Genomic DNA, 57,671 nt, shown 5'->3' with positions numbered 1-57,671 from the left:
TCGCCGCGTTCAGCTCTGCTTTTGCGGTCAGCCGCAACAGCGTGGCCGACCGGGTCGGCTGAGGGCAATAGTGGCTCACGCCGAACACGGGTGCACGGGGGACCTGAAGGTCCCTTCGAACGCGTCCGTGGACGATCGTGAGAACTCTGAAGGGGGAAAGCGCATGAGGAAATCCAAGGGCGTGCGGGCCAAGGCGGCCATCGCGTCGGGGGCTGTACTGCTGGCCGGCCTGGGGGTGGCCGCGACGGCCTCACCGGCGCAGGCAGCCAAGTCGGACTGCGATTCCGGGGCGCTGTGCGCCTGGCTCAATACCTCCTACGTGGGGACCCCGGGCCAGGTGTGGGGCAACAACACGGACCTGCGCCAGTACGACAAGTTCAACAACGCCGCCTCGGTCTACAACAACGGCAACTCCTGCGACGTCCGGCTCTACACGCTGAAGGACTACGAAGGCCGGACCTACCTCCTCAAGCGTGGTTCCAGCATCGCCACGCTGAAGACCTACTTCGACGACGGCAGGTTCACGTACGGCATCGCCTCGAACAAGTGGGTGTGCTGATCTGATGCGGCGTCTGCTGTGGCCTGCCGCCGCGGCATGCTTCCTCGTGGCCGGATGCACCGCGTCCGGCCACGAGGGCCCTGCCGGCGACGAGCTTCCCCGGCCGTTGTCGGGGGCCGTCCACTTCTCCGCGGGCCAGGCCGACGCGCTGCGCCGGATGGAGGAGGAGGAGATCCGCTCCTGCATGCGTGAACGAGGCCACGTCTACCGCACAGCCCCCGTTTCCGACCCGCGCAGGCTCGCCGCGGAGAACCCCTACGGACTGCTGGATGCCGACTGGGCCGAGGACGACGGCTACGGCATCACCGCCGAGCAGCTGGCCGGCCGGCCGCAGGACCCGAACGCCTCGTACGTCTCCTCCCTGCCGAAGGCCGGGCATGCGGCGTGGGAGGAGGCGCTGCTGGGGGAGGAGGAGAACCACCGCACGCTCACCCTCCCGGACGGCGCGGAGATCGGATACGACCCCCGGTCCTGTGTCGAGGTCGCGAGCAGCACGCTCTACGGGGAGCGCTGGACGGAGCTGCGCTACCTCATGGAGAGCCTCACCAACCTCATCGCCACCGCCGTACGGGACGCGCCCGGCTTCCGGGACGCGGAGCTGGCGTGGGCGGACTGCATGGCGGAGCAGGGACACGAGTACCGGAAGCTTTCGGAACCGCGGTCCGAGACAGGACGGCGGCTGGAGAAGACCGACCGGGACCCGGTCGCGCAGCGGTCCGTCGGCCGCGACGAGCTGGCGCTCGCCCGCGACGACCTGGCGTGCCAGCGTGACACGGACCTGGCAGGGGCGGTGACCGAGGCCCAGGTGAAGGCGGAGGCGAAGAGCCGCGAGCAATGGCGGCGAGAGATCGAGGAGTACCGCGCCATGAAGGCCTCCGCCCTGGCCAAAGCGGACCGTGCCGCCGAGTGAGCCGGGACAAGTGGTGTCACTGGCCGCCGCCTTGCGCAGGGCGGCGACCAGCGCGCGGGCTGTGGCCGTGTCGCAGTTGCCCAGCGCAACGAGGGCGGCTCGGCGTAAGCCCTGCGGCGGTCGGCAGGTCGTCGGCGGCGCAGACGGACCGCCGTGCGCCGGCCATCCGGATCGCCGCCTGCTCGTCGGAGCCGGAGCCGGAGCCGGAGCCGGAGCCGGAGCCGGAGCCGGAGCCGGAGCACGAGTACGCCGCCGTCGACGACGACGGCCTGGCGGCCGAAGCTGCAGCGGACCCACGCCCCGGTCAGCGGGCGTCGCCCGGCGGGTACCGATGACCCCGGAAACATCGAACACCCCGCACCTCCGGGGTATGCGGGACGTTCGGAAGGCGCGCCTCCACAGGGGTACCCGGCGGCCACCTGTCGGTGACGAGGGCCGGATCGGGCTGGTTAGGGGCGGCGCGCGCCCTACGCCCACTCCAGTCCGAGGGCGGCGAGCGCGGTGAGTTTGGCGGTGGTGAGCTTGGCCCTGCGGGTCTTGCTGTTCGTGATGAATACCCCCAGTTTGACGGGGTGTTCCTCGCCGTCGACCAGAGCTGCGGGTGTCGGCGAAGACGACCGCGCCGACGCCGCGCCTGCCCCGGATGTCGACGCCCTCACCGAGGACCCGGCAGCTGGAGAGGACTCCGAGGTCGGTGACCCATCCGTCCGCGTCGATGCCGTTTGCGAACCGGTCGAGCACGACCCGCCGGTGCGCGGCGGGGTGTTCGCCGCACAGCCACTCCGCCCCGACCCGCCCCGGATAGGCGACGGGGTCGCTCGCGTGGAGCTCGGCCGCCGTCTCCGGCAGTGCGCGGGCAAAGCTCATGGCGTCCAGCGTCCGGGCGTGGAATGTCATGAACGACCGCACCCCCGTGGTGTCGGCGTGCTTGAGCAGCGCTTCCTGGAGCGCGGCGAGCCGCCGGCGGTGCCCGCGGTGCCCGCCGTGCCGGCCCCGCCTCTCCTCCGGCGACGCGGCCGGCCCGGGAGCCTGCGGGTCCCGGATCTCCAGCACATCGATCTCGAACCGTGCGAGCACCCCGCGCTCGACACTTTCCATCAGCCCGAACTCGAACAGCACGGGGCCGTACAGCGTCTCGTCGTCCATCGACGCGACCAGCCGACCGCCGGTCTCGTCCGCGCCGCCACTGCCGGGCGTCGCTTCCCACAGGCGCGGGGTGGCCGTCATGTACAGGCGCCGCTCCGCAGGGATCCGCGCCTGGTCATGCACGCCCCGCCCATGCCTTCCCGAGGTCACCGGACGTGCGGTGTGCCTCGTCGACGACCAGGAGGCCGAAGGGGCGCATCCGCTGTCCGTACGAGCCGCGCAGCGCCCTCTCCAGTACTCCCGGGGCCGCGCCGTCGACCAGTCCCGCGTCGCCGCCCCCCGCCAGCGCGACCTCTCCTCCCGCAGCATCAACGTCCGGGGTGTCCGGGACCGTGCGGTCGATGCCTGGATCGACGACGACGTGGCGGAGCTCGACGCCATCTGGGACGAGATCATCCAAGACCTCGGATCCGACTGCGACTCCTACAGCGACGTCTCCTCCATCGGCTTGGCCGCCTGAGAGACGAAAACGCTCCGTTCCCCGGCACTGGAGCTGCCGGAGGGCGGGGCGTTTCGCATCGGAGTCACTGTCACTCGCGTCGTCGTGTTCAGCGGGTGTTCGGGCCCCACGGTGGTGTGCCGGCCGCGGGGAGGGGGTGGTGTCCTTCGTCCCAGTGGTTCGACCAGCCGCACAATCCGCACGCGTACCGGCCGTCGAGTCCGTGGACTTCGGCTTCGCAGCCGCGGCACCTGGTCGCGGTGATCTCCGGGGTGATGGCGGGCGCGGGTGCGGCGGAGGACCAGCCGCACTGGTTGGAGCAGGTCCAGGCCCCGTCGGATCCCTGGGTGGCTGAAGCGCCGCAGCGTCCGCACGTCATCGGTTGCCTCCCCGTGGCGGCCCTGCCGTCGGGGTGCGGCGGGGCCGGTTCCAGGATGGCAGGGGCGGCCCGGGCGGGGAAGGCTTCGGCGCACGGGTGACTCGTGCGGGGGTACGGGTGCGCCGCTCGCGTCCCATATTGAGCCGGGGCTCGAACAACAGCGCCCGGGAGAAAGGATCCCGGGCACGACGCAGGCCCGGACACCTGGTCCGGGCCTTGCGCTGTCGAAGTCCTCCACCGGGTCGAATGCCAGTAAGGGAGTCGGATACCTTCCGTCTGCTCGTGCTCTCCCAGGAGCGGTTGGCGACTGGGACTGGTCCGGTGACACGCCCTGACCGCCGACGGGTGACATCGCGGCCCAGCCGTTCGTTGACCCCACATGCCTGTACTGCCGTCACCTGAAGTGATCGAAGCCGCCAAGACACCCAAAGGGGCGTGGACGCGTGCCCAGCTCGCCGAATGGAGTGTGCCGTGGCCCCCGCCCAAGGGATGGAAGGACGAGCTGATCAAGCGCTGGAAGGCCGCACAGCCGGACGGCGCACCGCCGCCCCAGCACCGTCCGGCCCCGGCCGGCTTCGCACAGGAGGCGCTCGACGTCGGCTGACCTGACGACAGCGGGGCCGGACAGGATCACCCTGCCAGGCCCCGCCGCCCGCTCCCGGCTACTCGCCAGCTGAGGCGGATGCGCGGCCCTCACCCGAACGGGAGGTCGTCCAGCAGGATGTCCTCCGGCCAAGGCCGTGGCTGGGGAGGCTGACCAGTTCGGCTGTGTCGGTGCCAGCGGGCGGACCGGCTGCACCTGTGCACCCTTGCCCGGCTTCACTGCAGTACCGACCCCTGGAACATGTCCGACCAACCCGCATCTCCCTTGGTCATCCGGAAGAACTCCGTGGTGCTGGGAGCCTCTCAGTCCTACCGAGCGGTGCCAGGTCGAAGTGACCGCTGCCGAGTGGACCGGGGAAGAGTGGTACGGCCTCGCTGCGGACGGACCCATCCGGTATACGAGGTCAATGGCTATATGCGAGGTTGATCACGAGAATCCCGGATTCGGCAGAGATCGGACAGGCCGTCCGCAGATGGGACGTAGTTGTCGTGGGCCGGTACAGACGCATGCCGGCTCTCGATTTCCTGAAAGGAAACAAGAGTGAAGGTTCGTTTCGGCGCAAGCCGTTGGAAGACACTTGCCGTCACGGCGCTGGCCGCGCTAGCCGCCTCCACCGCCCCGGGAGCGGTGTCCGCCACCGCGGCCACCCGGGTGGGGGAGTCGGAACACTGGGGCGTGATCGCCGCCAACACCATCGGCTCTCCCGTCGCCGCGCTGAGGGACGGCCCGTTCGGCTCGTACCAGGTTCAGGGAAACAGTGCCGCCAGCCCGCCCTACGGCAAGGGCAGCCTCGGTATCCAGGTGGCGGACAAGTCCACCTCGCAGAGCAGCCCCGCGGAGAAGGTCGACTTCGGCAACGAGATCGATTTCCGGGGCGATCGCCTGCTGCAGCTGGAAAGGCCGGCTTCCATGTCTTTCAGACCGCCGAGAACGTCGACTACGGCGGTACGAGCAACCTGCCGGGCATCCGGTTCGAGATCGACCCCGACGTGAGGGCGGACCCGACCGACAGTTACTCCACCGCGGTGTGGCAGCCGGCCCAGGTCCCGGCCAGTTCGCTGAACCGCTGGAGTGCTTACCTCGACGCCACCAAGACCGGTTCCTGGTTCCTGACGGGCGGCGAGACGACCTGCACCCAGGCCACCCCGTGCAGCTTCACGGAGCTCAAGGAGTCGTTCGTGGAGGGTGACGAGCCGACCATCTACAGCGTCTCGGTGAGCAAGGGCCGTGACTACCTGTGGGCCGGCGCCGTCGACGGTCTGCGGATCAATCAGTACGTGTACGACTTCGAGGCCAACGGAGTCCGTGCCCGCCGCGCCCGGTAGGGCCCGGCCGAAAGGCTGATCAGTCGTGGCGGTCCGGGCGTGGAGCGAGGCCGACGGTCATCGGGCCGCCGCTCTCCGGCGCCCGGACTCCCGCATGAGCGCCGACGGAGGCCGCGTACCCGTTCCAGGCATCGGGCCGGGGAATCTGGCCGGCCCGGAGGCGGACAGGCTGGCAAGGGGGTCGTGGACGCGTTCGTCCCGCAGACCCACAAGCCCGGCACCGAGGCCGGGGCCGACTTCGGGGACGTCACGGTGAAGCTGGCCGGTGAACTGGTGACCTGCCACCTGTTCGCGTTCCAGCTGTCGTACTCGGGCAAGGCCGTCCACCGCATCTTCGCCTCGGCGGGCCAGGAGGCGTTTTTCGAGGGTCACGTCCACGCTCTCAACGTGCTGGGCGCGGTGCCGACCGCCGAAAGTCCGCTACGACAACCTTAGGGCCGCCGCCGCCCAGGTCCTGGGCCTTTCACGGCGCCGGGTGGAAGCCGAACGCTGGACTGCCTTCCGTTCGCACTACGGCCTGGAATCCTTCTACTGCCGGCCCGGAATCCGCGGCGCCCGTGAGAAGGGCGGAGTCGAGGCCAGATCGGCTGGTTCCGCCGCAACCACCTCGTCCCGGTTCCCGAAGTCGACACGCTCGCCGAGCTCAACGCGATGATCGACCGCTGGGACCAGGAGGACGACGCCCGCCGCATCCGGTCCCGTCCCCGCACCATCGGTGAGTACTTCGCGGCCGAGCAGCCGCTGCTGGTTCCCCTGCCAAAGGAGCCGTTCGAGACAGGCCGGCTCTCCACCCCGCGGGTCGACCGCTACAGCCGGATCTGTGTCCGGACGAAACCGCTACTCGGTGCCGGTCCGCCTGCTTCACGCCTCCGAGCCGGTGGTCTACGACGGACGCGGCAGGGCAAGACCGTCGCGTTGCAATACGCCCTGTCCCAGCTGCCGCACCCGGCCAGGGTCCGCCGGGTCCATGTCGGTGTGCACCCGACGGTCCCCGAACTGCGCCGGGTGCTCGCGGACGGACGCTCTTGAACTGGGCCGGCGTCTACCGCGCGGGGCGGGGGAGGCCGACCGGGCGCTGGTCAATGCGCTACGACAAGCCACGCTTGCTGGTACTGGACGAGGCACAGCGCCTTGCGGGGCCGGCGCTGGAGTTTCTGCGCGGGCTGTCGGATCACCCGGACACGGACTCGGCGCTTGTGTTCGCGGGGGCGGGCAGCGAACGGGCGCTGCGCGTAACGGAGGGTCCGCCGACGATTTCGATGTTCAGCGCGGCCGCATGCACGCGCAGCTGCCGCGCGATACCTCTTTGCGTGAGCTGTCCGGCGGCCGGGTAGGGCCGCCGGACAGGAGGTCACTCTCCCAGAGGCTTCTTGGCTGCGACACGCAGCAGTTCGGCCGGGGACACGCGGGGATTCCTGTGGCCGCCTGCCCGAGACCTCGGTGCCACCGATGCCTCGGGCCGGGGCCTCCTTCACTCTTTGCGGCGGGCGATCTGTTCCATGGCTGCACTCCTCACGATCTCGTCACCGGACGTGAGGAGTCGGACGAGTGCCTGCTGCGCCTCGGGGCCCGGTGTTTTACCCAGGGCCCAGACGGCTTTCGTTGCGAGAGCCCGGCTGTCATCGAATTCCAGGTATCCCGGAACCCACTGAGTTGCCTGATACAGGGCATCGACTGCGTCAGGTGTGTGCAGCTTTCCTATGGCTGACACGACATCCTCGTGCTTGTGGTGCCAGTCCGCCGAACATAGTTCCACGAGCTCCTCGAGGTAGTCCGATGTGATACCGAATGTAAAGCCCACGATAAGAGCCATTTCGACGGCTACGCTGTCCCGCTGATGGAGAGCGTCGCGCAGCAGATCCAGACCCAATGTGTGACCGTCCTTGGCATTGAAGTGACGGAGCACCTGCTCGGGAGTTCCTTCAGGGTCTCTTCCCGGGTACGTCACCAGCGACAGGATCAGATCCTCTTGCTCGGGTGTCATCTCTTGATCTCCTCGAAGTGCAGGATGTTGGTGTTGAAGATACCCAGGGCTTTCCCCTTCCCGAGACAGACGGTGACCAGATTTGCTTCCTCTCCCTTAAAGAAAGCGAAGTTCCGCGCCCAGCGCTTGGAGATTAGTGGCATGTCTGGATACATGCGCGTCGTCGCTGCAGACACATCTCGGACGCCAATTTCCTCCAGTGCGGCCCTTGTGCCGGGCTTGACGATGAACTTCACCAGCCTCCCATCATAATTCTCTGAGAAACTCTGCTTGGGTGAGATGCATGTCTCTGCACTGGCTGAGATGTTACGGGTGGTGCTTAGTTCGAGGAAGTGCCTCTCGTTCATCGTGCGGAAAAATACTTCTCCGCAAGTTGCCGAAGAGGACGTTGTCTTTTCCAGTGTGACAACTGGAGTGAAGTTCGTGGGTGTACGGCTGTGTGCATTACTGATGGGTGACGAGGCTGATCTCGCTGCTGCGGTGGGTGTGCCATTGGTTGTGCAAACCGTCTGCTGCTCTGGCCGTTCTTGGGCAGGTAGGTCGTCCCTAATCTTGCGTGCGGTGTCGATGAGTGTGCGGAGGTCGCGGTACTTCTGCTTGGCTGCGTCTGCCTTCTTCAGGAACGGGGGTAGTTCCTTGGCGGTCTTCTTGATGGCGCCGGCGAGCTTGCCTGTCTTGTTGACGGCGCCGACTCCGAGCAGGGTGCTTCCGGCGTCGGTCACTGCCCAGAGGCACTTGAGCAGGTCGCCCTGGGAGCACTTGACGATGTCGTCGATGCCGAAGGTGTCGAGCAGGATGTCGAGCCCGTTGTCCTTGAGCCAGTCGGTGATGCTGGTCTCGAGGAGCTTCTTCGCTTCGCGGTATTCCTCGACGCATTCCTGGCCGCATTGTTCGGCGAGGAGTTGTTCGTCCCTTTGTTGTTGTGCGATGTCGGCGGCTCCGCCGAGGCGGGTCCAGTCACCACCGGTGCCGGCGTCCGCAGTGGTGTTGGTGGTGTTGTTCCAGCGGTAGGTGGTGGTGAGGTCGGGGGAGAGGCCGTAGAGCTGGGTGTCGCTGACGGCGAAGGTCGCGCCGGGCCCGCCGATCTGGGTCCAGTTGTCGGGTGTCCCGTTGTATTTGTGGATGTTCCCGGTGTCGGGGTTGGTGGCGAAGAGGCCGGCTCCTCCGGCGTAGATGTCCTTCGCGGCCCCGCCGATCCGGGTCCACTCGGTGCCTTCGCCCGACCATTCGTAGACGGCCTTGTGGTCGGGGGTGATGCCGTAGACGTGGTCGTGGCCGACGGCGAACTGGGCGCCCGGCCCCCCGACCCGGGTCCATTTGTCGGGCTTGCCGTTGTACTTGTAGAGGTCGCCGGTGTCGGGGTTGGTGGCGGGCAAGCCCGCACGCCCGGCGTAGATGGTTTTGGCGGGTCCGCCGATCTTGGTCCACGTGTCGCCGTGCCATTCCCCGATGCCGTCCGTGGCCAGCCGGTAGAGGTGCTTGCCGGTGACGGCGAACTGCCCGGCGGAGCCGCCGACCGGATCCCAGCCGGGGTTGTCCGCGTTGTACTTGCGGATCTCTTTGCTGTCGGGCCCGGTCATGAAGACGCCGGCGCGGCCGGCGTAGACCGCGTTCGCGGGGCCGCTGAGTGACGTCCAGCCGTCGCTGCCGCGCTTCCAGAGGCTGCTGTTGTCCGCTGTCAGGGTGTAGAGGTCGTCCTGGGCGGTGACGGCGATACGGGCGGTGTGCTCGTTCAGGGTGTCGGACGCTCCCGCGGGCTGGACCGGAGCCGGAACCGTCTCCCGCTGCCCGGCTTCGTCCCGGGGCGGTGGTTCGCCCTCGGTACCGGGGACGGCCGGGGCCGGGACGTCCGCGTCCGGCGGTGCTTCTGCCGGGGGCGGTGCGGGGACGGATTCCTGGGCCTCGGGTGCGACCGGTGCGCTCTCCTGCGGCTGAGCCGGCGCGGGCGGGGGAGTCTCCTGTACCGGGGGTGCCGGGGGCGGGGCGGTCGCGGGTGCGCCGAGGGGAGTCCAGTCGGTGCCGGTGCCCGTCCATCGGAGGACTGTGGTCCGGTTGGGGGAGAGGCCGTAGAGGCGGGTGTCGCTGACCGTGAACCCGGCACCAGGTTCGCCGGTCTTGGTCCAGGAGCCGGGCTGCCCGTCGTACCTGTTGAGCTGCCCGGTTGTCCGGTCGGTCGCGAAGAGCCCGGCGCCACCGGCGTACAGGTCCTGGGCGGGTCCGCCGACCCGGCTCCAGTCAGTGCCCTGCCCGGACCACTCGAAGACGGCCGTGCGGTCGGCGGCAATGCCGTAGAGGCGGTTCCCGGTGACGGCGAAGTCCGCACCGGGCTCGCCGATCCGGGACCAGGCTTCGGGGGTGCCGTCGTACTTGAAGATCTTGTCGTCGGGGGCGGTCGCGAAGAGCCCGGCGCCGCCCGCGTCGAGATCCTTGGCCGGCCCCCCGACCTTCGCCCACTGCGTGCCCTGGCCGGACCATTCGTAGACGGCGGTGCGGTCGGGGTTCAGCGCGTAGAGGCGGTCGTCGGTGACGGCGAAGTCCGCACCGGGCTCGCCGATCCGGGACCAGGCTTCGGGGGAGCCGTCGTACTTGAAGACCTTGCCGGAGTCCCGGGCGGTGGCGAAGAGTCCGGCGCCTCCCGCGTGGAGGGTCTCGGCGGGTCCGCCGACCTTGGTCCAGTCGGTGCCCTGCCCGTTGTACCGGTAGACGGCGGAGTGGTCCGCGGCGAGAGCGAAGAGCTGGTCGTCGCCGGTCGCGGCTACCGAGCCCAGCGCGACCGGGGCACCGGCTGCCGCAGCGCCTTCTTCGGCCAGGGCGGGGAACGAGGAGAGGATGCCGGCGGTCAGCGCACCGGCCAGCACAACACCCACGCGCCGCAAAACGGTCGGTGTTCTGCCGGTGCGGGACCGGGCGCGGCCCCCCACGAACGTACGGGTCACGGGATGCTCCAGGGTTTGGCCGGGAAGTGCTGGAGCTCTCACGGTGTGACCTGGTCTGATTGTCCTCAACTGCCGTTATGCGTAAGCGCAGATGGGGCGCTGTGGAAGCGGTGGACAACGCGGACAACTAACGGGGGATCCACAGTGGTGAAGGCCGGGCGTCCGCAGGGCGGGCCCAAGGGGCAGTCTGAGCAGGCCAACGCGCTGGCCCTGTTCCTGCGGAATCTGACGAAGAACCTCACGGTCCGCGAGCTCGCCGACCGCTACGCGGGCGGCAAGACCCTCTGGGGCGAGTACCGATCGGGTACGAAGACGGTCCACCTGCACCTGCTCGAGAGCCTGGTGCTCGACACGGTCAGAGACGAGCGCTCCCGCACCGAACTCCTGGAAAGGGCACGACGCCTGCACGCCGAGGCCGTGGCCGCACAGCAGCCCGCCGCCCCCGCGGAGCGGGACCCTGCCGGTCAGGGGGTGACTCCGGAGCAGGCCGTGGGCCAGGCCACGGCGAGTGCGCAGGATGCCGAGCGGCTCATCCACATCCTTCTCGGCGTCATCGCCGGTCTTCAGATGCAGGTCACACCTTCCGGCTCGTCCACCGTGACAGGTCCGGTGCCACTGACCGCTGCGCAGAGCATCCAGGCGGCGGGTGACCTTCGCGAGGCGGAGGACCGGCTGGTCCAGGTCCGCCTGGTCCACGACGCGGTGACCCGCGTACGGGACGAGGCAGCCGCCCTTCTGCCGGCATCCGATCCCACGGATACCCAACAGACCCCTGGCAGTCGAGGCCGTGGTGACGACTCCGCTCTGCCGGCCCGGTACGCCGCGGCGTCACGCGGCACTGCCGCGATTCTGCTCGTCTCGCGCGCAGCGCTGGCCGAACAGCACACCGCCGCCCGGATCCTCAGCGCCCGGACCGCGGGCGTCGGCACGGCCCTGTACGGGGTCGGGGCAAGCTCCAGCCCCGCGATGGCTCTGCCCCCGACCGTTTCGCCCGAGACTCTCCGCGGGCCGCACGCCAGGGACCGGTCACCGCGGTGGCGGACCGCCCTCCTCGCGACGGCAGCCGCTGTCGCGCTCACCGCGGTGGTCTCGGGAGCCGTCGTCACCACCCTCGGCATGCGCAACCACGAGTCCCCCCAGGCCGTCCAGGAGAAGAGCCCCGACCCTGCAGCTGCGGCACCCCGCTCGTCGCCGGCCCCGAACCCTTCGCCCACCGCTACCGCGACGCCCTCACCGACCCCCTCGGCAGGCCCTTCCTCCTTGCCTTCACCTGTCCGGACCCGCAGCACCTCCACCGTTCCCGACCATTACTTCGGCACCTGGGAAGGCGAATTCACCGAGCCCGGCGAACACGCTCCCTCACTTCGCAGGATCGTGGTCCGCAAGGGAACCGTAGGCACGAAGATCGCCGACGTCATCACCCTGTCGCGGACCTCCCTGTGCCAGGCCGAGGGAACCCTCCGTTCCACCGGCGCACTCCTTCTCATCACACCCAGACCGACGTCCGGTACCCCCACCCATCTCTGCACACCGGCCGGCGACATCGCCCTGCGGCGCGACGGTGACGCAGGCCTGACCTGGAAGTCCGACGGAATCACCGTCCCCCTGCACCGTGCAGCCTCCACCCAAAGCGCCGTGCCCGCTTCCTACGTGGGCACCTGGTGGGCCCAGGACGGGAACGACCCCACCTCCTCGGTCCGCATGACCATCCGCCAAGGTGGACCCGGCACGGCACGCGCCGAGTTCACGTGGGACGGAGACGCCCACCACTGCGAGGGCTTCTCCGTCCTCGCTTCAGCCGGCGACACACTGGCCTTCGGCCCGGAGACCGTCACCGCGTCCGAACCCGAAGGCTTCTGCACACAGACCCCGAGCCGCACCATGACCCGCCCCGACAACGGGAGCATGCACGTGGAAATGGCCGCACCCGACGGAACCGCACCCCGCGCCTTCACCTTCACCCGGACGAACTGAACACCCCCGGCAGGCAACGGCGCCTCGGCCCGGACGCGAGAAGAACGTCCGCAGATCGCCGACCTGCTCGGCGTGCCGCGCTCGACGGTGTACGGGTACCTCGACAATGCCAGGACCGTGCCCCGCCAGCCGCAGAAAGCCGCAGTCGCGGAGTCCGGAGCGCTGGTTTGCACCTGGGTCAGCGACAGGAGTCCAGGCCGGGATATGGGGTCGGCGCAACGTCACCGACAAGGTCAGGGACGTCAGGATCTTCCGCAATCTTGAGGCCGGCGTGCTGCGCCTGCACGCGGACCGGATGCAGTTCCAGTCCGGAAGCGGCTGCCGCCTCATGGTCTTCAGTCCCGTCGACGACGAGACGGCCCGAGCAATAGGAGCGTCTGCATGCCCTCGCGGCCTGACAGGCCCCGGACCGCCGCGATCACACAGAGAGGAACGGCTCCGTCAGATGCGGCGTCGCCAGGTGCAGCCTGGTGGCGGTTCCGCGGCCGAGCATGCGCTCCCTCGAGTGCCTGGCCGCCTCAGGGCTGGCCTCGTGCGCGTAGGCGAGCTCGGGGTGGAGCAACTGGAGTGCGTGCACCAGGAGGTCGCCGGTGACGAGCGCCAGCTCGCGCCCGTCGGCGACCAGCACGCTCTGGTGCCCGGGCGTGTGACCGGGCGTGGCGACCGCGCGCCCGGCGCGCAGCGGTGTGTCCCCGTCGAGGAGCCGGAGCCGGCCGGCGGCCGCGAGCGGGTCGGTGAGGGTCTCACGAAGCTGCGGGTTGAGCGTGTCGATGGCGTCGAACTCGGCCTGCTGGAGCAGGTATTCGGCATTCGGAAAATAGGGGCGGCGGCCGGCGGTCGAAGCGTTGCCGTCCACCGCGCCGCCCGCTGACGGGACGACCGGCTCGGTCACGACCGCCCACCCGACGTGGTCGGTGTGCAGATGTGTGAGCACCACGGTGTCGACTTCGGCCGGGTCGATGCCTGCGGCGGCGAGCGACTCGGGGAGCGCACCGGGCACGGGCGCCCACGAGCCGGCCGGGCTGTCCGCCGGACCGATTCCGGCGTCCACGACGGTGAGACCCTTGTCGCCGCGGATCGCGTACGCGCGGAACTGGAGCCGCCAGCGGCCCTCGGCGTCGACTGCGCCCGGGTCGTAGCGGTCGGCTCCGGCCCACTGTGCGGCCGTGGCATCGGGGAAGGCCTCGGCGCGCGGGGAGAAGAACGGGCCCTCGCCGTCGGCGAGGGCGATGATCTCGGTCGAACCGATCCGTAGACGGGGAACGCTGAGGGACATGACCGCGATCCTGCCATGCCATCCACGCGGGGTGGTGACTCACCCCATGCCGTGATGATCTCGATGTGGGGACACCGACCTTGCGAAGAAGATTACGAAGACGGTGCTCTCCCAGCCGACTTGCCCCGCCGGCGTGACGAGCCGCACCACTGGCAGGTGACCGAAAGGGGGGCGACGAGAACGCCGCACCGAAGCTCGACAGGGGACTCACCCTCCGGTGACAGGCACTCGGCCTTGTGTCCAAGAAGCGAGGGCAGAAGGAACCCGGGTACCTCGGCAGTGACCGTCCGGCGCCGGCGTGTGAGAGCGAAAGCCTCTTGCTTTGCCCGGACGAACCAGCCCCGGTCTCAGCCCGTGCCGGTACGGAGCGTGTGGGACAGGCCCCCGTTACGGGACGGGACGCACTACGACCGAGGCTGGCGCATGTCACAACCAGGTTGGCCCGTAGCAGCCGGGCGGGTCAGTCCCCATGCGCGTCGTCCGGAGCACCAGGATCGATTCCCGCACCGTGGTCCGAGAATGTGGTGCCGCGTGTCGGTTCCGGAGTTCATCTCCTGCGAAGGGGCGCCCCTGGGCGCAGCTGCCGCCTGTAGCAGCGGTTGTCATGAGTACGCATACTCGTGTGCGCAGGTTCCCCTCCGCGCGATACTGCCGGTCCCGGTGACCATTGACCAAGGAGCAGATATGACGCGTGTGCAAAGGGCTGTTGCCATCGCGATGATGACGGTGTGTGGACTGGCAGGGATGGGGGCTGCGCCTGCTGCGGCAGCAACCGGGGCCCTGCTGCCTCACCCGGGGCCGGAGGGCCTGGTGTGGGTGGGGGAGATGACCGGAGACGGTGGTGTTGCTTCAGGGGGTGCGTGGGAGAAGTTGCCCACCATTCTCACGGTGGCCTGTGAGGGGGGCGGCAGCGTGCAGGTGACGATGCGGCAGCAGTCGCACGTGGCGGCCTTCACGGTGGACTGCCCCTCCGGCAGTGTGGGAGTGGGCTCGGTGACCATGGACGCCGGCGTCGTGAAGGCAGGATCCTTCACCGTGGGGATCGACGCATCGGACGAAAGCATCCGATGGGGGCTGACCGTCACACAGCCCGAATAGCCGTCGCCATTCCCACCCCCGCCACCCCTCACCCTGACCCGCACGGCGGCCTTCACCGCCGACGTCAGCGAGGCCCCGTACGGGCGGACCTTGCCGCCCCGTGTGTCAGCATGCCCCCACTGACCGCACCGTCCCGGGGGATTCATGTACACCCGCGTCACCGTCACGCTCACGACTGCTGCTCTGCTGCTCGCCACACTTACCGCCTGCGCCTCGCGCGACGGCGACACCGCCGAGGACAAGCCTTCCTCGTCGGCCGGCAGCCCTTCCGCCGAGGGGAGTGCCGAGCCGCCCCGCGATGATGCCGCTGTACTGAGCGAGGCTGTGACGGCTTACACCAAGGCGTACTTCGAAGGCGACGCCGATACCGCCTACGGCATCCTGTCCGAGCGCTGCCGGGCCGAGATCACGCCTGAGGCGTACCGCGCCGTGATCGGCCAGGCCGCGAAGGATTACGGCCCGGACCATGAGGCGGAGGACATCGGCGCGAACGTGTCGGGGGAAACGGCTCGGGTCTCGTACAAGGTGACCGGCTTGCCGAAGTTCGACAAGAAGGCACAGCCCTGGACATGGGAGGGCGACGCCTGGAAATACGACGCCTGCTGATCACCGGCCAGAACGGTGCTCACCCGCGATGCCCAGGACGTCACCATCGACTGCCTGGCGGGCCGGCCGACGGCGGGCCCGCCAGGTTCAGCCCCGGTGAATCCCCCGCTATGAGCAGGCGGCCGTGGTGAGTTGCCCGGCCGCCTGCCCAGCACGCCAGGCCAGCGGCGCGAATGACTCTCCCGTGCCAGCAGGTCCAGACCGGCTGCGATCGAAGGCGACCACCACCGATCGGGATCGCGGCAACGGCCCTGGGGAAAGACATCGCACTGTGGAGGACAGCACTCGCCAGGGGTGCCGTCCTCCATCATGCGATGCGCAGACACAGGTTCCCGGTGCAGGGGTTCAGCCCTGAGGCGCGGCCGGTACGGCTCGTTCGGTGGGAAGGGTTTTCCAGAGCATGCAGTTGCGTGACGGGCAGAGGCTTGCCTGTCCGGAAGTACTCGGCGCTGAGCGTCGGTCCAGCCGGGGAGCCGGCACGGACCTCGCCACGGGCGAGAGCCTCGCCTCGATACCGCTGCATGACCGCATATGCGGACACCGGCGCCCCCAGAAATTCCGACGCAGGCCAAGGCGACCGTTCGTCCAGGGCCGCTCCGGTGATTGCGGCGGCAGCCGCCCGCCCTTGCGTCGGCAGAACCGGCGTTGCTCCGCGATGTGGTGTCAGAGGTGTCGCGGACCAGCGCAGCAGGTCCGTGTCGCCGGACTGCCCCTCGTAAAGGGCCCGCCCGGCCCGACGAGGGCCACTGGTGTCGCAGCGATGGTTCAGACAGCATGCGGCGCATGGACTGGATGCCTCTGCTCTCCACACTGACAGGCTTCCGCTGCCGGTCCTGGCCGGTGCTGCGGATGGAGCCGACGTACGTGGAGGCTTTTCACCTCCTGCAGCCATTCCTCGAAAGCGAAGCCGACGGCTTGGCGGATAACGGCTTCTTCAAGAGTTTCCTGCCTGCGGCCGGTGGATGCGAGCGTCGGTGGGGTCGGTACGGGGTGAGCCCACCAGAGGGGGTCTCCGCCCGGGACGGACATCAGCCCTCCGAACCGCAGGTCGCCCGCGAACCAGAACACTCCGCGGCCGTCCGGTGTGCCGAAGATCCGCGCTGGTGGGCGGCGGCCGCCCGGCAGGCCAGGCCGTGAGGTGCAAAGGGTGTCAGGATGTCCATGTGGACGTGCGCAAGAGAAACCGGGTACGGGTGACAGGCCGGGAGAGCGGCCCGGTGGTGATGCTCGCCCACGGTTTCGGCTGCGATCAGAATCTCTGGCGTCTCGTCGCACCCGCGCTGGAGGAGCGCTTCCAGGTGATCCTGTTCGATCATGTGGGGGCGGGGCGTTCCGATACGTCGGCCTGGAGCCCCGAGCGGTACTCCACCCTGGACGGCTATGCGCAGGACGTTATCGGCATCTGCCAGGAGCTCGGCCTCGGGCCCGTGACCTTCGTCGGACATTCGGTCAGCTCCATGATCGGTGTGCTCGCCGCCGTGCAGGAGCCCGCCCTCTTCGAGAAACTGGTCCTCCTCACCCCCTCGCCGTCGTACATCGACGACGGCAACTACCGGGGCGGATTCAGCGAGCAGGACATCGACGAACTGCTCGAGTCACTGGACAGCAACTATTTGGGCTGGTCGGCGACCATGGCACCGGTGATCATGGGAAACCCGGAGCGCCCCGAACTGGGGGAGGAGCTGACCAACAGCTTCTGCCGAACGGACCCCGAGATCGCCCGGGTCTTCGCGAGAGCCACCTTCCTGTCCGACAACCGGGCGGATCTCCCCAAGGTGACCGTTCCGACGCTCATCGCTGAGAGCGCGCGCGACACGATCGCCCCACGTGAGGTGGGCGCCTTCGTCCACGCGCAGATCCCCGGCAGCGAGCTGGTCACTCTGGACTCGACGGGCCACTGCCCCCAGCTGAGCGCCCCCGAGGAGACTGCCGAGGCGATCATCGCCTTCGTGCAGGGGCCGTGACCGTGCACCCGGCCGGCGACGGGACCGACGGATCGTGGCCGACGGAGGACCGTGACCAGGATTCCCCGGTGTTCTCCGCTCTGCTGGAGGACAGTGCGGAGGACCTGTACGAGAACGCGCCGTGCGGCTACCTCTCCACACTGATGGACGGGCGGATCGCCAAGGTCAACGGAACGCTCCTGAAATGGCTCGGCCACCGTCGTGAGGACCTGGTGGGCCACAGGCACTTCTCCGACCTGCTGACCATCGGCGGCAGGCTGTACAACGAGACGCACCTCGCACCACTGCTGCGGATGCAGGGCGAGGTCAACGGCGTCGCCCTGGAACTCAAGGCCGCGGACGGCACCCAACTGCCCGTCCTGGTCACCTCCACCGTCAAGCAGGACGAAGACGGCGAACCGCTGCTGATCCGCACCACCCTCCTCGACGCCCGGGACAGGCGTACCTACGAGCGCGAACTCCTGCGGGCCCGGCAGGATGCCGAGCACGACCGCGAACGCCTGCAACGCCTCGCCACCACCCTGCAGCGCACCCTGATCCCGCCGGCCATCGAACCGGTCCCGGGCATGGAGGCCGCCGCGCACTACCACTTCGCATCCTCCGACGAGGTGGGCGGGGACTTCTACGATCTGTTCCCGCTCACCGCCGGAGGCTGGGGGTTCTTCATGGGGGACGTGCGCGGCAAGGGCGCGGACGCGGCCGTGGTGACGTCGTTGGCGCGGTACACCCTGCGAGCCGCGGCGGTCTCCGATTCCGTACCGGTCAAGGTTCTGGCCAACCTCAACACCGCGCTCAACCACCAGGTCCAGGAGGACGAACCGCTCTTCTGCACCGTGATCTTCGGCCTGCTCACACCCGAGGAGAACGACGTCGGATTCCATGTCGTCCTGGCCGGCGGCGGCCACCCTCCCGCCGCGCTGCTCCGGGCCGACGGCAGCGCCGACTACCTGCCCACCCCGGGCGGCCAGCTGGTCGGGGTCGTACCGGACGCGCAGTTCACCACCGCCACCCTGAACCTGCGTCCCGGTGACACCCTGCTGCTCTACACCGACGGACTGACCGAGGCCCGTACCCGGAACCGGGGTGAACGCTACGGCGACGAAGCACTCCTGGACTTCTTGCGGTCCCTCGCACCCACCTCGGCACCCTGTGCCGTCAGGGCGCTCACCGCACTGCTGGACTCGTTCGGCGAGGGACTCGACGACGACACCGCGCTCCTGGCGATGAGCGTGCCCCCGGGCGAGCGGTGAGGGGCCGGAGCGGGCGGCCGGCGCGAAGCACGCATGAAAGGCGGTGATCAGCCCTGCCGGCGGAGGTCCAGCGGGTGGAGGACCTTGTCGTAGCGGCGCTCGCCGTGACTGGTGACTGAGGCCGACAGGTGTTTCGCAGAGGGGCAGTTCTACGATCTCAGTTCATGACGACTCCCGACTGCTACACATGCAGCAAGGAAGCAGTGGCTTTGTCGACGTCACACGACAGCAGTTGTCGACGGCCTCGGGAGGCGCTCGCTGAGCCCGGATCTCGACGTCGCCGAGAACGGGAGGCACCCACCGGCACTCGGCAACGGCGAGACGACGGCCGCCACCTGCGCCCGTAGCCAGCGCTTTTGTCCCGGGCCTCGGAGGGGCGGCAGACGGCGGCTTGCCGGTCGACACCGAGCTGCTGTCCGAAGCCATCGATATTCGACGCGGGAAACGCCTCCCGAACTGCCAGAGAAACGCTGCTCCTCGTCATCGACCGAGCCAGAAGCAGATTTCGACAACCTCCCACCACGCGAGTGCGTGGTACATGACCAGCACTGGCGGGTGGCCCACGCCTTCAACACCGCAGTGCCCGGCTGGCTGGTGCTGCTGCCTCGGCGCCACGTTGCCGCGGTTCATGACCTCACCGACGCTGAGGCATCTGCCCTTGGAATGTGGCAGGTCAAGCTTTCCCAGGCTCTCCAGAGCCTGACTGGTTGCGCCAAGACCTACGTCATCCAATTTGCCGAAGCCGAAGGCTTCGCGCACGTGCACTTCCATATCGTTCCGCGCATGGCAGATCTACAACCAGAGCATCGTGGACCGGGCATTTTCGAGCTGCTTCGGCGACCGGAACAGGAGCGGGTAACGGCTGACCGGGCAGACCAAATAGCCCACTCGCTCCGAGCTCAACTTCATGGGCACCCGAACGCTCGGTAACCAGATCACGGAATCTGAGCCAGAACCGTTTCTCGTGAACATCGACCTCGGCGCCGACCGGGCGCCTTCCAAACCGGTGAATGACTGACTTCACAAGCCGGGTTCCGGCTCAACTTCTGTGGTGCGGAGAGCGAGTGTCTCTTCCAGGAGCCTGCTCCACCGGCCTGACCTGGGAAACGCCGGACACGGCTTCGTCCAGCGACCGGCGTGACCGCTCACATCACAGAAGTTGAGCCAGAACCACAAGCCGTGAACAAAATCAGGAACCCTTCTGGCGGCCCAACAGACCTCCCGCCCGGCACAACTGAGTGATCACCCACCACAACAAGGGACATGACCGCTGCCGGCCGTTCGTTCCTCCGCACAAGGGTGATGGTGCTGTGCCGAGGGGAGGTTGAAAGACAGCTCCTGACGGGGTCCATGCAATACGCACGTGCTTCCCTCCTCCGCCCCGGAGCGCCACTCACAGGGCGCGCGTCTTGGGCCGCCTCGCGCATGGTGTCGGGCGGCGGGGTGGTGGGCCGTTGTGCGTACGCGCCCTGCTCCTCGGGCCGTGTCCTTGGTCTGCCCTCGGGAAGGAACAGGATGCCGGCCGGGCTGACCGGCGGCCTCTTACCAGAGGCACCGTCAGGCGTGTCTCCCGCAGGGTCTGTTCATTCTCGTTGTGCCTTCGGGAGGCCGATCGATCACCCTTGAACAGGCACACGATACGGTTTGCCTCGTGTCCGCCGGCCGCAGGCCTCGAAGGCATCACCCCCCGTGCCCGTGGGGGGTATGGGTGCGGACGGCGGGAGACCGCCGGCGTGCTGTTTTCGGCTGCGCCCGCTGCGAGGTTCAGGGGGGCGGGGACTGTCGCGGACCGCGCTCCGTGGCTCTGCCGGCCGCGCGATGCCGTCCCCGTCAGTTGTCACGCAGAGGAGCCCATCACCATGCCCCAGCACGAAGAGGCGGCGGCCGAGCAGAAGGACCGGGCCGTGCAGGGGTGTGGCGCCGGCCATCCGGAACAAGTTCCTGTCCCGGAGTCCGGCGAGCGGGATCCTGCGGCCGGATCCCTACCCGCCTCCTCTCCGGAACCGAGGGGCGAGGCGGCCGGAACCGAGGTCCCGGCTGCCGGTACCGGCAGCACCGAAGAGTTTGGGCAGCCGAAGAAGCCCGGGGTGGGCACGGTGGCTGCCGAGGGCACCGCGAAGGCCGGGGAGCCTGTGGAATCAGGGCAGTCCGAAGGGGCCGGGGATGCCGGAGGGGCCGGAGTTGCTGCCGGGGCCGCGTCCGTCGGAACGTCCCTGGTCTCCAAGAACGTTGAGCGGCCGGCCACGGCGGCCGTCGGCGCCGAGGGTGACGGGGCGGAACCCGGCCCCACAGCAACAGCCGCGGACACCGGCGCACCCGCTCCCAGGGAAGTGGGCCGCCCCGGCAAGGCGCTCCTGGCGGCCGCGGCGATCGCCGGTGTCCTGCTCGTCAGTATCCCCTTCCTGATCGCCGTCGGTGACGACGGGGACGGTGGCCGGCCCGGTGCGAGCGAGGCACCCGGCACGGTGCTCGGCGGTGGTGGCACGGACGCGCCCGGATCCTTCACGGCGGCCCCACCCGATGCCCGGCAGGACGGGAGGCCCAAGGCCGGCGGCGCGGGCAGCGGCGCGGAGGTGTCCGGCTCCCCGGCGGGAGGGGACACCCCGGAGAAGGAGGCGAAGGGCGGGGCCGGCGAGCCGGGGACGGGTACCGCTCCCGCCTCCACCGCAGACAAGCCGGCTCCCGCCCCGAAATCCGGCACCTCGTCCCAGGCACCGCAGGCGCAGGCAGCCTCCACCGTCGTGTACACGGGGGTCGTGGGCCACGGCTGTCCCGTCCCGTCCGGTGGCGGCTACAAGCAGGTCAACTACTTCAGTGATGGCACAGCGGGCTGGTACACGCGGACGACTGGAGCCTGGACGGGTGACGGGTGCAACGGCAGTTACGCTGCGGTCCCCATGTCCGGTTCCACGGCCACGGACGGCAAGAACAGGGTGATGTGGTGGTGGCGGCCTGGCACCGGAGCGCGTACCTGCCAGATCTCCGTGTTCATCCCGCACAGCAACACGACCCTGTACGTGGGAGGGCACCCCTCCACGTATCACGTGCTGGTCGACGCCAACGACCGGACGACGAAGTACAGCAGTTTCACCGTCAACCAGGCCGGTCTGCGCGGTCAGTGGGTCAGCGCCGGTACGTTCCCGGTGAAGGGCTCCACCATCGGCGTGAAGCTCCTCGACCGGGGTGACGACTGGTCCAGCGGCTGGGGCAAGGCCCATCACGCGGCCGCGCAGATGAAGGCAACCTGCCGCTCCTGAGCGGCGGGCCGACGCGGGTTCCCGACCTGACCGACCGGGTCACTCACCGCCCGGGAACAGCTCGGTGTCGCCCCGGCCGGGAACCAGCAAGCCGTCACCCTCGTGAAGAACGCCCTCTGGAGAGGGAGGCCGGCCTGTTCGTGAACGTCCGAGCAGCCGCTCCCGGCCGCCCGCATGCAGACCCTCACCAACGCCGCCGAGTCCCTGGCCGCACACCTGGAGTGCCTCGCCACCTCCGGCGCACCTGGGCGTACCGGTCCGGCCTCCGACATGGCCGGCCGCCTCGTCGCCGCCACCCTCCACACCCTCACCACCCCGCCCGGACCCCCGCTCCCCGCACGACCACACCCTTCCGCGACCGCCGCCCGCTCCACCGCCGCGGCCGCGCCGACGACTGGCCGGGCCCCGGCTCCGGCGGAGGCGGCCATCCCGCTCACCGCCAACAGGCCACCCCCCCGCCCGCCAGTCCGCACGCGGCCGATGACACCTGCCCGCTTGGAAGGAAGTGCACAACAAGTCCCACAGGCAGGTCCGTGCCCGTGTCGAGCACGCCTTCGCCCGAATGAAGACCTGGAAGATCCTGCGCGACTGTCGCCTCAAGGGCGACGGAGTCCACCACGCGTGCCCGGCATCGCGCGGAAGGGCGCCGCGCAGCTCCGCGACGATCGAGGAGTTCGACCGGCACGATCGTCCCGAAGGGCTGGTCACCCGCAGGCAGCTGCGCGAGCGGGGCCTGAGCCCCGGCGGGCACGGCACGGCCGCGGTCGCGGTCCTGCACTGCAGATACTGTGCGTACCGGCCCGACCGGTCGTGCAACCACCCCCGTTCCAGGTCGCGGACTTCGGCAAGCTCGTCCGGTCCTGCGCCAACTGCTCCAAGCAGTACAAGCGCGACATCATCGTGAACGACGTCGACATCACGGCGCCGGGCAAGTCCCTGGTCGGTATCAACACCAACTACGGGGACACGGCCGCACCGCGTTCGGTGCGCATCCACGGCGGCAGCAGCAAGAAGATCAAGCCGTGCATCCGCTACACCGGAAACGACGACGGCGACGGCGACAAGCCGACGGAGACGGGCAGCGGTCCGGACGGCACGTACTGCCGCTACTCCGCGTCGGACCTCAGTTACGACTAGGGACCCGGCCGTGATCCCCGCGCGGTCCTCCCCCCACCCCTCGTACCGGGCCGGTGGGGGCGGACCGCGCGGGCCGTCCGGCGCGGGGCACCGGCGATTGCGTCATGGTTTCGCCCGGCCGACACTTGGACGAGAGGATCCTGCTCGGGGAACCTATCGAGGATGTGCGCCAGCATGCCCAGCTCCGACAAGGCCGGCCGAGAGGGCCGGGACCCGGACGCCGAGATCGTGGTCCCGGAGGACGACGGTCCTGATGAGGGGCCGTCAGATGTCTTCCTGGACGTCCCTGCCCTCCATGTGGACAAGCTGGACCTGGAGGTGGACGACCTCGAGGCCCACGTCTCCCTGCAGGCCGAGGTGCTGGACCTCCTCAAGCTGAACGTCGGGGCGGACGTGCGGCTCGGGCGGGTCCAGCTGGGCATCGAGGGTGTGGACGTCCAGGCGCAGCTCAAGGTCCGGCTCCACCACATCGCCGCCGTCGTCACCCGGCTGCTGGCCACGGTGGATCGCAACCCCCAGATCCTCGAGCAGCTGACCCGCGGCGTGGGTGCGGCGGTCGAGGACGTCGGGGCCGGCACCGGCCGGGCCGCGGGAGAACTGGGCAAGGGCGCCGGCGCGGCCGTGAGCGAGGTCGGCCGGGGAGCGGGGACCGCGGTCGAGTCCGTGGGCGGGGGCGCGGGCAGGGCGGTGGAAGGCATCGGCGCCGGAGCGGGCGACGCCGTCGAAGACGTGGGCCGGAGCGCTGCGGACGCGGTGCAGGAGGCCGGCGAGGGCGCCGGTGGCGCGGTCGACGGGAGCACGCGGGACGAAGGGGAGCAGGACGACGCGGGGGAGGAATCCGAGCGCCCGGCCGCCCGCCGTCGGCGCCGAGCTCCGGAGCACGCGTCCACCGAGCCGGACAGGCCCCGTCGCACGGCTCCCGCGAAGAGGGCGAGCCGTGGCAGGAAGGCGGCGACGGAATCCCCGACTCCGGAGAGAAGGACCGGCCCCGCCAAGAAGACCTCTGTGGCGAAGACCCCCGCGAAGAAGGCCTCGGGCCGTCCGCGGCACCGCACGTAGACGGCAGCCGGCCCGGGGCTGAAGCACCGGTTGGCGAGGTGAGGCCTCGGAGGGCCCGGCCCGCGCCGAGCCGGACGTCAATCGGAAGCGCGGGGGGTCACCGTGTGGGCTACCACGTTTTCGGACGTCCGGAGCCGGTACCAACCGTGCTCTGCCCACGCATTCCGCGGCAATGGGGGTAGGCGGTGGTAGCTGACGCGGTGGGTGCTGCAGGGGGTCAGGGTGGCAGGTGGGACTGACCGCGTGCTCAATCAGCGTGGCGCAATGCTGGCCGCTCCGGTCTCGCTGTCGTGGTGCTCAGGGTTCCGCAGCTGTTCGCGCGGGCGGCGGTGGGTAGGAGTGGGGGTTGTGAGGACGGCGAGGCAGGCGATGACGAGGGCAATGCCCATCCAGCCGGTGGCGAGGAGGCGTTCGCCGACGACCAGGACGGCGAGGACGGCCGCGACGGCCGGTTCGAGCAGGGACAGGGTGGTGGCGGTGCTGGCGGGTACGTGGGCGAGGCCCCAGCCGAAGAGGACGTAGCCGGCGAACATGGGGACGAGCGCCATGTAGGTGCCGACGGCGGCGTTGGGCCAGGAGGCGACGAGCGGGGCACCCGTGGCGAGGAGGACGGGCAGGAGGAACAGTCCACCGAGTCCGAAGACGGCGCCCATCGCCACCCGGGAGGGGATCTGGCGGGTGATGAGCCGGTGCGCGGCCCAGGAGTAGAGGGCGTACGTCGCGGCGGCGACGAGGCCGAGGCCGATGCCGAGCAGCGTGCCGGCCATGGAGGTGCGGCCCGTGCCGTCGGTGGTGAGGGCGGCCTCGGCGACGCACAGCAGGGCGGTGCCGAACAGGCCGAGGGCTGCGGCGAGGGTCCAGCGGCGTGTGAGCCGACGGCCGTCCACGACGCGCTCGATCAGGGCCGAGGCCAGCGGGGCGGTGCCGATCGAGACGATGGTGCCGACGGCGACCCCGGCCAGGTGCATGGAGCTGTAGAACGGGCCCGCAGGCTGGGCCGGCGTGGCAGGGCACCGAGTGCCTGGGGCCGCGTCATTCGGCACCGGCGCACAGGGTGCGGTCCACAAGCCCGCGGACGGCCCGCTCGGCGGCGAGCAGCTGCTCGCCGCCGGTACCGTTGGCGACGACGACGACTGAGCGGCGCCCGTCTGCGGTGAAGCCGGTGCGCACCGTGAATCCCTCCAGGTCCCCTCCGTGGCCCCAGGTATCGCCGCCGCAGGTCAGCGGCTGCTGCATCAGTCCCAGGCCGTACCGCAGGCCGGGGAACCCCACGTGGAAGTTCTCGCTGACGGACACGGTCCTGCGCATCTCCGCGAGCTGGGCGGGAGGCAGCAGGCGCCCGCCGAGCAGGGCGGTGAAGAAGCGGTCCACGTCGCGTTCGGTGCCGACGAGGGCAGCGGCCGCGTCCGCTTGGGAAGTGTTCCTGGCCGTGGTGTCGGTCCAGGTGACCGAGCCGGGGAACAGGTGGTAGGTATGGGCATGCGGCGGCTTCAGGTACGGGTCGTCGCCGGGGGCGTAGGTGCCGGTCAGGCCGAGCGGCCGGATGATGCGGTCGCGTACCTCCTCGGCCCAGGGCCGCCCGGTGGCCTTCTCGATGATCATCCCGGCGAGGACATAGCCGGTGTTGGAGTAGTTCCAGTCGGGCTTGGGGGCATCGGCCGGTGCGGGTGGGAAGTCCGGCCTGTGGCGCACCGCGCCGGCGACCAGCTGCCCGGGGTCCCAGTGGTCAAATCTTGTCCGCTCGAAATCGGCTGCGGTGTTCCCGGTGTCTTCTTCGGGGCCGTAGTTGTGGATGCCGCTGGTGTGCTGCAGTAGGTTCCTGACGGTGATGAGGCTGCCGTTGTTGCCGTCGCCGCTCACCACACCCGGCAGCCAGCGCTCGACGGTGTCGTCCAGGGACAGGCGGCCCTCGGCGACGAGTTGCAGCACCACGGTGGCCACGAACGTCTTGGTGACGCTGCCGATCCTGAACTCCGCCCCGCGCGGCACAGGGCGGCCGGCGTGCAGCTCGGCCTCGCCCGCTCGGGCGTGTACTGTGCGGGCGCCGTCACGCACCCGCACTGTGATGCCGACGAACCCACCCTCTGCAAGGACGCGGGCCGTTTCGCGCTGGAGCTGCCGGGAGGTGAGCCAGCCGTCCGCGGAGGCCGCGGTGTCCGCAGACGCCGGGTGGGGAGCGGCCGCAGCACCAGGCGCGAGTGCCGTGGACGCAACGGCGGCAGTGAGGAGAGCGGCGGTGGCAAGGCGGGCCCGCGAGGTCTTCTGTGTTGCCTTCATGCCCTCACACTCTGCCGGGGCGGGTCGGCTGCGCCCATGGCGGCAGCCTCCGGAACGGGTGTGGGGATACCTCCAGGGTTCAGGTCGGGCCAGCCGGTAAGGGACGTCCGGGACGGGCCGGGGGAAGGACGCATACATCGCGCGGGCGGAAGGCCACGAAGGGGACACCCCGGACGCATGACCACCGTTCCGCAGAACCCGCCGCCAGCCGGCACACCCGCCCCGGCTACGGCCCCGTGGGTGGTGGCCACCCTGTCCGTCCTCGCCGCCGTGGTGGGTGTCGCGCTGTGTGCCGGGGTCGCTGTCCTGGTGTGGGTCCGTCCCGGTGCCATGGGCCCGTTGACGGCCGGCCTGAGCACGGCCGGCTTCCTCGTCGGCATGGCCGCCCTCCTCGTCGCGGTGCTTGTGGCCGCCCGCCGATAACCGCTCACCCGGGGAAGGCCATTGGTGGGCGGGACGTTCGGCTGACGGCCGTCACCGCCGCGATCGGTGCACCCGCGGCCGACATCAGCGCGTTCTCGCGGTGGCCGGCCAGCCGCACCATGGTTTCGGGAGCCCGCGCATCCGATTTCTTTGAACCCCGACTGGGCCGCCTGTCGGTCTGAACGCCTCTCCTCTCTCACCCCGGACTGTCCGGGGCGGGGGGACTTTTCCTCCGGCCCGCTGGCCGGGTAGGGGACCTTTTTTCTCCCGCACGGCCACCGCCCTACCCCCGCACGCCCTCAACCAAGGAGATGCCCGTGGACTACCTCGCCCTGCTCGCCACCGCCGTACCGGTCGCGCTCGTCGTCGCCCTGCTCTGCGCCACGCTGGTCTGCATCGTCGCCATCTGCCGCGCCCGCCGCGGCGACGCCGTCGCGGTCCTCCGGGCGCTCCCCGGTCTCGTCGCCGCCCTGCTGAGGCGGAAGCCGTGACCGCCCCCGGCCAGACCTCCCGCCGGCTCCTGCTCACACATCGGGTTCGTGCAAGCGACCCCACGCGAGGCCTCCTGGACACCTGGGCCCAGAGACGGCCGCTGCTCACTGTCCCGATGACACGGGAGGCGGGCGGAACGGGCCTCCCCTCACGGGCCCGCGACCCACCGAAGGATGGGGCGCGAAGGGCGCGCACACGAGGCAACCGCCCTCTCGGCAAAGGACCGAGGTGATCGCGGCCGGGCTTGCGAGGCTTGCCCCTCGCTGCGCCACAGTGGGTCAGGCGCTGTCGCCGATCCAGTGCAGCCGGTCCAGGTCGCCGGGCCGCCCTTCGTACAGGGCCCGCCCGCCCGGCCCGAACGCCCCGCGCTCGGTGATGAGCGCCGTGCCGTCCACCAGCTGCTGCCTGGACCAGCCGGTGACGTCGATCAGCTGTCCGTCCAGCGGTCCGCCGATCAGCGCCGCGTACCGGTGCCCCGGCACCTCGATGTCGGACTCGCCCGGCTCACTCCCGTAGATCCTCATCCGCCCATCCTCCCGGCGGCCGGCCCCGCCCGGCGGCCAATGCTGGGCCTGCGATCAGGACTTGCACGACTTGCCCATGCCTCCTTCATCGTTCTGCCACCACCCCGCACCACCCGGCCGTCAAGCTCCCGGGGCGGCGATCGATGGCAAGGCCGGTCACGCGATCGGCCTGGGCTGGCGTGCGACCGGCCTGGCGGGCCTGGTCGCCGCGCATCCGCCGCACGTCGACTGTCCGATCGGGCTGGTCAACGAGGCCGATATGGCGGCGCCGGCGGAGCACCACGCCCTCGCCGCCGCGGGTGTCACGCACCCCGACACCGTCGTCCATGTGACTGCCCACGCCGGAGTAGGCGGCTGCCTGCTCATCGGCGGGCGTGTTCACCATGGCAGTCACGGCATGGCCGGGGAGGTCGGGCATGTACGGGTGTCGCTCGACGGCCCGCTCTGCCGATGCGGATCACGGGGCTGCCTGAACACCTACGTCAACCTCCGGACCCTGACCCAGGCCGCGGAGATCCCCGAAGGGTCGGGAGGACGGGGGCCCGCCTCCGCGCGAGCCGAACCGACCCGACGACTGCGAGCCGGCGACGAACGGACCTGCGCTGTCCTGGACTCCGCCGGACACGCCCTGGGCGCCGCCCCGCTGGCCGTCGCCAGCGTGACCGACGCAGGTGAGGCCATCCTCGGCGGCCATCTCGCCGACTGGGCGCCCTGGCTGAAGCCCGGCGTCGACGCTCGCCTCGTCGGCCGTCGCACAGCGATCGAGCACGTGCGGTTCGCGGTCTCCATCGGCGTCCTTGGTGTAGATGCCACGCTCAGGGGCGTCGTCCACGTGGGCAGGGAGCGGATCCTGGGAATGCCCACCAGCGTGCCGGTGACAGGGCCGAAGCCGGAGACCTCGCCACCCGGCTCCTGAGCCTCGCGACAGCAAAAAGAATGTCTGCGAAATTGTTGTGCGTATTGTTAACAATCCTATAGCGTGCGTCACGCCTCGATCCCGGGGCCTTGAGCGAAGCACTCGGTGCTCGATGAGGGAGACTCATGAAGAGGCTTTCTGTGTCATACGGACGTGATGCACTTACTCACCCGGCGGGTACGGGGGTGGAACGCCGCGCGATCCGCAACCGCTTCATGAGAGGCGTGGCGCTCGCGAGTTCCCTCGTTCTTGCCACGGTTGCGGTGCCGGCCTCCGCCGCTGTGGCCGCCACGGGCGCGGCCCCCTCCGGGCACCGCCTCCAGGCCGCCGATCCCCAGGACGCGGCGCTGGACTTCGACTCCGCCGCGTACACGACGATCACCGTCACCATCGACGGCCGTCCGATGAGCGTGCGGTGGTACAAGGAGATCTGCTACGTCGCCAAGCCGGTTGCGGCGGCCCAGCAGCCCGGCGGTCCCGGCGGCGGCACCACGGTCCCCGACACCGCCTGCGGCTACCAGAGCATGAACGTGTTCGTCCCCGAGAGTGCGTTCGGCGACCAGCGGACGCCTGTCTACTTCGCGGTGAACAACAGCGGCTGGAGGGCCAGTTACCTACGGGCGAGTGTCACTGCCGGCACCTCATACAACAGTGCGACCAGCAATGTCGGCGCGGCCCTGAAGGCCGGGTACGTTTTCGTCGACATCGCCAACCGCAGCCGCGGCCTGGTCGGCGCCGACGGCGCGGCCCCCGGCAAAGCCCCCGCCGCGGTGGTCGACGCGAAGGCCGCTGTGCGCTACCTGCGCCTCAACGACGCCGCCATGGCCGGCAGTGCGGAGCGGATCGTCATCAACGGCACCAGCGGCGGCGGTGCATTGGTGTCGATCCTGGGCGCCTCCGGCAACAGTGCCGAGTACACCCCGTACCTCGCCGCGATCGGCGCCGCTGGCATCGACGCCAAGGGGCGCAGCACCGTGCGCGACGACGTCTTCGCCGTCAACGCGTACTGCCCGATCACCGACCTCGGCAACGCCGACAAGGCGTACGAGTGGCTGTACAACATCCTCGACACCCGCAATCGCACCGGCTCGAACCCCTCGCCCGAGGACGCCTCTGCGATCGCGGCACAGTTCGCGGCCTACGAAAGAAGCCTCGGGCTGCGCAACCCCGACGGCACACCGCTTACCGCGGCCACCATGCTCGACACCATCAGGAATGAGGTCATCCGCTCCGCGGAGACCTATCTGAAGGCCGACCCCGCCCACACCATCCCGCCGCTGGGCGGCACCTTCGAGATCACCTCCGGCGGCCCCGGGGCGCCGCCCACCACCAAGTCGTACGTCAACGACTGGATCGACGTCGACACCACCACCCGCAAGGTGCGCTCCGTCGACATGGTGAAGTACCTCGTCTTCGTCGCCACCCAGGCCACGCTCAAGACGAGCCCCGCCTTCGACGCCGTGGGCGTCAACGGAAACACCACCAGCGGCACCGAGACCGACCTGTTCGGCCCTCCGACCCAGAAGTACATGAACTACACCGAGCACAGCTGGAACCACAACGACGTCGCCGGCGACGGCAGCGGCCTCGACGACACCGGCCTGACCTGGGACCAGTACACGGCGAAAAGGACCACCACGGTCGACGACCAGGTCCACCTGATCAACCCGATGGACTTCATCGGCACCACCGCAGACACCGCCCCCAACTGGTACGTCCGCCACGGCACCCGAGACCGGGACACCGCGTTCACCGTTTCGGTCAACCTCGACCGGGCACTCGCCGCGGACAAGCAGGTCGACAACCTCGATTACCAGCTCGCCTGGAACCAGCCGCACGCCGGCAACTACGACGTGCCCGAGGCCATGGCCTGGATAGCCCAGGTTGTCCACTCGGCCGGAGATCCGCTCACCCCCGGCCGCCACGGATAGCCCTTCTTCGGCCGCCACGGGCAGACCGGCCAGGCACCGTGAAGCCGATGACCGGCTCTGCGGCTTGGGGTCGGACATGGCACTTCTCCAGGTCGAAGAACTTCCGGCGCCGGCGGATCGCGCCCGACCCGTCCGCAGCCTCTGGGTACAGCAAGACGGAGGGTGGCAGGGGGTCGGGCGGGCCGTACTCGGCAAACCGCGCCCGCCCACGGTGGTGACCCTCCGCGGTCGGCTCCGTGGCCTGTCGATGTGCGGGCCACCGTTTCTCCCCGTGTCGCGGGCTCGGGGCAGTCCGGTCCATCGGCCGGGAGGCTCGGTGACGGTGCCAAGCCGGCGAATCGGCTGGTCGATGAGGCCATCGACGGTGTCGGACCGGTCGCAGGAAGCAGGGTCAGGCGGCACCACCACCGGCACCGCCACCGGACCCATGTGCGCAGGAACGAGCGGGCTGTCGTGCCGGTACTCGCTCTGCTGTGCCTCGCCGACCTCGACCTGAGGGAACTGCGGCTCGTGGTCCTCGCGCCGCGCGCCGCGAAGATCCGCACATCGCGGCGACCCTGCCGCTGTGCGAGGACGCAGCGACGCGGCGGAGGCCGCAACTGATGCCCGGCACGGCGGCTGTCTTGAGTGACGAACAACGAAGTGAGAACAAAATCGTTGACAATAATGTTCGCCTAGAGTTAGCGTCGACAGGCACTCACTCAGGGAGGGCAGATGCCGAAGGAAGCCCGTACAGGTTCCGGAGAGCAGGCCAAGCAGTACGCGTTGGAGCGGTTGCGGCGGGCGATCCTGCAGGGCGACATGGCACCGGCGCAGCGCCTGGTGGAGAACGAACTCGCCGAGCAGTACGACGTCACCCGCGCGAGCATCCGGGCGGCACTGCTCGACCTCGCCTCCGAGGGGCTGGTCGAGCGGATCCGCAATCGCGGGTCACGGGTGCGGGTGGTCACGGTCGAGGAGGCCGTGGAGATCACGGAGTGCCGGATGGCTCTCGAAGGGCTGTGCGCTGTCAAGGCCGCCGAGGCCGCGACCGACGCACAGCTCGACGAGCTGGCCGACCTCGGCAGGGCTTTGTCGAAAGCGGTCGCCGACGGCGATCCGCTCTCCTACTCCGAGCTCAATCACGACCTGCACGCCCGGATCCGGGACATCTCCGGCCAGCGCACGGCCGTCGGTCTCCTGGAACGTCTCAACGCCCAACTGGTACGCCACCGCTTCCAGTTGGCGCTGCGTCGAGGCCGCCCGCAGCAGTCCCTGAGTGAGCACCTGGCCATGATCGAAGCGATCAGGGCCAGGGACCCGCAAGCGGCCGAAGAGGCCGTTCGCGCCCACCTCAGCAGCGTGATCGACGCCCTGCGCGCCGACTGAAGGCGCTCCTGGGGCGGGGCACACCTGTCACCAAGGAGATGCAGCATGACCCACGGCAACGGCGCACCCGCCGTCACCTCGCCACGATCGACCCTCGTCGTCACCGCGCACGCCGGTGACTTCGTGTGGCGGGCCGGCGGAGCCATCGCCCTCGCCGCCTCCCGGGGCGAGAAGGTCACGATCGCCTGCCTCACGTTCGGCGAGCGCGGCGAGTCCGCGAAGGCCTGGCGCGAGGGCAGGAAACTCGACGAGATCAAGGCGCTACGCCGCGACGAGGCGGAACGCGCGGCCGCCGAACTCGGCGCGGAGGTCCGCTTCTTCGACGCCGGCGACTACCCGCTGGTGGCCACCGCCGAGCTGACCGACCAGTTGGTAACCGTCTTCCGCCAGACCCAGCCGGACGTCGTCCTGACGCACCCGGTCGAGGACCCGTACAACGGCGACCACCCGGCCGCCAACCGCATGGCGCTGGAGGCCCGCGTCCTCGCACAGGCCATCGGCTACCCGGGGACCGGAGAGATCATCGGCGCCCCGCCCGTCTTCTACTTCGAGCCGCACCAGCCCGAGATGAGCGGGTTCAAGCCCGAGGTCCTCCTCGACATCACCGAGGTCTGGGACGCCAAGCGCAGGGCGATGGAGTGCCTGGGCGCCCAGCAGCATCTGTGGGAGTACTACACCGATCTCGCCGTGCGCCGCGGCGTGCAGCTCAGGCGGAACGCGGGCCCCAATCTGGGCCTTGCCCACCGGACCATGGCCGAGGCGTACATGCGGCCCTACCCGCAGATCGCGAAGGAGCTCGCCTGATGCCCGGCGTCATCGTCACCCGTCCACCCAAGGCCGAGGCGAAGGATGTCGAGGCACTCGCCGGCTACGGCACCGCCACAGTCGGCGAGGCGATGGGCCGCACCGGCTTCCTCGGCACGCATCTGCGCCCGATCCAGCAGGACATACGCGTAGCGGGCACCGCCGTCACGGTGCTGTGCTGGCCCGGCGACAACCTGATGATCCACGCGGCAGTCGAGCAGTGCGGGGAGGGTGACGTCCTCGTCGTCACCACCACCTCGCCCTGCGCGGACGGTCTGTTCGGCGAATTGTTCGCCACGGCACTCGCACGGCGCGGCGTGCGCGGCGTCGTCATGAACACCGGCATCCGGGACACCGCCGAACTGCGCGCAATGGGATTCCCCGCCTGGTCCGCCGCAGTCAGCCCTCAGGGCACGGTCAAGGCGACCGGCGGCAGCGTCAACGTACCCGTCGTGATCGGCGGGCAGGTGGTCCGGCCCGGTGATGTGATCGTCGCCGACGACGACGGCGTGGTGGTCGTCCCGCGCGAGCGGGCCCGGCGGACGGCCGAGGCGTCCGAAGCCCGCGAGCGGAAGGAGGCCGCGGCCCGTTCCGCCTTCCTGGGGGGCCAACTCGGCCTGGACCGTTACGGGCTGAGGGAGACGCTCCAGCGGCTTGGAGTCGAGTACCGGACGCACGAGGAGTGCACGGGGCACGCGGAGGGCGAGTCATGACCGGGCCCGCGGAGGTCCGCTGCATGCTGATGCGCGGCGGCACGTCCAAGGGCGCCTACTTCCTCGCCGAGAGCCTGCCCGCCGGCCCCGCCGTCCGCGACGACCTGCTGCTGCGCGTCATGGGCAGCCCCGACCCGCGCCAGATCGACGGGCTCGGCGGGGCGCATCCACTGACGAGCAAGGTCGCCGTGGTCTCCCCGTCCACCCACCCCGAGGTCGACGTCGACTACCTCTTTCTCCAGGTCGCCGTCGACAGGCCGGAGGTGACGGACCGTCAGAACTGCGGCAACCTGCTCGCCGGGGTCGGCCCGTTCGCGGTCGAGCGCGGCCTGGTCGCCGCCGGCGACGACGAGACCTCGGTACGCATCCGCATGGTGAACTCCGGCGACTTCGCCACGGCCACGTTCCCGACGCCGGGCGGTCGCGTCGACTACACCGGCGTCACGAAGATCTCGGGCGTGCCCGGGACCGCGGCCGCCGTGGTCATCGAATTCCCTCCGGGCAAGAGCAGGCTGCTGCCCACGGGAAACCCGCGCGACACAGTCGCGGGTGTCGGGGCCACCCTCGTCGACAACGGCATGCCGACTGTACTGATCCCTGCCGGGGCCCTGAAGGCAACCGGGTACGAGGAGCCGAAGGACCTGGAGGCGGACCAGGAACTAGCCGCCCGGCTCCACGACATCCGCCTTGCGGCGGGGCAGCTGATGGGTCTCGGCGACGTATCGGGCACCACCGTGCCCAAGCTCACCCTCCTCGCGCCGCCCCGCCACGGCGGTGCGGTCACCACCCGCACCTTCATTCCGGTCCGCTGCCACACCTCGATCGGCGTCCTCGGTGCCGCGAGTGTGGCCGCAGGGCTACGAATCGAGGGAAGCGTCGCGCACGACATCGCAGTCCTCCCGGAACAGGGCGACCGCCTCCGCATCGAGCACCCCAGCGGATTCACAGACATCGAGAGCAGCATCGACCACACCTCAGACGGCGGGTTCCGGGCCCGTCGCACGGCCGTGGTCCGCACAGCCCGCAAGATCTTCGACGGCACCGTCTTCCCCGTACCCCCCACTGGAGGTCGATCATGACTCCGCCACTCGGCGACATCGCCCACGTCGGCCACGCCCAGCTGTTCACCCCGAACCTCGACGCCTCCCTCGCCTTCTTCACCGACTTCCTGGGGCTGTCGGTGGCCGGGCAGGACGGCGACACCGTCTACCTGCGGACGTTCGACGACTACGAACACCACAGCCTCGTCCTCACCGCCCGCGAGCAACCGGGCCTAGGCCGGCTCGCTCTGCGCACCTCCAGCGAGGAGGCGCTCCAGCGCCGGGTGAAAGCGATCGAAGACGCGGGCGGCACCGGCCACTGGGCCGAGGACGAACCCGGGATCGGCAAGCTCTACGTCACCACCGACCCCGACGGCCACGAGCACGCCCTGTACTGGGAGAGCGAGCACTACCAGGCGCCCGACCACCTGAAACCGGCCCTCAAGAACCAGCCGCAGGCCAAGCCCAACCGCGGCGTCGGCGTCCGCCGCCTCGACCACGTCAATTTCCTCGCCGCCGACGTCCTCGCCAACGCCGAGTTCCAGCAGCAGGTGCTCGGCGCCCGCCCGACCGAGCAGATCAGGCTCGAAACCGGCAAGATCGCGGCGCGCTGGCTGACGTACACGAACAAGTCCTACGACGTCGTCTACACCGAGGACTGGACCGGCAGCGAGGGCCGGCTGCACCACATCGCCTTCGCCGCCGACACCCGCGAGGACATTTTGCGCGCTGCCGATCTCGCCATCGACACCGGCGTGTTCATCGAGACGGGCCCGCACAAGCACGCCATCCAGCAGACGTTCTTCCTGTACGTCTACGAGCCCGGCGGCAACCGCATCGAACTGTGCAACCCGCTCACCCGCCTCGTGCTCGCCCCCGACTGGCCCCTGATCACCTGGACCGAGGCCGAGCGCGCCAAGGGACAAGCATGGGGGCTGAAGACCATCCAGTCGTTCCACACGCACGGCACGCCCTCCGTCCAAGCCTGACCGGAGACTTCGGCCCCGAGGGCGAGCAGTCACCCTCGGGGCCAAATCGTTGCATGGATTGTTAACAGAAGTGTTGACGAAATGTGTGCGACTTTCTAACGTCTACGCCACAGCGAGCTCGAAGCTCCCCGCACGGTCACCAGCCCGGGGAGCGCGCTTTCGTCCGCCCCACCTCCGGCCGCGCGAGCCGCACAGGCCCCACCGCCCTTGCAGCCAGGGACCAGGGCCCGACCCTGACATCCCGCACGAGAGGAAACAAAGATGTCCTCCTCCGCCACCTCCCCGCACGACCGGGCGACCGGGCCGACGGCCCGCCGAAGCCGCAACGCCGTCATCGCCCTGTGCTGGGGACTCGTCCTCATCGACGGCATCGACACGTTCATCTACGGCTCCGTGCTCCCGAAGATGCTCGGCAGCCACAGCCTCGGACTCACCCCCGACACCGCAGGCACGATCGGCAGTTACGCCAACTTCGGCATGCTGCTCGGAACGATCCTGTCGGGCATGGCGTCGAACTGGATCGGTCGCCGCATCACCGTCTTCACCAGCGTCACGATCTTCACCGTCGCCACCCTGGGCACCGGATGGTCGCAGTCCGCGGGCCAGTTCGGCTTCCTCCGCTTCGTGTGCGGGTTCGGCCTCGGCGCCCTGCTGCCGATCGCCATCTCGTACGGTATGGAGTTCACCTCGCGCGGCCGCCGGGCGCTGGCCACCGGCATCATCATGACCGCGCACCAGGCCGGCGGCGCCCTGGCCCCGTTGATCGCGCTCTGGCTGGTCGACGACCACGGCTGGCGCTCGGCGTTCATCGTCTCCGCGATACCCGCCCTGATCCTGCTGCCGCTCGCCTTCAAATTGCTGCCCGAGTCGCCCACCAACCTGCTCACCCGCGGCCGCCGAGCCGACGCCGAGCTGCTCGCCGCCGACTTCGGCACCGAGCTGCCCGAGCCGAAGGCGAACAGTACCGACAAGCTGGACGCCCTGAAGAACCTCTTCCGCGGCGGTCAGTGGTCCACCACCCTGTGCTTCTGGCTGACGTCGTTCGCAGGTCTGCTGCTGGTCTACGGAGTCGGCCAGTGGCTGCCCAAGATCATGATCGATCTCGGCTACGACACCGGGCACTCGCTGCTCTTCTCGACGTTCCTGAACGTCGGCGGCATCTGCGGCATGCTCATCGCCGGCCGCACCGCCGACCGGATCGGCCCGCGCAAGGTCGTCATCGCCTGGTTCACCCTGACCGCTGTCTTCGTCTACCTCATGGGCGTCCAGATGTCGGTCGGCCTCCTGTACGCGGTGGTCTTCTTCGCCGGTCTGCTGCTCTTCTCCGGCCAGACGATGGTCTACGCGACCGTCGGCACCCACACCAACGACGAGGACCGCCCCACCGCCCTCGGCTGGGTCTCCGGCATGGGCCGCTTCGGCGCCATCTTCGGACCGTGGATCGGCGGCGCGCTGCTCGAGGCGGGAAACGCCGACATCAGCTTCACGATGTACGCCTGCGCCGCACTCTTCGGCGCGGTAATGATGACCCTGGCCGCCCTGACCATCAAGGCGCGCTCGGCTACCACAGCATCGGTCGCCTAGCGGTACGGGGACGGAACGGAGCCCTCCAGCGCCGCAGACCAGGTGCTGGAGGACCCTCCCCTGTCACAGTGGCCACCGATCCGGCCTCGGGAGCGCCGGACCCGGGCCGTTGAGCGGCTGGTGCCGGAGGAACTGTGGGAGATGTTTCAGCGGGTGGTGCCGGAGGCGCCGTCGCGGCCACAGGGCGGCGGTCGGCGCCGGCACGGCGACCGGGAGGTGCTGGCCGCGATCGTGTTCGTGGCGACGTCGGGATGCACGTGGCAGCAGGTGCCCTCGGCATCGTTCGGCCCGTCGGGGGCAACGGCTCACCGCCGGTTCACCGAGTGGACGAAAGCTGGCACCATCGCCTCGCCCTCACCCCACACCGCGTCCTGACGCGGCGCGAGGTGCCCCATGGCCCGCCGGTATGAGCGGAGCGCGGCGAGCTTGTTGCCCGATCCGGTCGCTGACACGATCGTGCCCCGGGCACCCTGAGGGGGCACAGATGACCTTGCAGGGAATCCCACCCATTTCCGAAACGCGGACCGCTGATCTACCTGGTGTTCCCTGAGTCGAATCGCTGACATTTCCTTGCCTCCCCGAGCGCTGAATTCGTGTGGTGTTTCAGAGGGCCGCGTGCGGAATGCAGGCCGCGCCCAAGTCGTTCCAGATCGACGCATCCGCCTTGTGTCAGCCGCCGGGCTTTCCGTCCTTGAACGGCGGCTTGTCGTCCGGGTCGTAGTGATCGGCATCGAGCGTGCAGACGATGACGTCCCCGCTGTTCCTCGTGCGCGCGGCGCACAGACCGCCGGCCTCACCCAGCGCCTCCAGCGCCCGGCGCCGCACCGTGGTGTGCGGATAGGTGCGCGGCAGACGATCTCCCGGACGAACCTCTCCAGTCGCACCAGGCCGGCCCGTTCACGCTGCCGCACGTCCGCGATATGTACGGCCAGCTCAGCAGCCCCGGGCGACCGGCCGCCACGCCGCACCCAGTCCCGGTCCGCGATGCTCACCAGGGCCTCGCTCACCACGGTGCTGGGCGGCCCGGAGAGGACGCGGGGGTGGCTCTTGTGGGCCCGGTCCGTCGTCGCCGCGATGCCGGGCTGAGCCGGCGAGGGCAGTGCCCCCGGACCAGGCCTCGGGCGGCGTCGAGCGGAGCAAGTCAGCCCAGTGGCCGGTGCGCAACCGGTGAAGACGTGTGGGGGCGAGCGACAGTCCCGCGACGGTTCTGCGATTCTGTGCGCTGACAGATCATCGGATCCTGAAGGGCCGCTCATGCGTATGAACCGTCTCACCACCATCGTCCTGGCCGCCGCGCTCGGCTGCGCCGGTGTTCTCGTCGTCGGCCCCGCGGCCGGCGCTTCCGCCTCGTTCGGATGTCAGTACAAGGTCCTGTGGCCGACCGCCGGTGTGTACGAGGACCCGAACCCGTACAGCGTGGTCGTCAAGACCAAGCACGCTGGTGACATAGTCGGCGCCTCGACCTGCGAGGGCGCCAGCTACAACGAGTACGGCTACGTTCTGGTCACCACCGACGCGGCAGCCGACCGCCGGGGCTGGATGCGCGTCGAGGCCGTCGTTCAGATCTGACAGATCTGACAGATCTGACGTACCCGCGCGGCTCCGGACCCAAGCCCGTTCGTCTTGGGGTGGCCGTACCTCGCCATCCCCGGGGTACGGCCACCCCGGGGATAACGGGGGCGGGCTGCTTCGAGGCCGCCCCGATGGGCGTGGGCGAAGGCCGAGGCAGTGCTCGCCGCAGTGCTGGGCGGCCCGGAGGATCGGGGCCCTGGTCGAGGAGGAGGAGCGCCAGGCCGGGGCGGAGCTGCGCGAGGAGTTCCAGGTACTCCAGGACCGGCAGCCCAACAGTGGTCAGCGAAGCGCGGGCGACGAGGTTCCAACGGCCTTCGGGGTGGGCCAGGGCGGCGGGCAACGGCAGGAGCTGGTCAGTTCTCCGCTCCCCACTCTCCTGCAGGACCGACATCCTGGGCGAGGTAGCCCAGCGCGCGCATCACCGTGTCCGCCTCCTCGCCGTGCAATTCCCGGCTCGGTCCCCCGAGAGCGGCGCCCCGGGCGGCGATGTCGCGCAGGGCGCGCAGCACTGTGTCCGCTTCCTCGACCTGCAATTGTCGGCTGGGCCCCGCCGCCTGGAGACCGCTTCCCATGGCAGCGGAGATCGCTTCTCGCCCGGGGAGGAACGCGATCGGGGCCGAGTATGCGGCCAGGTCGTTCACGCAGACCAGGCGCAGCTCGCTGGATTCGATCCCGGAGCCGGACAGGACCACTTCGGTGCTCTCGACACAGCCCCGGGCGACCCAGTAAGGGTTGCTGCTGTTGCGCCAGAGTTCGAACGTCACGGGTTTCCCGTCTGCGGTGATGGTGACGGGTTCGGAGGCCGGCAGGCTGGACGGAGGTCCCTCACCGGGGTGGCAGTAGTCCTCCAAAGCGTCCTCCAGGGCCTCGCTAACCTTTGCATTGCCGGAGGAGGCGCTGAAGACAGTGACGTGCTCGACCTGGGGGTCGAAGTACGGAGAGCCGAACCATAGATACACATGGATGTCGCCGGTGATTCGGTTGTAGCCGCTACCCGTGTACTGCCGTGATTCCGGCCAGTCGGCATCCACCGCGACGACCCTGAAGCCATCTGCCGAAGCAGGGGTGCCGTGATCGTTCATGGGATCTCCGTGTGCTCGTCCGTGATCAGGCATCCTGCCATGCACGAGACCGGCCGACGGGTTGGGCCTGGGGCTGGTCGGTGCACGCCCCTGCCACCCTCAGCGGCCGGTGAACCCGCGGCCAGTTTCGCTGAGACGGAATGGCACGCGGGAAACGCGTACTCGTCCATGGATAGATATTGGCCGTTCCGGGAGCCAAGGAGCCTTTTTCAACCTCACGCCGAAGCGTGGTGAAGGACGAGGATGGCCTGGACGATCGCTGTAATGCGGTTGGTGCTGCAGCGGAGCTTCCGTAGGAGGCGCCAGCCCTTCAGGGCGGCCATGGCCTGCTCGCCGAGGCAGCGGATCTTGGCGTGCGTGCTGTTGTGGCGGCGCTGCCACCGCTTGAGGCGACGGCCCCGGAAGGGCACTCGGATGGAGCTGCCGGCGCCCTGGTATGCCTTGTCGGCCCAGCACTTGAGGCTGGCGTCGGTGAGTGCGTCGACGATGCCGTGGGGGCGGGCGGCGGTCAGGTCGTGGGTGGATCCGGGAAGCGCGGGTGAGGCCCACAGCAGGCGGCCGGACGGGTCGGTGAGGACCTGGATGTTCATGCCGTGGCGCTTGTGTTTGCCCGAGTAGTACGGGGTGTCTGCAGCGATCCGGTCGATCGGCAGCAGGGTGCCGTCCAGGATCACGAATGCTTGGTCCGCGCGACGCGCATTGCCTGGGTCAGGGTGGGCGCGAGAGCGGCCAGAACCTCGACGGCCTCGCGTATGTAGCGGTACGCGGTCGCGATGCCGATGCCGAACCCGGCAGCGAGCTGGGCGTATGTGTCACCGCAACGCAGATGGGCCAGAGCGAGGAGAGCCTGACGACCGGCAGTCAGACGCCGTCACCGGGTCCCGATCTCCCCTCGCCGCACGGCGAGTCGTCCGGTCGGGTGCCGCAGAGTGCGACTGGACAGGTCGATCGACGACGGGTGGACAAGCACACGAAGTTCCTGGCGGACGGCGGGTCTCGGTCGTGAGCCCGTCTACCAGGAGCTTCGTCGTTTCGTGGATCCGTCCAACACGCGCCCAGCACCGTCAGGTTGGAAAAGGCTCAAGGCCATCTCCAGGGCTTCGAGCGGGAGATCGGTGCGCATATGGGTGGCGAGCTGCCATCCGACGGTCACCCGCGAGTACACGTCCAGGACGAAAGCGACGTAGACCCAGCCCGACCAGGTACGGATGTAGGTCAGGTCCGCGACCCACAGCTGATTCGGACGGTGGGCACGGAAGTGCCGGTTGACCAGGCCGGGTGGCCTTGGGGCGGACGGTTCGGGGATCGTCGTGCGTCGTCGCCGCCCGCGGATGACTCCTTCCAGGCCGTCCTCGCGCATCAGCCGCTCGACGGTACAGCGGGCTGCCGTGACGCCTTCCCGCCGCAGCTGTCGGTGGATGCGCCGGGCTCTGTAGGTCTCGCCGGATCCGGTGTGGATGCGGCGGATGTCCGCGACGAGGTGTTCGTCGCGGAGCCGGCGTGCGGACTTCGGACGCTTGCGGCGGGCGTTGCAGGCGGAGACCGACAGGTTCAGTTCCCGGCACACGGGCTCGACCCCGAAGTCATCGCGGAGGTGGTTGATCACCGCGTCGGCCTCGTGCGGGGCTGGTCGAGCTCCTTTGCGAAAAACACGCTGGCTGCCTTCAGGATCTCGTTCGCCCTCCGCAACTCAGCTGCCTCCTTGCGGAGTTGTACGAGCTCCGCTCGCTCGGCGGAGGTGAGCAGATCGGGCCGACTGCCGAGGTCGGCCTCGGCCTGGCGGACCCACAGCCGCAATGCTTCCCTGTGGATACCGAGATCCCGGGCCACCTGGGCGACCGGACGGCCCGAGTTCTGTACTTCACGGACGGCTCGCTCGCGGAGCTCGTCAGGATACTTCCGGGGTGCAGGCATCAGACCTGTGCTTCCCATCTGCCGAGGCGATCGTGCCCGGCTTCAGGGCCGCTACGAAATCCGGTTCAGCTCAGATTGGGGCCTTGACCCCGGGTTTTGGACACCGGAGAGACTTGGATCTTGATGGTCCAGGAGAACGGAGTCCCCGTGGGGATGAAGCACTATCCCGCCGAGTTCAAGGCGGACGCGGTCGCGTTGTACCGGTCGAGGCCGGGAGCGACGGTCAAGTCGGTGGCCGGTGGTCTCGGGGTGAACACCGAGACGCTGCGGAACTGGATCCGGGCTGCGGATGGGCGGCGCCCCGGTGCCCACTCCGCACCGCCGGCAGCTGTCCGGGCCGGCGGTGACGACGTTCAGGCGGCGGAGCTGGTCGCGGCACGGAAGAGGATTCGCGAGCTGGAGGAAGAACGCGACATTCTCCGTAAGGCGGCCCGATATTTCGCGACGGAGACGCGCTGGTGAACCGCTGCCAGTTCGTTGATGACCACCAGCGCCGTTTCGGCGTGAAGCGGCTCTGCGACATCCTCGGCCTCTCCCGCTCGAGCTTCTACTACTGGCGCCGCACCGCGGCAGCATGGGTGGCCCGGCAGGTCGCCGAGACCGGGCTCGCGGCCCGGATACGCAAGGTCCATCAGGACTCCGACGGCACCTACGGAGCCCCCAGGATCACCGCCGAACTCCGTGACGAGGGCGAACGCATCAACCACAAACGGGTCGCAAGGATCATGCGGGCCATCGGAGTCGAGGGTGTCCGTTTGCGCCGCCGTCACCGGACCACCGTCGCGGACCAGGCCGCGCCGAAAGCGCCGGATCTGATCGGTCGTGATTTCACCGCGGCCGCGGTGAACACGAAGTACGTCGGCGACATCACATACATGCCGGTCAGCGGCGCGAAGCCGCTCTACCTCGCGACCGTCATCGACCTCGCCTCACGTCGTCTGGCCGGGTGGGCGATCGCCGACCACATGCGAACCGAGCTCGTCATCGACGCCCTGGCGGCAGCCCAGCGGACCCGCGGGAGCCTGGCCGGAGCGGTGATGCACACCGATCACGGCTCGCAATATACGAGTAGGGCCTTCGCTGAAATCTGCAGTTCAGCAGGGGTCCGGCAGAGCATGGGCGCGGTCGGGTCCAGCGCGGACAACGCCGCAGCCGAGTCCTTCAACGCCGCCTTCAAAAGGGAAACGCTCAAGGGCCGCAAGGGCTGGTCGAGCGAGCGCGAGGCCAGGCTCGACGCCTTCCGCTGGCTGACCCGATACAACACCCGACGCCGGCACTCCCGCCTCGGTCAGCGATCTCCGATCGCCTACGAGAACGCCCTCCAACCAGCAGCAACTACCCTGGCCCAAGCCGCATAGACGTGTTCAAAATCCGGGGTCAAGGCCCGCCCTCACCATCGCGTCACTCCTGATGTGGATATGACCCTTTGAAGACACGCCCTGAGGGCGCGTCGCCCCTCCGCCGGTACTGCGACGACGCCTGTCGGGCTCAGGTGTACCGGGACCGGCAGGTCGCTGCACGGATCCTTGCCTGCGGACTGATGCTCGGTGAGGCGGAGTGGAGCGGTGACACGGGGGTGATCCGGCTGCTGGCCTGCCCGGTCTGTGGTCAGCTCACGTTCACCGGCGGGCACCGGCGCCGGGACGCCCTGTACTGCTCCGGGCGGTGTCGCTCAAGAGCCTGGAGACTCCGGGAGACGCGTCGAGCGCAGCGGGCAGCGTGACGTACAGCCGTCACAGAATCGGCCTATACCGGCGCGTATGACGGCTCTACGTCACCCCTACCGACGGTCCGCCGGGTGCTGTCCAACCGGAACGCGTGGAGATAGCCAGAAACCTGCCCGGCAACGTCGAATGCCCCGCGCCTCTGGGGGTATGCCGGGGCGTTCGGAGGGCGTGCCTCCCACGGGGTCAGGTGTCGGGCACGTCTGGGTGACGAGGGCCGGAGCGGGCTGGTTAGGGGCGGCGCGCGCCCTACGCCCACTCCAGTCCGAGGTCGGCGAGGACGGCGAGCTTGGCGGCGGGGAGCTTGGCCCTGCGGGTCTTGCTGTTCGTCAGGAATACCCCCAGTTTGACGGGGTGTTCCTCGCCGTCGACCACCACGTTTTCGATGTGGGCCCTGGGCACGGTCAGCGTTCCGGTGCGGTTCTTGTACTGCTCCAGTGCGAGGACGCCTCGTTCGAACGCTCCGACGCTCGACGTTTTCGCCTCGGCGGCCGGTGCTGCGGGCAGGGACGTGAGCCCGAGGGCTGCCAGGCGCTGCTGCTGCTCGGGCAGCAGGCGCTGCCACACCTCGTGTTCGCGTTGCCGGTTGAGCCACGCGCCGACGTCGCACCCGTGCACGAGGACGCCCGGCAGGACCTCGGCCGGCCCGTGTTCCTCGGACAGGAGGGTGCGGGCGGCGGCGTAGTGGCGCTGCCAGTCTGCGGACCACTGCGGGTTCCAGTCCGGGTCGATGCCTTCCAGTGCCGCCCGCCGCGGCGCGGCCCGGTCGGCGTCTTTGCCGAGCCCGCCGGCCTTGCGGAGGTTGGCGAGCCATTGGCCGACCGCCACTCCCTGGACGACGGCGTCCTTCGGGGCGGCGAGGGTGCCGTGCACGGAATGGTAGGTACGGGCCGCGGTGAGGTTCTTCCAGAATCCGGCGTCCGCGACCGACCACACCATGCCCACCTCGTTCAGGAGACCGGCCCGCCACGCCTTCAGCGTGCCGAGCCGGAACGACCGGCGCTGCTCACTGACCCAGGTGCCCAGCGCATACGTGCCCCCGTCCTCGCCCAGCTCCACGGACGCGTCCAGCGGCACCTGCGCGTCACTGTGCTCGCGCACCCAGTGCCGCAGCGCGTTGTACCCGCTGAGCCAGACCTCGGAGTCGGGCTGCAGGACCCGGGTCCGCAGGAACAGCGCGACCGCCCCCGGATCGCGGGGCAGGGAGAACCGCAGCAGCGGCACCCCGGCGCCCGCCTGTTCCTCCTCGCTCTCCTCGTCGTCCGTACCGTCCGCTGCGGCGGCCTCTGGCGTCTTCTCGTCCGTGCCGTCCTCGGTGCTGGCCGCGGCCTCAATGTCGTCGGCGTCGTCCTCCTGGACGTCGTCGTGGTCGGTGCCCTCCTGGACCGGATCGAGCGCGACCACGGACGTCGCCTGTCCCCGGGCGGTTGTGGTGCTCAGTGCCATGCGCTGGATGACCCGTTCGTCATGCGCCCGCAGCCCTTGGAGGACCGCCACCAGAGGCCGGTAGCTGGAGGACGCCATCATGTCCGAGGGATCCTCGCCCGGCTCCAGGAAGACGGGCACGATCAGCCGCGCCACCTTGCCTTCCCCGGGGTCCTGGCGCAGGCCGCGTCCGGTGATCTGGACGATCTCGACGGGGGAGCTGCGGGTGTCGGCGAAGACGACCGCGCCGACGCCGCGCCTGCCCCGGATGTCGACGCCCTCACCGAGGACCCGGCAGCTGGAGAGGACTCCGAGGTCGGTGACCCATCCGTCCGCGTCGATGCCGTCCGCGAACCGGTCCAGGACCGTCCTGCGGTGCGCGGCCGGGTGTTCACCGCACAGCCACTCCGCCCCGACCCGCCCCGGGTAGGCGACGGGGTCGGTCGCGTGGAGCTCCGCCGCCGTCTCCGGCAGCGCGCGGGCAAAAGACATCGCGTCCAGGGTCCGGGCGTGGAACGTCATGAACGAGCGCACCCCGGTGGTGTCGGCGTGCTTGAGCAGCGCCTCTTGCAGCGCGGCGAGGCGCCGGCCCCGCCGTTCCTCCGGTGAGGCGTCCGGCCCGGGGGCGTGAGGGTCGCGGATCTCCAGGACGTCGATCTCGAACCGGGCCAGAATTCCGCGCTCGATGCTTTCCATCAGCCCGAACTCGGTGAGTACGGGGCCGTACAGCGTCTCGTCGTCCATCGATGCGACCAGGCGACCGCCGGTCTCGTCCGCGCCAGCACTGCCGGGCGTCGCTTCCCACAACCGGGGGGTGGCCGTCATGTACAGGCGCCGCTCCGCCGGGATCCGGTGCTGGTCGTGCACGGCCGCCCATGCTTTCCCGAGGTCGCCAGAGGTGCGGTGTGCCTCGTCGACGACCAGAAGGTCGAAGGGGCGCATGCGCTGTCCGTACGAGCCGCGCAGCGCCTGCTCCAGCACCCCGGGGGCCGCGCCGTCGTCCTCCTCGTCCTGGTCGTCGATGAGGCCCTGCGGGGACAGGCTCGCGTACGTCGCGAACACGAGCATCGGCCCGGCCTGCGCTCCGGTCCACAGGGCGAGTTGGGTGGGGTTGGTCGTGCACCGCACGTCGAGCGCGTCCAGCAGCGGATCGGTGCCGAGACTGCACACCGCGACGGCCGGGGCCGTGTGCCCCACCGCCCTCCATGCCTCCACGCTCTGCGTCAGGAGGTCGAGGGTCGGGACCATCACGCCGACCAGGCCACGCGGGGCCATCCGCAGCGCGGCCACCGCCGCTGTGATCGTCTTGCCCGATCCGGTCGACATGTGGACCTGCCCGCGCTGCCCCGATGCGGGCACGGAGCCGTCCGACGGGAGGGACAGGCCCTCGACGATCGAATCCACGGCCTCGACCTGATGCGGCCGAAGCGCGACGGCGCCCTGCATATCCACCACTCCCCACGATCACTGACATCCGAAGCACGGGACGTTTCGTTGTACTGATGGTGACCGTAACGCATCCGTCTAACTCACGTGCAATCAATGCCCAATCTGAGGCTAAGAGTCGTCCAATTGCGCTAGGGTCGTGGCATGAGTGAAGTGAACAGCGTGGAAGCGCTGCTGGAGGAAGCACGTCTGAACGCGGCGATCCCGCCCCCGGCGGAACGCCAGCGCCTGCGGGAGGCGGCGAAGCTCTCCCGCGCCCAGGTAGCCGACACCTGCAATGTCGGGCGCTCCACGGTCGCCAACTGGGAGACGGGCCACTCGGAGCCGACCCCGCCCGGACGGCTGCCGTACCTGCAACTGCTCAAGGGCCTCGCCGAGATCTACCCGGCCACCCCTGTACCCGCCGCAGCCCCGGAACCCACCGCGGATCCGGCCCCGGTCCCTCCCGCGTTCGCTGCCACGCCGGAGACGCTGCGCGGCCTGGACGGGCGCGCCATCGAGGGCGACCCCGGCCCCTGTATCCGCTGCGGTGTCGAGACGACCTACCAGTCGACCGACGGCCGCCCCTTGCACTCCGGAGCCATGTGCCAGCCCGCCGGCCCCGCCTCGCCCCCGGCCTCGCCCGTCGCCGAGGCCGCGTCCGGCGCCCCGGCCGCCGCTACACCCGTGCCCGTCTCACCGGCTCCGGTGCCCGTGCCCAGTCGGCCGGAGCGCCGTGCCCGCAGCGCTGCCCGGGCCCAGGCCGACACCACCCTCCTCATCAGCCGCGCCGTCCAGGAAGAGGCGGAGCGTGCCGGAGGGGATGAGGAAGCGGCGCTGAAGGCCCTGGTCAAGCGCGCGATCCCCGATGTGATGCACCTGTTCAACGAGACCCGGGCCACGGCCCGTTACGACTACACCGCCTACCCCGCCCTGCCCGACATCCTGAAGAAGCCCAGTAAGAAGGACCCGGACCAGATCTGGGAGGCCCGCCCCCGCTTCCACCACCCCGGCTACTCCCTGCGTGCCCTGGGCGACATCAAGGTCACCGCCCTGGACGTCAACGCGGCCTATCTGTCGGCCCTGAAGTGCTGGCTGCCGATCGGGAAGCTGGAGCACAGCACCGGCCCGGACGGTGTCGAGCCGAAGCGCTCCGGGGTGCACCTGATCACCCCGGGCGAGTGGACGCACCCGCACCTGCCTGACCCGATCGGCGACCGCGACGAGCCCGGCGCCCTCTGGGTCACCAACGCGACCCTCCGTCTCCTGCAGCGCCTTTCGGGCCCGAAGTACGCCCTGACCGAGGCGCCGGTGATCCACGAGTCGTGGACGTCCGGCGCCACGGAGAACTTCCTGGACGCGCTGCGCAAGCTGCTGTCCGCCGCCCGCGACGAGGCGATCGAGAACAACGACGCGCTGACGCTGGAGTACGTCAAGGCGATGTACTCGAAGTTCATCAGCACCATGGGGGAGTCGATCCACAACCGGGAGATGGTCCGGCCGGACTGGATGCACATCATCCACTCCCAGGCCTACGCGAACCTGTGGGGCAAGGCGTTCAAGGCCAGTCAGGCCGGGCTGGAGGTCGTCGCGATGATGGGCACCGACGAACTCCACCTGACGGGTGACTGGCGGACGGTGTTCTCCGAGGGCCGGGGCGTGTCCCAGATGAAGATCAAGAACAGTGACGCCAAGGCGTCCGGTGAGTACACCGTCGGCACGGTGGACCGCTGATGGCCGGACGCTGGATGGACCTGGGCATGTACAACGCCCGGGGCGTGAGGGGCGCGGACGCACTCGGCATCGCCATCGAGCAGATGGTGACCGGCATCGCCTCACCCGTCGACAGCGACCGCGGCCTCGCCGCCCGGCTGAACTACCTCACCAAGACCGACGCCGGATACGAGGCGATGGACCGCGCCGGCATCCATGTCTCCCCCCGCACCCTGATGGCCTGGCTCGCCGAGGAACGCACCCCGAACAAGGCCAACCGGTCCCGCCTGGACGCCGCGTACTGGGACCTGCGCCGCCGCAACGTCGCAGCCGACCTCAAGCACCGCCTCAACAACAACGGTCGCGGAACCCGAATCGAGATCAACCCCGTGGACCAGTCCCGCGTGGAGGGCAAACACCAGCGGGACCTGTCCAGCCGCAGCATCAGCGTGCGGGGCGTCTGGGACCGCGCGGTCGACGCCTGGATCGACGACGACGTGGCTGAGCTCGATGCCATCTGGGACGACATCATTCAAGACCTCGGATCCGAGTACAACGCCTACAGCAACGTCTCCTCCATCGGCTGGGCCGCCTGAGCCCAGCGAAGAACGGGTAGTCGGCCACCGCCCGGGCCGCCGGCAAGGAGCAGCAGCGCCGCGACCGCGCCGCACGCCTGCTCTCCCAGCACTGACCACCACAACTGACCGCCACGACAACCGCAGGGGGACTCATGCTCGCCACCGCAATCGCCGTACTCGGCACGCTGCTCGGTGCCATCGTGGCCGGAGCGTTCCAGCAGAAGACCGCCGGCCGCGCCGAGCGGGCAGCCACCACCGCGCAGTTACGCCGAGACCGGCTCGACGCCGTGACCGAACTCGCCGCAGCAGGGTCCGACCACCGCCGCGCCATGTGGATGCGCGGCGAAGCCGTACTCAACGGCGCACCCGCGGAGCAGGTCCAGGAACTGCGCCGCGCCTCCCACGTGACCCGTGCCGCGATCACCCGGCCGCACGTCGCCGTGCAGGTCCTCATGCCCGACACCGACGTGCAGGCCGCGGCCACCGAGTTGGTCAGCGCGGCGTACCGGATGCGTGATGCCACGACGAGCACCGAGGACCTGACCGCGGCCCGCGAGTCCGCGCGGACCGCTCACGACCGGTTCGTCACCGCCGCAGCCGCGTACCTGCACAACGCCTGACCTGGAACAGCTGAACCCGCTCGTCCCCGGCAGCGGAGCTCCGGGGACGGGGCGCTTCAGGGGCGGCCCGGTGTGGCGTGCGCATCCAAAATTCGAACAGACGTATTATTGGGTGGTGCCTAACTGATGGTTTCAGAATGAGGTCGCAAGGCGGCGAAGGCGTGTGGGGTGCCCGCCGGATGAGGCGAGGCCCCGTCCGGTCTGCCCCATGCAGTTCTGTGTCGCGGCCTGCCCCACGACGGCCGGCAGCTGTGCAGGCTCGCCCGGTCGGCCTGCACAGTTGCATAGTGTGCTCATGGATCGATTCGTGGGTCAGGGCCGCCTCGAATGGTGGGTTAATCAGTCGATTTGCCTTGAGATGTACGACATCAACATCACTGCCACTCTCGACGCGGTCGGCAAGTGGCGGGCGACCGGTCGGCATGCCAACGCCCTTGACGCAACCCAACGCGAAGGCTGGGACTTCCTCATGGAGATGGATCCCCACTTCTCCATTGCGTTTCCAGGTGAGGACTGCGGCGGGATCACGGTGCGAGTCGTCGAGGCCGAGGATGGAACCCTCACGCTCGTGGAGGCACCGGACTGGGACGGCTCCGCGAGTGTCACCTTCGACCTCACCTGAGTTCAGCTCGCAAGGGCAGGAACCCGACTTCGCTACCCTGCCACCAACTTCGATGCGTCGCCCCATACTGATCTTTCAGAATGAAGTTCGGAGGCGGCGCAGGCATATGAGGCTGCAGGCCAGTTCGAGCAGGCCCTGGTGGAGATCGGCGCGGCGCTCGTAGCGGGTTCGGAGCCGTTTGAACTGGTGCAACCAGGCGAAGGCGCGCTCGACCACCCAGCGCACCTTGCCCAGTCCGGAGCCGTGAGCGACGCCGCGTCGGGCGATCATCGGCTTGATGCCGCGCTTCCACAGCAGGCGGCGGTACTTGTCGAAGTCGTAGCCCCGGTCGGCATACAGACGCCGGGGCTTGCGGCGGGGACGCCCCCGCAGACCCCGGATCGACGGAACGGCGTCGAGCAGGGGCAGGAGCTGGGTGACGTCGTGCCGGTTGCCACCGGTGAGCGTGACGGCGAGCGGGGTTCCGTTACGGTCGACGATCAGGTGGTGCTTCGAGCCAGAGCGGGCCCGATCGACGGGCGAGGGTCCGACGTGGTCCCCCCTTTGAGCGCCCGGACGTGCGATCCGTCCACGGAGCAGTCGTCCAGGTCCAGCAGGCTGGCGCGACGAAGCTCGATCAACAGGGCGGTGTGCAGGCGCAGCCAGACGCCGGCCTCGGTCCAGTCCCGCAGTCGGCGCCAGGCCGTCACCCCGGAACAGCCCACCGCCTCCGCGGGGACGTCACGCCACGCGACACCGGTCCGCAGCACGTACATGACGCCGGCGAGCGCCACTCGATCGGGAACACGCAGCCGCCCCGGGTGGCGATGGCGCCGTTCGGGGGCGGGCGGCAGCAACGGGGCCACCCGCTCCCACAGGTCGTCAGGAACAAGATCAGCACGCACGCCGGACACCTTGCCGACCAAGATCGTCGAGCGCAAGACCCACGGCTCAACTCATTCTGAAACGATCAGTAAAGGGGCGCCGGGCGTTTTTGCGCAGGAGAGCGGTCAGCTCTCCCCGTCCGTAGCGGCCTCCTGGCCAGCCAGCTCGGTATCTACCGCACGCTGAGCTGCGGCGAGCCGCTTCGAGACACGGGTGACTTCCTTCTGGAGCGCCTCCACCGCCACCGGGTCAGCCGTGACCGCCGCCGCCACCGACGTGGGGGCCAGCGGAGCATAGGCCCGATCCCGCACTACGGTCGCCGCGCGCTGAAGCGCCACCACCTCGGGAACGCCAGGAGAAGCTGGCACGGCCGGGGGGTCAGAAATTTCTGACCTCTCCTGGGAAGGGATCGCCGGAGAGTTCAGAACCCGCGCCACTTCCGTCAGCAGAGCCGCGGTCGGCCGTTTCTTCCCCTGCTCAGCAGCCAGGGCAAGACCCTCGCTCATGACGTCCCGGGCCACCTCCAGACCATGCTTCGCGATGACCTCAGAGACGACCTTGCGCGCCGAGGCCCGCGTCAGATGCTGGGACAGGTCAGGCCCAAGAGCACCGACAGCACGAATACGCGCCGCGTCCGCAAGAAGCTCGAAGACGTACTTCTCCTCGATGTCGAGCACCCCGCCCGCCCACCGCGCGAAATTCTCCTGACCAGCCACCTTGTGCAGCTCACGCTGCTGCGCCACTTCGAGCAGGGCGCCCTTGTTCAGGACAACGAAGTCCTCCGCCCGCCTGCCGAGACCGTCAATCTCGGCCAGACGCTCGGTGACGTACGCCAGCTGCTCCTCGGGGCTGCCCTGGACGTCGTCGGCTCCCAGGACCCGGCCGCCGGCGAACTCGCTCAGGCGGCCGGCTTCGGACGGCACCGCCGTCGGCTGGGCCTGCAGTTCGGCAGGGACCGCCGGGTTTGGGTGCGTGACTGTGGACGCTGCTGATCAGGTGCGGGGGGCGAATCCGTCCATTGGCATATGCCAACGGTGCTTTCAAGCCCACGGTGGAAGGTAACGAGACACCTATTCCAGTCGGGGCCGCACGTTCCCTCGCCACGTGTATCTTACCGCTGAGCCCCATGGGGGGGGCGTGAAATGAGGGTACTCATGAAGCGGAAGTCAAGCATTCGTTCTCTGCTTGCTGGAAAGGCGGGGAAGGCTATCACAATTGCCACCCTGTCACTCACTGCGCTTGGGATTGCAGTCCCGAGCGCCAGCGCCTCGTACGAGTCGAGCTGGACGTACGGTTGCCGCGGCTACTGGTACAGCACATCGGGTCACGGATACTGCAGCAATGTAACCAATGGCGGCTGGTTCAATGCCCATTACGACTGCAATGCCGCGGAGGCCAACCACAACCAAGGCGATATGCTGTCGTACGGATACACCGGGAAATTCAGCGAATACGAGTGCATTTTCTCCATAAACAAAACCACGGTGACACGGTGAATTGATGCGCCGGTGATCTTCCATAACGACTGAGTTCTTCGTGGGGCCACTAATTGGCGGCCCCACGAAGTTTTGGAGAATCTAATGCCTCACCCGACAGCGCAACTTAGCGCTGTGATGCAGGGTTACGGAAGCCGTACGATTATTAAGGGCTTGAATCTGGAGATTGCACCGGGTGTCACTGGGCTGCTCGGCCCCAATGGTGCAGGGAAAACCACCCTGCTGCGGACGCTCAGTACTATCAGTCCTCCTCGCGCCGGCGACTTGGAGCTTTTTGGGCAAAAAATCAGCGCCGAGCGGTCCGCTCGACTTGCACGTCGCCGTATTGGGTACCTGCCGCAAGATTTCGGCTACTACCCATCCTTCTCGGTATCCGACTTCGTGCACTATTGTGCCTGGTTGCGGGAGGTGCCAAGCCGGAAAGCTTCGGCGGCCACCCGTCAGGCCATTGCTGCCGTTGGGTTGTCCGAGCGAGCACGGGACCGTATGAAAGCGCTGTCCGGTGGGATGCTCCGCCGCGCCGGTATTGCCGCCGCTATTGTCGGCTCTCCTCCTTTGGTCCTACTGGACGAGCCTACCGTAGGACTTGATCCCGCGCAGCGGCTCGACTTCCGGAGGCTTATCCGTTCCCTAGCCCAGGACGGGACCGCTGTTCTGCTCAGCACACATTTGGTGGAGGACGTCGGGGCGGCATGCGATACGGTAATCGTTTTGCGCGAGGGGGAATTGGTGTATCGGGGCACCCCTGCAAACCTCGCCGGCGCAGCTCGTGACAATGCCCCCGGCGATAGCCCCCTGGAGCGCGGATACATGACAGTACTCAATTCGGACGAGACGGTGCAGGGGGTGTCATGCTGACGGTCTATCGAATTGAGTTGCGACGTTCTCCACTGCTGATCGCCCTTCCTGTATTGCTGGCTGTAGACCTTGCTGTCCTTTTCGGGAGGTCCCGGTATTGGATTGGCGTATGGCCCGAGGCGAGCGCCGCGACCCAGGTTGTCACTCTATTCCTCGGCCCGGTGCTTGCAGCTGTCTCGGCTTGGCAGGCCGGACGCTCATCGCGCACGGGAATGGGGGAGAGTCTCCTGGCCTCCCCTCGGCATAGCTGTTGGGTCGAGTCGCAACGACTGGCGGCCACCCTTACACTCGGGTTCCTTGCTTACGCGATCGGAGGGCTGGCGGCAGCCGCTGTATCTTTTAAGAGTGCAGGGCCAGGATTTCTCTGGCCGTCCTATCTGCTTCTCGGGGCAGCTACCCTGACCCTTTTTGCCGCCGTGGGGCACTTGGTAGGTCGCATATGGCCCTCATCGGCGTTCTCGCCAGCGGTATGTGCGCTCGGCGGATTCGTCTTTATGGTATCGGTAGGGCGGTCCTACGGTATGTTTGTTCTGTCTGGAACCCCGGGTCACAACGTCCTCCCATTTCCAGTCACCGTCCGATTGATACTAGCCGGGTCCCTCGCTGTTCTAGCGGTTGTCGCCCCAGTGAATGCTGTGGGGAAAAGCATGCCGCGTCGACGAGTTACCTGGCGGTCCCGAGGCGTAGCTGCAGGGGTCTCCACGGTCATCCTTGTCACCCTCATTGCTTTTCCGGCGGCCGGTGACGTACAGCAGGACCGACAAGCATCTGCAGTGAACCCTCTCTGCGACCGGGCCACGAGTACCGCTGCTCGAGTGTGCGTCTGGCCGGAACACCGCAAGTACCTCCCCGAGCTGATCCTCATGGCCGAAGGGATGGACGGTGTTCCGCAGCAGTGGGTGAAAAGTCCAGACGTCTTCTACCAAGAAGGCCTGCGTCCCACCAAGCTCGGTGATAGCGGGTTCAGCGTCGTAGAGGGGCATGTCCGCCCCGCCGCCTTCGCCATGGCCAATCTGGTGCTTGAGAATTCTCTCGGATCCTGCATGTTGCCGCAGGATGCTGCGCAGGCATGGGAAGCACGGGATCAGCTGCACTTGTGGCTGGAGTACCGGTCCATGGGCACAGATCCGGCAACCGCTGACGACGGCCTCCGCATGGAGGGGGTCTCAGGTGCACAGCAAGCCGCTGCGCAAGCAGTGCGCCAGTCAGAAGCTCTACAAACCCAATGGACATCCCGCCTCCGCGCTGAGTACGAGAAGGCTGGATGCCCGGCCTGATGCGCTGGACAGATCTGCTGCGATACATGCGCGTTCATCACGTGGGACGTGTCATGGCTGGAGTCACGGTTGTAGCTGCCGTGTCGGCAGTGTTGGGCAGCGTGGAGTTGCCCATCTCCTCTCCCAGCTCCGACGGGACGACAACAGGCATCCCCTTCCGGCGTCAACTTCCCCTTCTTCCAGCCGTATTCCTGGCCACTATGCTCGCCAGCTCCATGCGTGATCACGAAGAGATAGCCGGGCCGCGCTACCTCCGTGTCCGCGCCGCCTGCATCGGCGCGTGCACAGTGCTCGCCTCCACCATCTTTTTCTTCTCGGAAACCATGGCGGTGGGGCCGGCCAATGGACTCATCTTCGTTCGCTCTCTGCTGATCTGGTGGGGGCTCGCGATCGTGTCCGCCTCTATAGGAGGACCACAGCTCGCCTGGGTCCTCCCATTGGCCTCAAGTTTTCCGTTGATCTGGTGGAGTCCAGACCCCTGGGACTGGACTACCTCAGCCGCTACCGATCCGCTCTCATGGTGCTTCGCCATATTCGCTCTTATCATCGGCCGGTTGGCCGTGGCTGCCACCCCATGGAGACGACAAGCAATACGACAGGCCAACCGCCTCCGAATCAATCGGCAATAGCGGCGACCTGTTGCTGAGTCAGCTCTCAGGGCGAAGAAGCGCATGGACGGACCAGGCCACCTGGGCACCCGCCCTGCGGGACGTCACCGGGATGTACCTGGTCGCCCCCGACCTGGGCAGCGCGCAGGCGACAGAGAGCATCGCCGCCCTCGCCCGCCAGGCTGCCGCGGCCGGGGTGCGGCGCGCGGCGCGCGGTGCTGGTCTCCCTTCCCCACCTCGACACCCCGAACCTCGACATCGACCATGTGCCGGCGGCCGAGCAGGTACTGAGCGAGGCCGGCTTGGAGGCGACCGTGCTCTGGCCGCGCTGGTTCTTCCAGAACTTCAGCGAGGACTTCTTTGCTCGACGCGGTCCGCTCCGGTGACGTGCGGCTGCCGGCCGGAGAGGGCAAGGAGGCGTTCATCGACGCCGAGGACATTGCCGCCGTCGCCGTCACCGCCCTGACCCAGGACGGACACGCCGGGCAGACATACGAGCTCAGCGGACCGCGGCTGATGTCCTTCGCCGACGCCGTGTCCGACATCGCCCGCGCCACGGGCAACGACATTCGCTACACCCCGCTGAGCGCCGAGACGTACGCCGCCGAGCAGCGCGCTTCCGGCGTGCCCGAGGAATGGGTGCAGCTGGCCATCGGCATGTACGCCGACATCCGCTCCGGCGCCCTGAACTCGCTCACCGGCGACGTGGAAAAGGTGCTGGGCGCCCGCCCCGCGACTTCACCGACTACGCCCGCATCGCTGCCGCACAGGGCGCTTGGACCGTCTGACCCGCCCCTGCTTCACCTTCTCGTCGTCGAGCCCGCTGGCCTCCGGTCCTCGGTGAGCTCGACGACGTCCATGGCCCTCACGATGCCGAAGCCGCCCCATACCGGACTCACTCGTCTTGGCCGTCGTCATCGTCGTCGAGATCGACGGCTTCCGGATCGCGCAGCGGGCGCAGGCCGTCGACCGGCTGGGAGGCGGTGAAGCTGTGGCGGCCCAGGACGTTCCAAGATCACTGGTCCAGCAGGGTCTGGGGCGGGTGTTCCGTCACCGGTACCGGGCACCAGCCACCCGCCCCAGACCCTGGCACCCTGCCACACGACACCGCGAGCACTCCCCGGAGCCGCCGCACGGGCCCGGAGGGAGCAGCCGCGCCGGCCCGACGGGCAGGCCCTGGCAGGGGCGCGCCATCCGTACCGCTATCCGTACCGCTATCCGGCGCGCATGATTTCGCCCGACCCTTGCATAAGTGCAGGTCAGGCACCGGATTTCGTCTGGTGAGTACTCAGACTTCCCCTTGTTCTCCCGGTCTGCCCTGCTGTGGTGGTGGGTGTGGTGGCTGGTGGTGGGGGCGGTCGCGGGGAAGCGGCGGCGGCGCTGCGCTGGGCCTTCTTCTCCGGCCCGACGCGGGGCGCCGGGCCGGTCCCGCTGGGTCCGGGGCGGCACCCCGTCACCACATCGACAGCGCGGGCAGTGCGCAGCCGCTGTACAGGCCCGGAGCAGCTGCGCCGGCTCCGAGCTGCGGCCGGGCCCCGGCCGCAGCGCCCGGTGCCTGGCGGGGACGTCCTACTGCGGGCGCACTTACCCCTCCACTTACCCGTCCGCTTACCCCTCCAGTAACCCCACCACTTACAGGCGCGCACGATTCCGCCCGACCCCTGCATAAGCGCAGGTCAGGCGCCAGATTTCGTGTGGTGAGTGCTCAGACTTCCCCTTGTTCTCCCGGTCTGCCCTGCTGTGGTGGGTTGGGTGGCTGGTGGTGGGGCGGTCGCGGGGAAGCGGGGGGCGCTGCGCTGGCCCTCTTCTGCGGCCCGACGCGGGGCGCCGGGCCGGGCAATGGGTGGCCGGGCGGAGAGGCGGCGCGGCCACCGGTGCTCCCGGCCCTCCGGAAGACCCAGAGCACCAGGACGCATAACGGCGACAACAATGGCGACAACAATGGCAACAATATTCGCGACAACAATGGCGACAACATTGGCGACACCCGAAAATCGTCAGCCCTTGCATAAGTGCAGGTCAGGTACCGGTTTTCGTGTGGTGAGTGCTCAGACTTCCCCTTGTTCTCCTGGTCTGCCCTGCTGTGGTGGTGGGTTGGGTGGCTGGTGGTGGGGGCGGTCTCGGGGAAGACGGGGCGGCGCTGCGCTGGCTCCTGAGGGCATCGCGGCGGCCGGTGGGCCACCGCGACGCAGCAGGGCGCCCCAGGGGCTCCAGGGGCGCCCTGGAGCCCTCGCGCCTGCGGGGGAGCCGCGCCGGAGCCCCTGCCGATGGGTGGATGCCTTGTACTGCTCTCCGAGGTGCCCGAACCCGGGCTCATCGCCAGAGGCGTTCGCGTTCAGGAGGCGTCACACCGTGACGCCTCCACGTGACGCTACGGGGGTGCGCCTTCCACCTTTCAGCTTTATGGGCCGGGTTATACCGGCGGATTCCGAAGCTTCATCGATTGAATGAGGCGGCAATGGAGCGGGCTCCAGAGTGCCGTCCCGAAGTGCTTTCCTTTTGGTGCATGTGGTTTATACGGTGACGCCGCAAAATCCCAGTCTCTACCCAGGGCTCATCGTGATGCACGACGGAGGAGAGCGAGCCTGGAGGGGGTGGTGGATATTCCCAGTCTCTACCCGACGTCAGGTAGTGATGCACGGTCAGAGGGTCTGCCCCGCCGACCCGTTGGGTCACCCCCACCCGAACCCGCCAGCTCCTGTAGCCAGCTGCCCGCGTAGCGGGCTCATCCTGTAGGCGTAGCCGGAAGGGGCGTCACACGACGACCCGTCACCACACGGCCCAGCGCGGAGCGCAGGGCCTGCCCAACCACCCACCAGCCCCATGAATTCCGGAGGAATTCATAAACAATTCCGGAGGAATTGTTTAAAAGCCCGTAGGGCTTTAGCGTCTTTACGACCCGTAGGGTCGTGCGTCGTTCCTCCGGGCT

Annotated in this window: 52 protein-coding genes and 4 pseudogenes; 40 read left to right on the top strand and 16 right to left on the bottom strand. The window is 69.0% G+C overall.

Annotation, left to right across the window (positions count from 1 at the left end; translation table 11 throughout):
- Positions 1 to 163 precede the first annotated feature (163 nt).
- On the top strand, positions 164 to 559 hold the full coding sequence (locus OG524_RS00280; RefSeq protein WP_405385856.1) for a peptidase inhibitor family I36 protein: 396 nt from the start codon (positions 164 to 166) through the stop codon (positions 557 to 559).
- 4 nt (positions 560 to 563) lie between these two features.
- A complete protein-coding gene (locus OG524_RS00275) occupies positions 564 to 1,469 on the top strand; it encodes a hypothetical protein (RefSeq protein WP_405385854.1) in 906 nt (301 codons plus the stop codon).
- A gap of 467 nt (positions 1,470 to 1,936) precedes the next feature.
- Here the strand turns inward: OG524_RS00275 and OG524_RS00270 are convergent, their stop codons facing one another.
- Positions 1,937 to 2,128, bottom strand: coding sequence for a hypothetical protein (locus OG524_RS00270; RefSeq protein WP_405385852.1), 192 nt, complete (start codon positions 2,126 to 2,128; stop codon positions 1,937 to 1,939).
- Positions 2,129 to 2,694: 566 nt separating this feature from the next.
- On the opposite strand from OG524_RS00270, the gene OG524_RS00265 reads away from it, so the two are divergent.
- The 6 genes from OG524_RS00265 (at position 2,695) to OG524_RS00240 (ending at position 6,391) form a co-directional block, all read left to right on the top strand.
- Positions 2,695 to 3,075, top strand: a complete 381-nt coding sequence (locus OG524_RS00265; protein WP_405808464.1) for a hypothetical protein — start codon at positions 2,695 to 2,697, stop codon at positions 3,073 to 3,075.
- 737 nt (positions 3,076 to 3,812) lie between these two features.
- A complete protein-coding gene (locus tag OG524_RS00260) occupies positions 3,813 to 4,037 on the top strand; it encodes a hypothetical protein (RefSeq protein ID WP_405808462.1) in 225 nt (74 codons plus the stop codon).
- Positions 4,038 to 4,577: 540 nt separating this feature from the next.
- A complete protein-coding gene (locus tag OG524_RS00255) occupies positions 4,578 to 5,030 on the top strand; it encodes a hypothetical protein (protein WP_405385843.1) in 453 nt (150 codons plus the stop codon).
- Positions 5,027 to 5,362, top strand: a complete 336-nt coding sequence (locus OG524_RS00250) for a hypothetical protein (RefSeq protein WP_405808460.1) — start codon at positions 5,027 to 5,029, stop codon at positions 5,360 to 5,362. Before OG524_RS00255 ends, OG524_RS00250 begins: the two co-directional genes overlap by 4 nt.
- A gap of 183 nt (positions 5,363 to 5,545) precedes the next feature.
- Positions 5,546 to 5,797 (top strand): hypothetical protein, encoded by a 252-nt coding sequence (locus OG524_RS00245; protein WP_405385839.1) that lies wholly within the window; start codon positions 5,546 to 5,548, stop codon positions 5,795 to 5,797.
- A gap of 216 nt (positions 5,798 to 6,013) precedes the next feature.
- Entirely contained in the window at positions 6,014 to 6,391 is a 378-nt protein-coding gene (locus OG524_RS00240) for a hypothetical protein (protein ID WP_405808458.1), read from the top strand.
- 442 nt (positions 6,392 to 6,833) lie between these two features.
- Here OG524_RS00240 and OG524_RS00235 read toward each other — a convergent pair whose 3' ends face one another.
- Both OG524_RS00235 and OG524_RS00230 read right to left on the bottom strand, forming a co-directional pair.
- Entirely contained in the window at positions 6,834 to 7,346 is a 513-nt protein-coding gene (locus OG524_RS00235) for a HEAT repeat domain-containing protein (protein WP_405808456.1), read from the bottom strand.
- The gene (locus tag OG524_RS00230; protein WP_405808455.1) at positions 7,343 to 10,213 is read right to left on the bottom strand and encodes a tectonin domain-containing protein; all 2,871 of its coding nucleotides are present in this window, start codon (positions 10,211 to 10,213) and stop codon (positions 7,343 to 7,345) included. Before OG524_RS00230 ends, OG524_RS00235 begins: the two co-directional genes overlap by 4 nt.
- Positions 10,214 to 10,429: 216 nt before the next feature.
- On the opposite strand from OG524_RS00230, the gene OG524_RS00225 reads away from it, so the two are divergent.
- Positions 10,430 to 12,256: a hypothetical protein gene (locus OG524_RS00225; protein WP_405808454.1), complete on the top strand. Its 1,827-nt coding sequence runs from the start codon at positions 10,430 to 10,432 to the stop codon at positions 12,254 to 12,256.
- A gap of 418 nt (positions 12,257 to 12,674) precedes the next feature.
- Here OG524_RS00225 and OG524_RS00220 read toward each other — a convergent pair whose 3' ends face one another.
- Positions 12,675 to 13,532 carry an MBL fold metallo-hydrolase gene (locus OG524_RS00220; RefSeq protein WP_405385831.1) on the bottom strand — a complete coding sequence of 286 codons (858 nt, stop codon included), beginning with the start codon at positions 13,530 to 13,532 and terminating at the stop codon, positions 12,675 to 12,677.
- 684 nt (positions 13,533 to 14,216) lie between these two features.
- On the opposite strand from OG524_RS00220, the gene OG524_RS00215 reads away from it, so the two are divergent.
- The 9 genes and pseudogenes from OG524_RS00215 to OG524_RS00175 all read left to right on the top strand — a co-directional run bounded on the left by OG524_RS00215 (position 14,217) and on the right by OG524_RS00175 (position 23,903).
- Positions 14,217 to 14,630 (top strand): hypothetical protein, encoded by a 414-nt coding sequence (locus tag OG524_RS00215; RefSeq protein WP_405385829.1) that lies wholly within the window; start codon positions 14,217 to 14,219, stop codon positions 14,628 to 14,630.
- A gap of 144 nt (positions 14,631 to 14,774) precedes the next feature.
- A complete protein-coding gene (locus tag OG524_RS00210) occupies positions 14,775 to 15,236 on the top strand; it encodes a hypothetical protein (RefSeq protein ID WP_405808451.1) in 462 nt (153 codons plus the stop codon).
- Positions 15,237 to 16,399: 1,163 nt separating this feature from the next.
- On the top strand, positions 16,400 to 17,200 hold the full coding sequence (locus tag OG524_RS00205) for an alpha/beta fold hydrolase (protein ID WP_405385826.1): 801 nt from the start codon (positions 16,400 to 16,402) through the stop codon (positions 17,198 to 17,200).
- A 2-nt stretch (positions 17,201 to 17,202) separates the two neighbouring features.
- Entirely contained in the window at positions 17,203 to 18,450 is a 1,248-nt protein-coding gene (locus tag OG524_RS00200) for a PP2C family protein-serine/threonine phosphatase (RefSeq protein WP_405392998.1), read from the top strand.
- 531 nt (positions 18,451 to 18,981) lie between these two features.
- Positions 18,982 to 19,380, top strand: a complete 399-nt coding sequence (locus tag OG524_RS00195) for an HIT family protein (RefSeq protein ID WP_405808448.1) — start codon at positions 18,982 to 18,984, stop codon at positions 19,378 to 19,380.
- 929 nt (positions 19,381 to 20,309) lie between these two features.
- Complete coding sequence (locus OG524_RS00190; protein ID WP_405385822.1) at positions 20,310 to 21,707, top strand: hypothetical protein; 1,398 nt, start codon at positions 20,310 to 20,312, stop codon at positions 21,705 to 21,707.
- Between the two features lie 487 nt (positions 21,708 to 22,194).
- Positions 22,195 to 22,329, top strand: a pseudogene (locus OG524_RS00185) (IS5/IS1182 family transposase); the annotation flags it as partial.
- Positions 22,330 to 22,532: 203 nt separating this feature from the next.
- A pseudogene (locus OG524_RS00180) lies at positions 22,533 to 22,844 on the top strand (pectate lyase); the annotation flags it as partial.
- A gap of 174 nt (positions 22,845 to 23,018) precedes the next feature.
- A complete protein-coding gene (locus OG524_RS00175; RefSeq protein ID WP_405385821.1) occupies positions 23,019 to 23,903 on the top strand; it encodes a hypothetical protein in 885 nt (294 codons plus the stop codon).
- Positions 23,904 to 24,154: 251 nt separating this feature from the next.
- Here the strand turns inward: OG524_RS00175 and OG524_RS00170 are convergent, their stop codons facing one another.
- Positions 24,155 to 24,871, bottom strand: coding sequence for a DMT family transporter (locus tag OG524_RS00170; protein WP_405808446.1), 717 nt, complete (start codon positions 24,869 to 24,871; stop codon positions 24,155 to 24,157).
- 64 nt (positions 24,872 to 24,935) lie between these two features.
- Positions 24,936 to 26,180 (bottom strand): serine hydrolase domain-containing protein, encoded by a 1,245-nt coding sequence (locus OG524_RS00165; RefSeq protein WP_405808444.1) that lies wholly within the window; start codon positions 26,178 to 26,180, stop codon positions 24,936 to 24,938.
- A gap of 177 nt (positions 26,181 to 26,357) precedes the next feature.
- On the opposite strand from OG524_RS00165, the gene OG524_RS00160 reads away from it, so the two are divergent.
- Positions 26,358 to 26,603 carry a hypothetical protein gene (locus tag OG524_RS00160; RefSeq protein WP_405385815.1) on the top strand — a complete coding sequence of 82 codons (246 nt, stop codon included), beginning with the start codon at positions 26,358 to 26,360 and terminating at the stop codon, positions 26,601 to 26,603.
- 317 nt (positions 26,604 to 26,920) lie between these two features.
- Positions 26,921 to 27,094: a hypothetical protein gene (locus tag OG524_RS00155; RefSeq protein WP_405808442.1), complete on the top strand. Its 174-nt coding sequence runs from the start codon at positions 26,921 to 26,923 to the stop codon at positions 27,092 to 27,094.
- 279 nt (positions 27,095 to 27,373) lie between these two features.
- Here the strand turns inward: OG524_RS00155 and OG524_RS00150 are convergent, their stop codons facing one another.
- Positions 27,374 to 27,619 (bottom strand): hypothetical protein, encoded by a 246-nt coding sequence (locus tag OG524_RS00150; protein ID WP_405385812.1) that lies wholly within the window; start codon positions 27,617 to 27,619, stop codon positions 27,374 to 27,376.
- Positions 27,620 to 27,695: 76 nt separating this feature from the next.
- Here OG524_RS00150 and OG524_RS00145 point away from each other — a divergent pair, with 76 nt between their 5' ends.
- The 9 genes and pseudogenes from OG524_RS00145 to OG524_RS00105 form a co-directional block, all read left to right on the top strand.
- Positions 27,696 to 28,535 (top strand): ROK family protein, encoded by an 840-nt coding sequence (locus tag OG524_RS00145; RefSeq protein ID WP_405385810.1) that lies wholly within the window; start codon positions 27,696 to 27,698, stop codon positions 28,533 to 28,535.
- 224 nt (positions 28,536 to 28,759) lie between these two features.
- Complete coding sequence (locus OG524_RS00140; RefSeq protein WP_405808440.1) at positions 28,760 to 30,466, top strand: subtype B tannase; 1,707 nt, start codon at positions 28,760 to 28,762, stop codon at positions 30,464 to 30,466.
- A 714-nt stretch (positions 30,467 to 31,180) separates the two neighbouring features.
- Positions 31,181 to 31,834 carry a GntR family transcriptional regulator gene (locus OG524_RS00135; protein ID WP_405385806.1) on the top strand — a complete coding sequence of 218 codons (654 nt, stop codon included), beginning with the start codon at positions 31,181 to 31,183 and terminating at the stop codon, positions 31,832 to 31,834.
- Positions 31,835 to 31,879: 45 nt separating this feature from the next.
- Entirely contained in the window at positions 31,880 to 32,638 is a 759-nt protein-coding gene (locus OG524_RS00130) for a PIG-L deacetylase family protein (protein ID WP_405385804.1), read from the top strand.
- Entirely contained in the window at positions 32,638 to 33,351 is a 714-nt protein-coding gene (locus OG524_RS00125) for a 4-carboxy-4-hydroxy-2-oxoadipate aldolase/oxaloacetate decarboxylase (RefSeq protein WP_405385802.1), read from the top strand. Before OG524_RS00130 ends, OG524_RS00125 begins: the two co-directional genes overlap by 1 nt.
- The gene (locus tag OG524_RS00120; protein WP_405808438.1) at positions 33,348 to 34,430 is read left to right on the top strand and encodes a 4-oxalomesaconate tautomerase; all 1,083 of its coding nucleotides are present in this window, start codon (positions 33,348 to 33,350) and stop codon (positions 34,428 to 34,430) included. Before OG524_RS00125 ends, OG524_RS00120 begins: the two co-directional genes overlap by 4 nt.
- Complete coding sequence (locus tag OG524_RS00115) at positions 34,427 to 35,380, top strand: VOC family protein (protein ID WP_405385798.1); 954 nt, start codon at positions 34,427 to 34,429, stop codon at positions 35,378 to 35,380. The genes OG524_RS00120 and OG524_RS00115 overlap by 4 nt, the downstream gene beginning before the upstream one ends.
- 261 nt (positions 35,381 to 35,641) lie before the next feature.
- Entirely contained in the window at positions 35,642 to 36,964 is a 1,323-nt protein-coding gene (locus OG524_RS00110; protein WP_405385797.1) for an MFS transporter, read from the top strand.
- A 141-nt stretch (positions 36,965 to 37,105) separates the two neighbouring features.
- A pseudogene (locus tag OG524_RS00105) lies at positions 37,106 to 37,300 on the top strand (transposase); the annotation flags it as partial.
- Here the strand turns inward: OG524_RS00105 and OG524_RS00100 are convergent.
- Positions 37,270 to 37,416, bottom strand: a complete 147-nt coding sequence (locus tag OG524_RS00100) for a hypothetical protein (protein WP_405812544.1) — start codon at positions 37,414 to 37,416, stop codon at positions 37,270 to 37,272. The pseudogene OG524_RS00105 and the gene OG524_RS00100 overlap by 31 nt on opposite strands.
- 217 nt (positions 37,417 to 37,633) lie before the next feature.
- Complete coding sequence (locus tag OG524_RS00095; protein WP_405385796.1) at positions 37,634 to 37,789, bottom strand: hypothetical protein; 156 nt, start codon at positions 37,787 to 37,789, stop codon at positions 37,634 to 37,636.
- Positions 37,790 to 38,218: 429 nt separating this feature from the next.
- Between OG524_RS00095 and OG524_RS00090 the strand changes: the two genes are divergently transcribed.
- Positions 38,219 to 38,533, top strand: a complete 315-nt coding sequence (locus OG524_RS00090; protein ID WP_405385794.1) for a glycosyltransferase — start codon at positions 38,219 to 38,221, stop codon at positions 38,531 to 38,533.
- 356 nt (positions 38,534 to 38,889) lie between these two features.
- Here the strand turns inward: OG524_RS00090 and OG524_RS00085 are convergent, their stop codons facing one another.
- From OG524_RS00085 to OG524_RS00070, 4 genes and pseudogenes are all read right to left on the bottom strand, one after another.
- Positions 38,890 to 39,618, bottom strand: coding sequence for a hypothetical protein (locus OG524_RS00085; protein ID WP_405808436.1), 729 nt, complete (start codon positions 39,616 to 39,618; stop codon positions 38,890 to 38,892).
- Positions 39,619 to 39,833: 215 nt separating this feature from the next.
- A pseudogene (locus OG524_RS00080) lies at positions 39,834 to 40,588 on the bottom strand (transposase family protein).
- Between the two features lie 42 nt (positions 40,589 to 40,630).
- The gene (locus OG524_RS00075) at positions 40,631 to 41,224 is read right to left on the bottom strand and encodes an IS3 family transposase (protein WP_405808434.1); all 594 of its coding nucleotides are present in this window, start codon (positions 41,222 to 41,224) and stop codon (positions 40,631 to 40,633) included.
- Positions 41,221 to 41,532, bottom strand: coding sequence for a transposase (locus tag OG524_RS00070; RefSeq protein WP_405808433.1), 312 nt, complete (start codon positions 41,530 to 41,532; stop codon positions 41,221 to 41,223). Before OG524_RS00070 ends, OG524_RS00075 begins: the two co-directional genes overlap by 4 nt.
- Positions 41,533 to 41,679: 147 nt before the next feature.
- Here OG524_RS00070 and OG524_RS00065 point away from each other — a divergent pair.
- A protein-coding gene (locus tag OG524_RS00065) for an IS3 family transposase (RefSeq protein WP_405808431.1) occupies positions 41,680 to 42,890 on the top strand; the annotation gives its coding sequence in 2 pieces (ribosomal slippage) (positions 41,680 to 41,977 and positions 41,977 to 42,890; 1,212 coding nt in all).
- Between the two features lie 615 nt (positions 42,891 to 43,505).
- Here OG524_RS00065 and OG524_RS00060 read toward each other — a convergent pair.
- Positions 43,506 to 46,127 carry a Helicase associated domain protein gene (locus OG524_RS00060; protein ID WP_405808429.1) on the bottom strand — a complete coding sequence of 874 codons (2,622 nt, stop codon included), beginning with the start codon at positions 46,125 to 46,127 and terminating at the stop codon, positions 43,506 to 43,508.
- Between the two features lie 144 nt (positions 46,128 to 46,271).
- On the opposite strand from OG524_RS00060, the gene OG524_RS00055 reads away from it, so the two are divergent.
- From OG524_RS00055 to OG524_RS00040, 4 genes are all read left to right on the top strand, one after another.
- A complete protein-coding gene (locus OG524_RS00055; RefSeq protein WP_405808427.1) occupies positions 46,272 to 47,840 on the top strand; it encodes a helix-turn-helix domain-containing protein in 1,569 nt (522 codons plus the stop codon).
- Complete coding sequence (locus tag OG524_RS00050; protein WP_405808425.1) at positions 47,840 to 48,415, top strand: transcriptional regulator; 576 nt, start codon at positions 47,840 to 47,842, stop codon at positions 48,413 to 48,415. The genes OG524_RS00055 and OG524_RS00050 overlap by 1 nt, the downstream gene beginning before the upstream one ends.
- Positions 48,416 to 48,549: 134 nt before the next feature.
- Positions 48,550 to 49,017 carry a hypothetical protein gene (locus OG524_RS00045; protein WP_405808423.1) on the top strand — a complete coding sequence of 156 codons (468 nt, stop codon included), beginning with the start codon at positions 48,550 to 48,552 and terminating at the stop codon, positions 49,015 to 49,017.
- Between the two features lie 295 nt (positions 49,018 to 49,312).
- Entirely contained in the window at positions 49,313 to 49,639 is a 327-nt protein-coding gene (locus OG524_RS00040; protein ID WP_405808421.1) for a hypothetical protein, read from the top strand.
- Positions 49,640 to 49,714: 75 nt separating this feature from the next.
- Here OG524_RS00040 and OG524_RS00035 read toward each other — a convergent pair.
- Positions 49,715 to 50,523 (bottom strand): IS5 family transposase gene (locus OG524_RS00035; protein ID WP_405808419.1). Its coding sequence is split into 2 segments (ribosomal slippage): positions 49,715 to 50,184 and positions 50,184 to 50,523, totalling 810 coding nucleotides; the frame shifts between segments, so codons are not numbered across the junction.
- A 105-nt stretch (positions 50,524 to 50,628) separates the two neighbouring features.
- Positions 50,629 to 51,426, bottom strand: a complete 798-nt coding sequence (locus OG524_RS00030) for a hypothetical protein (RefSeq protein WP_405808417.1) — start codon at positions 51,424 to 51,426, stop codon at positions 50,629 to 50,631.
- 231 nt (positions 51,427 to 51,657) lie between these two features.
- On the opposite strand from OG524_RS00030, the gene OG524_RS00025 reads away from it, so the two are divergent.
- From OG524_RS00025 to OG524_RS00005, 5 genes are all read left to right on the top strand, one after another.
- Positions 51,658 to 51,999 (top strand): hypothetical protein, encoded by a 342-nt coding sequence (locus OG524_RS00025; RefSeq protein WP_405808415.1) that lies wholly within the window; start codon positions 51,658 to 51,660, stop codon positions 51,997 to 51,999.
- 153 nt (positions 52,000 to 52,152) lie between these two features.
- Positions 52,153 to 52,857 carry an ATP-binding cassette domain-containing protein gene (locus OG524_RS00020; protein WP_405808413.1) on the top strand — a complete coding sequence of 235 codons (705 nt, stop codon included), beginning with the start codon at positions 52,153 to 52,155 and terminating at the stop codon, positions 52,855 to 52,857.
- An 815-nt stretch (positions 52,858 to 53,672) separates the two neighbouring features.
- Entirely contained in the window at positions 53,673 to 54,134 is a 462-nt protein-coding gene (locus OG524_RS00015) for a hypothetical protein (protein WP_405808411.1), read from the top strand.
- A gap of 823 nt (positions 54,135 to 54,957) precedes the next feature.
- On the top strand, positions 54,958 to 55,128 hold the full coding sequence (locus OG524_RS00010) for a hypothetical protein (protein WP_405808409.1): 171 nt from the start codon (positions 54,958 to 54,960) through the stop codon (positions 55,126 to 55,128).
- A complete protein-coding gene (locus OG524_RS00005; RefSeq protein WP_405808407.1) occupies positions 55,103 to 55,729 on the top strand; it encodes a hypothetical protein in 627 nt (208 codons plus the stop codon). The genes OG524_RS00010 and OG524_RS00005 overlap by 26 nt, the downstream gene beginning before the upstream one ends.
- The last annotated feature ends 1,942 nt before the right edge of the window (positions 55,730 to 57,671 follow it).

This window comes from Streptomyces sp. NBC_01520 (assembly GCF_045040375.1).
GTDB lineage: Bacteria > Actinomycetota > Actinomycetes > Streptomycetales > Streptomycetaceae > Streptomyces.
Note: the sequence above shows the minus strand (reverse complement) of the source record. Positions and strands in the feature narration are given on the sequence as shown.

Coding starts and splice junctions, on each gene's coding strand:
- OG524_RS00280 (WP_405385856.1), top strand. CDS start 164: ATGAGGAAATCCAAGGGCGTGCGGGCCAAGGCGGCCATCGCGTCGGGG.
- OG524_RS00275 (WP_405385854.1), top strand. CDS start 564: ATGCGGCGTCTGCTGTGGCCTGCCGCCGCGGCATGCTTCCTCGTGGCC.
- OG524_RS00265 (WP_405808464.1), top strand. CDS start 2,695: ATGTACAGGCGCCGCTCCGCAGGGATCCGCGCCTGGTCATGCACGCCC.
- OG524_RS00260 (WP_405808462.1), top strand. CDS start 3,813: ATGCCTGTACTGCCGTCACCTGAAGTGATCGAAGCCGCCAAGACACCC.
- OG524_RS00240 (WP_405808458.1), top strand. CDS start 6,014: ATGATCGACCGCTGGGACCAGGAGGACGACGCCCGCCGCATCCGGTCC.
- OG524_RS00235 (WP_405808456.1), bottom strand. CDS start 7,346: ATGACACCCGAGCAAGAGGATCTGATCCTGTCGCTGGTGACGTACCCG.
- OG524_RS00220 (WP_405385831.1), bottom strand. CDS start 13,532: ATGTCCCTCAGCGTTCCCCGTCTACGGATCGGTTCGACCGAGATCATC.
- OG524_RS00215 (WP_405385829.1), top strand. CDS start 14,217: ATGACGCGTGTGCAAAGGGCTGTTGCCATCGCGATGATGACGGTGTGT.
- OG524_RS00210 (WP_405808451.1), top strand. CDS start 14,775: ATGTACACCCGCGTCACCGTCACGCTCACGACTGCTGCTCTGCTGCTC.
- OG524_RS00190 (WP_405385822.1), top strand. CDS start 20,310: ATGCCCCAGCACGAAGAGGCGGCGGCCGAGCAGAAGGACCGGGCCGTG.
- OG524_RS00175 (WP_405385821.1), top strand. CDS start 23,019: ATGCCCAGCTCCGACAAGGCCGGCCGAGAGGGCCGGGACCCGGACGCC.
- OG524_RS00170 (WP_405808446.1), bottom strand. CDS start 24,871: ATGCACCTGGCCGGGGTCGCCGTCGGCACCATCGTCTCGATCGGCACC.
- OG524_RS00165 (WP_405808444.1), bottom strand. CDS start 26,180: ATGAAGGCAACACAGAAGACCTCGCGGGCCCGCCTTGCCACCGCCGCT.
- OG524_RS00160 (WP_405385815.1), top strand. CDS start 26,358: ATGACCACCGTTCCGCAGAACCCGCCGCCAGCCGGCACACCCGCCCCG.
- OG524_RS00150 (WP_405385812.1), bottom strand. CDS start 27,619: ATGAGGATCTACGGGAGTGAGCCGGGCGAGTCCGACATCGAGGTGCCG.
- OG524_RS00145 (WP_405385810.1), top strand. CDS start 27,696: ATGCCTCCTTCATCGTTCTGCCACCACCCCGCACCACCCGGCCGTCAA.
- OG524_RS00135 (WP_405385806.1), top strand. CDS start 31,181: ATGCCGAAGGAAGCCCGTACAGGTTCCGGAGAGCAGGCCAAGCAGTAC.
- OG524_RS00130 (WP_405385804.1), top strand. CDS start 31,880: ATGACCCACGGCAACGGCGCACCCGCCGTCACCTCGCCACGATCGACC.
- OG524_RS00125 (WP_405385802.1), top strand. CDS start 32,638: ATGCCCGGCGTCATCGTCACCCGTCCACCCAAGGCCGAGGCGAAGGAT.
- OG524_RS00120 (WP_405808438.1), top strand. CDS start 33,348: ATGACCGGGCCCGCGGAGGTCCGCTGCATGCTGATGCGCGGCGGCACG.
- OG524_RS00115 (WP_405385798.1), top strand. CDS start 34,427: ATGACTCCGCCACTCGGCGACATCGCCCACGTCGGCCACGCCCAGCTG.
- OG524_RS00110 (WP_405385797.1), top strand. CDS start 35,642: ATGTCCTCCTCCGCCACCTCCCCGCACGACCGGGCGACCGGGCCGACG.
- OG524_RS00090 (WP_405385794.1), top strand. CDS start 38,219: ATGCGTATGAACCGTCTCACCACCATCGTCCTGGCCGCCGCGCTCGGC.
- OG524_RS00085 (WP_405808436.1), bottom strand. CDS start 39,618: ATGAACGATCACGGCACCCCTGCTTCGGCAGATGGCTTCAGGGTCGTC.
- OG524_RS00070 (WP_405808433.1), bottom strand. CDS start 41,532: ATGCCTGCACCCCGGAAGTATCCTGACGAGCTCCGCGAGCGAGCCGTC.
- OG524_RS00060 (WP_405808429.1), bottom strand. CDS start 46,127: ATGCAGGGCGCCGTCGCGCTTCGGCCGCATCAGGTCGAGGCCGTGGAT.
- OG524_RS00055 (WP_405808427.1), top strand. CDS start 46,272: ATGAGTGAAGTGAACAGCGTGGAAGCGCTGCTGGAGGAAGCACGTCTG.
- OG524_RS00050 (WP_405808425.1), top strand. CDS start 47,840: ATGGCCGGACGCTGGATGGACCTGGGCATGTACAACGCCCGGGGCGTG.
- OG524_RS00045 (WP_405808423.1), top strand. CDS start 48,550: ATGCTCGCCACCGCAATCGCCGTACTCGGCACGCTGCTCGGTGCCATC.
- OG524_RS00040 (WP_405808421.1), top strand. CDS start 49,313: ATGGATCGATTCGTGGGTCAGGGCCGCCTCGAATGGTGGGTTAATCAG.
- OG524_RS00025 (WP_405808415.1), top strand. CDS start 51,658: ATGAAGCGGAAGTCAAGCATTCGTTCTCTGCTTGCTGGAAAGGCGGGG.